This is a genomic window from Musicola keenii, from assembly GCF_014855505.1.
In the GTDB taxonomy this organism is placed as follows: Bacteria; Pseudomonadota; Gammaproteobacteria; order Enterobacterales; family Enterobacteriaceae; genus Musicola; species Musicola paradisiaca.
Map to the genome: position 1 here is coordinate 57,672 of NZ_JAAWVW010000006.1, position 57,671 is coordinate 115,342.

The following is a 57,671-nucleotide window of genomic DNA, read 5'->3' on the forward strand; positions in this document are numbered from 1 at the left end:
CAGCGCAAAAATCAACGATTGCCCATTGGCGTCAGTCAGACTCGGCAGAGCAAACAGCCCCTGATATTTCACATTCGGGTCAAAAATCAAACCGATAACAGAAATGGCGACGATCACAATCAGAATACCGCCCGGCACCTTGCGCTTTTCAAGGCCGATAGTCGCCGCCAGCCCCATCAGCGACATCACCACCGGAAACGCGGTGAAATGGCCGAGCGCAACTGGCAAACCATCCATCGGATTTTTGATAACCAAGCCAATTCCGTTGGCTGCGATAATCAACAGAAACAAACCAATCCCGATACCCGCGCCATGTGCCACGCCCAACGGCAAGTTGCGCAAAATCCAGGAGCGGATGCCTGTCGCAGATATCAGCGTAAACAGTACGCCCATCATAAAAATAGCGCCCAAAGCGACCGGTACGCTGATGTGCTGGCCCAGAACCAGACTGAACGCAGTGAATGCCGTCAACGAAATGGCGCACCCGATAGCCATCGGCAGGTTGGCCCACAACCCCATTAACAAGGAGCCAAAACCGGCGACCAGACAGGTCGCAACAAACACCGCCACCGGCGGAAAACCGGCTTTACCCAGCATGCCCGGCACTACAATCACCGAATAGACCATCGCCAGAAAGGTGGTCAATCCGGCCAGCACTTCCTGACGAACGCTACTGCCACGCTGCGTGATATTGAAAAAAGCATCAAGCGCGCCTTGCGGATGAACCGCATCGCCAGCCTGACGAGTCGTCTTGGACATGGTATATCCCCTGAAAATGTCATCATTATTCATACAGCGCGTAGACAGCGCCGAGCCAGTATTTACAGGCAGTTGCGCACCTTTTCTTTCAGCCCTTGCCAACCGGGGAAAAATGCGCAACCACGCTCAGCACCTGCTACGCAAACGATTAACCACCGTGCCGCGGGGCTGCCGAATCCTGCCAGTTCTCGAAGCGGGGGATTATCGTGCTTTCCGCACGCCGGTTTCAACCGCCATTCCCTGAAGAGAAGGCACTACTTGCGTTTAATTTGCGCAAACAAACAGGAACCATGACGCAACACATCAATTCTTGCGCCAACGCTGCTTACAAACGCGGGCACTGGCAGGAAATAAAATGAAGGTTCACTTCAGACGGACGCCATGTTCATTTTTTTGTGATTAGTCTCACAAAAAAGTTGACCACCAGTGAACTGGAGTGTATCTTTAAAACCGTGAACAACGTCACACAATTTTAATCAAGCTGAGGAAGACGAACATGAAAATGCTGAACAAAATCATCGCTGCTTTCGAAAAATTCGCTGTTAGCTTTGGTACTTTCAATCACTAATTTCTGTTATAGCGTGTGGGGTGACCTATGAAGACTGTCCGCAAAATCACTCAAGTATTAAAAGCGTTGGGCAAAGCCTATCGCGGTGTTAGCCCATACGCCATATTTCGTTAATCATCAATCATTCTCTCCTTCTTTTTATATCTGGCTGTCTTATGGCGGCCATTTTTTTATTCGTTGTCGCCTGGTAAAACACGTGTAAAAACAAAGGCAACAGCAGTGCCGTTGCCCCTGGAATATCGCCAATATCAAGCCTTGGTCGCCAGAATCACACTGGAAGCCTTAATCAGCGCGATAACAGAAGCCCCAACTTTCAGCCCCATCTCATCCACACTTTCATTGGTGATACTGGCCGTCAGTGTTAACCCCTTGACAGTCGTTAGATGAACGGTGGAATGAACCGCGCCGCGCGACAACGCATCTATCGTGCCATTAAACTGGTTACGGGCGGAAAAAAGCAGCCCGCAATCCGCCGAGGCCAAAATGACCCAAGGCGCCTTGACCAACGCCACAACGGACTTACCCGGCACCACCCCCAAATTAGTCACACTGCTGCGGGTAATCACCGTAGTGAGTTGCTCTCCGCTTGCCAGCGTCAATACGACTTCACTGTTAACCGCGCCTTCAGCAACGCTGTCAACCACCCCATCCAGTTGATTACGAGCAGAAACAGACATATCACCTCCTCAATAGAAAAATACCCATTTAACCCTACAAAACTTATCGTTATTAATAGAACCCTTTTTCTATAGACAAAACAAGCGGTCAGACCATTGCATTCCTTTATGGATGGTGGCGGTCACAAAATTGTCATTCATCTGCCATGTCAGTGCATTATTCCCTGCTCAGCATATGCCTGCGATTTTTACTGAATCTGATGGCATATCATGCGAAAACACTGGCTACCCTGGCTGATCCTGGCGCCTTCCCTGCTGTTCTTGGTGTTGTTTACCTACTTTCCGTTATTCCGTTCGGTATACGACAGCCTGTTCGACACTCGTATGGCGGGCGATACCGCCCTGTTTGTCGGCGCAGGTAACTTTATCCGCCTATTTGATGACCAGGTATTCTGGCGCGCGCTGTTCAACAATCTGGCCTACATCCTACTGACGGTCATCCCCGGTATTGTACTGTCGTTGCTGCTCGCCGTGGCGCTATGGGAAAACCACGCAGTAAACCGCTGGCTGCGAACCGCCTTTTTCTTCCCCATGATCATTCCGATGGTCAGCGCAGCCGCGTTGTGGCTATTCATCTTTATGCCGGGCATCGGGCTGCTGGACTATTACCTGGCCAAACTCTTCGGCCCGATGAACAACAATTACCTCGGCCACAGCAACAGCGCACTGTTCGCTCTGGCCATTATCGGCGTGTGGAAATTTGCCGGCTACTACATGCTGTTCTTCCTCGCCGGGTTACAGGGCATCCCCCCATCCACCCGCGAGGCCGCAGTGATGGAAGGCGCGACATCGATACAGATCTTTTTTCGCGTCACGCAGCCCTTGCTGCGTCCCACCCTCAGCTTTGTGCTGACGACCGCGCTGATTTACTCCGTCACCCAGATTGATCATGTCGCGGTGATGACGCATGGTGGCCCGGACAACGCCACCACGGTGCTGCTCTATTACATCCAGAATCTCGCCTGGGATACCCACGATCTGGGCAAAGCCTCAGCCGCGACGTTCCTGACGTTGGCAGGGTTGTTCATCTTTTCCCTGATTAACCTGAAAGTGCTTGAGAAAGGGGCACATTATGAGCGTTGATATCACCCCCACCCTGGCCTCACCCAGCAGTGCGACGCTTCCCGTCTGGTTGCGTCTACGCCATTCCCGCCGCGCGACGCTGAGCCTGTTGATGATCTGCGCGGCGTTGCTGTGGGTAAGCCCATTTATCTGGATGCTGTCTTCCGCCTTCAGCCCAATCTCATTCGGCAACGGCATGGCGTCGCTGTTGCCGCGCTGGCCGCTGACGTTGGACAATTTTCGAGACGCCTGGCAAAGCGCCGACTGGCTCTCGCTGTACGCCAATACGCTGTTTTTTACCTTCGGTACCTTTTGCGTACAGCTGATGACTATCACCACCGCCGGCTATGTCTTCGCCTGCCACGAGTTTCGCGGCAAACAGACACTGTTCCTGCTGTTTTTAGTGCAATTGATGATCATGCCCGTCGTCATGATGGTGCCGAATATGATGACGCTGAAGACCTTCGGCCTGCTCAATACGCTGACCGGCGTGATGATGCCCTACTTCACGTCGGCATTTGGGGTGTTTCTGATGCGTCAGGCGTTCATGAATGTTCCCAAAGAGATTGAAGAGGCGGCGCTGATGGAAGGGTGCCGCTGGTGGCAGGTGATATTTCGCGTTCTGTTGCCCATGTCCTGGCCTTCCATTCTGGCATTCGCCACCGTCAGCATTACCTATCACTGGAACGAGTACCTGTGGCCGCTGATGATGCTCAACGATCCCGACAAACAGGTACTGACCGTCGGGCTGGTGTCGTTCGCCATGGCGGCCGAATCCGGCGGCCAGTGGGGCGTCGTCAGCGCCGGCACGTTGATGGTTTGCCTGCCGCTGATGGCGGCATTCATGATTTTCCAAAAACAGTTCCTGAAAAGCTTTGGTTTCTCAGGAATAAAATAAGGAGTTCCCCATGCTGTTAGCGCATATTTCAGATACACATTTTAGAAGCTCAGGGCAAAAACTTTACGGATTCATCGATATCAACGCCGGTAACGCCGACGTGGTGTCGCAGCTCAATGCGCTGAGCGAACAACCGGACGCAGTGGTCATCAGCGGCGATATCGTCAACTGCGGTCAGCCAGCGGAATATCGGGTTGCCCGTCAGACGCTGGGTAACTTGAAGTACCCGCTGTATATCATCCCCGGTAATCACGATGATAAAACCCACTTTCTCGAATACTTGCAGCCACTGTGTCCGCAACTGGGTCATGATCCGCAGAACATGCGTTATGCCGTTGATGACTTCGCCATGCGCCTGCTGTTTATCGACTCCAGCAAAGTAGGCACGTCTAAAGGCTGGTTGACGGAGGAAACGCTGGCCTGGCTGGAAGCGGAACTGACGGCCGGTGGAGACAAACCCACAGCAGTATTCATGCACCATCCCCCCATGGCGCTGGGTTCAGCGCAGATGGATCGTATCGCCTGCGAAAACGGCCACCGGCTGCTGGAACTGGTGGAACGTTTCCCTTCGCTGGTGCGCATCTTCTGCGGACATAATCACTGCCTGATCGTCACACAGTATCGCCAGGCCATCATCGCCACCGTCCCGGGAACCGTACATCAAGTCCCCTATTATCATGAAGATACACGTCCCTATTACGATATGTCGCCGCCGTCCTGCCTGATGCACCGGCTGGTCGGGCACCATCTGGTCAGCTACCAGCATGCTCTGTCGCATTACGCGGGCCCCTGGCTGTATGACCAAAACATCAGTTGCCCGGTGGATGAACACTGATGTCCATGCTACGACTGCAAAACATCTGTAAGCGCTTTGACGACAAACCGGCGCTGAAATCCTTATCGTTGGATATCGCCGACGGTGAATTTCTGGTGCTGGTCGGCCCGTCTGGCTGTGGCAAAAGCACCCTGCTGCGCCTGTTGGCGGGGCTGGAAAACGTCAGTAGCGGCGAAATCTGGCTGGACAACGACAATATCACCGAACGTTCACCTCGCGAGCGCAACTTCGCGATGATTTTTCAAAATTATGCGTTGTTCCCACACCTGACCGTCAAAGAAAACATCACGTTCGGCATGCAAATCCGGCGAGAGCCCAAATCGACCTGGCAACCGAGGCTGGAGAAAGTGGCGCAACTGCTGCAATTAGACACGCTGCTGGATCGCAAGCCCGGCAAACTCTCCGGCGGGCAACGTCAACGTGTTGCTATGGCTCGCGCCATTGTGCGCAACCCCCGGCTGTTTTTAATGGACGAACCCTTATCTAATCTGGATGCCCGCCTGCGTACCGAAGTACGCGATGGCATCATGGCGCTGCATCAGCAGTTGCGCACCAGCACCGTATACGTTACCCACGATCAGACCGAAGCCATGTCGATGGCAGACCGCATCGTGGTCATGGACAGCGGGGAATTGCAGCAGGTAGGCACGCCGGAGCAACTCTATGCTTATCCGGCTAACTTGTTCGTGGCGGGTTTTATCGGTTCTCCCGCGATGAACATTGTTACTCTGCCTTGCGCCAATGGGGCGGTATTGATTGGCGAGCAGGCATTAACGTTGCCGCTTCACGCCAACCAGGCCAAAGAGGTCTTCTTCGGCATTCGCCCCGAACACATCACTGATATCACCGATGCAAACCAGCAAACCTATTGTCTGACCGCGACGGTACGACAACGAGAACTGATGGGGGCTGAGTATCTACTGCATGTCAGCACCTCGATCGGCAACTTGCGTTATTGCCGCAAAAATCGCGGCGAAGCGCCGGCGGTGGGCGACACCGTCACGATTGGTTTTTCCCCTTTGGATATTCACCTTTTCAATGCCGATACCCGGCAGAATTTATACCAGGAGACCGCACATGAGTAAGTTCAAGGCGCTGACGCTCGGCGTCACGCTCGCCTTCACGGGCACGGCGTTGGCAAAGCAAAACATTGATTTCATGTTCCCGGCGCCGGTAGATGGCAAGCTGACCATGGAAATGACCCGCGTTATCAAAGAATTCAACAACTCGCAACAGGATGTGGAAGTTCGCGGTATCTTCACCGGCAACTACGACACCACCAAAATGAAGGCCGAAGCCGCTCAAAAGGCTGGTCAACCGCCGGCTTTGGTGATCATGTCCGCTAACTTCACCACCGATCTGGCGTTGAAAAACGAAATTCTGCCGATGGATGAGTTGTTTAAGTACGGCAGCGAAAAAGCAGGGCCGTTCCTGATGAACGAGTTCTGGCCCGCCATGCACCAGAATGCACAGGTGATGGGCGTCACCTACGCGATTCCGTTCCACAACTCGACGCCAATCCTGTATTACAACAAGACAATGTTCGATCAGGCGGGGATCAAGCAAGCGCCGCAAACCTGGCAGGAACTACTCGCCGATGCCAAAAAACTGACTGATCAGAGCAAAGGCCAGTGGGGCATCATGTTGCCGTCCACCAACGACGACTACGGCGGTTGGATCCTCTCGGCGCTGGTACGCGCCAATGGCGGGAATTACTTCAACAGCAGCTATCCGGGCGAAGTCTATTACAACGTTCCGACCACCATCGGTGCGCTGCGCTTCTGGCAGAATTTGGTCTACAAAGACAAAGTCATGCCGTCCGGCGTGCTGGATTCCAAACAGATCAGCGCCGCCTTCTTCTCCGGCAAACTGGGCATGGCGATGCTGAGTACCGGCGCACTGGGCTTTATGCGTGAAAACACCAAAGATTTCGAACTCGGCGTGGCCATGCTGCCGGCCAAAGAACAACGCGCAGTACCTATTGGCGGCGCCAGCCTGGTCAGCTTCAAGGGGATTTCCGAAGAGCAGAAGAAAGCGGCCTATCAATTCCTGACTTATCTGGTCAGCCCGCAGGTCAACGGCAGTTGGAGCCGTTTCACCGGCTATTTCTCACCACGCAAAGCCGCTTACGATACGCCGGAAATGAAGTCCTATCTGGAGAAAGATCCGCGAGCGACCATCGCGCTGCAACAGCTCAAGTACGCGCATCCATGGTATTCCACCTATGAAACGGTAGCGGTGCGCAAGGCGATGGAAAATCAGTTAGCCGCCCTCGTAAACGACGAAAAGGTTACGCCGGAAGCCGCTGCCCAAACGGCGCAACAGGAAGCCGATACCATCATGAAGCCGTATACCGACCAAACGGCGTTGGCCCCGGTGAAATAACGCATCAACCAATCACCACCTCCCGAGGAGGTGGTTTAACGCTGGCAATAAAACGTCACGATGCCGGCATGACCGGCATCGTGGTTTATCGACAGTCGTTGATCAACGTACTCGATCGCCAGCGCCTTTACCGACGACCGTTTGAACCAAGTAGCTAAAATAGTGTTTCACCGACAAGGTCTGGATCATGCGTTGATCCCACTCCGCCAGTTTCTGAGGCGTAGACATGTCGATAGCATTCACCTGTGCCAGACCGGTAATCCCCGGCAATACATCAAATACACCGCGCGCCTGACGCTCGGCTATCAGCTCTTGTTGATTAAACAGACACGGACGCGGCCCCACCAGACTCATTTCCCCCCTGAGCACATTAATCAGCTGGGGCAACTCATCAAGTTTGGTTTTACGCAAAAATGCGCCTAACGGCGTCACCGAGCTACGGCTGGCAAGGTGCGTTGCCACCGACTCTGTCGCCACCGCCATCGTGCGAAACTTGATCAGATTAAATGGACGCTGATGCCGCCCGACACGCTGTTGGATAAAAACCGGCGAACCGGTATCAAATAACCCCAACACATAAACGATCAACATCACCGGCCACAGGCATAACACCCCAACCAGCGCCAGTAATACATCCAAGACACGCAGCATAATAATCGGTCAACCTTCTTTGGATAGAGACGTGGAAACACCCGACATTTCCGCCAGAAATGCCTGCGCTGTGATGGAAATGGCCTGATGGTAGGAGAATGCAGGCTGCCAGCCAAGTTGCTGCCGGGTGTCACGCACATCCACTTGCAACGACCCAAGCAAACGCTCCGCTACAGCAGATTTACCAAGCGAAGCTGCCGCACTTTTTAGTATCCATGCTGGCAGCGGCCAGCACCGGTTTTTCACCCCCAACGCCGTGGCCATATCCGCCAATAGCCCGGAGGTGGAAACGTCATGGTCATCCGATGCCAGCCACACATGCCCCGGCGCTTTCGGATGATGCAGAACCAGCAAAATCAAATCAGCCAGATTATCCACAAACACCAGGCTGCGTTGGTTATGAATCGACGCCAACGGTAACGGCACGCCTTTACGTACCCAATTCATCATCGCGCGGAAATTGGCTTTCACGCCTGGCCCATACACCAACGGCGGGCGAATAATGACCACTTCAAGGCCGGTTTCTTGTACCAGATGCATCAACCCTTGTTCAGCTTCATACTTGCTCAAGCCGTAAGGATCAGCTGGCGGTACGGCTACATCCGGCTGAAAAGGTTGACCAGGTTGAGTGGTCTCACCGTTCACTTTGATTGAACTAATAAAGACAAACCGCTTAACGCCATTTTCTGCGGCCTGCTGCGCTAACCGTAATGTTCCTGCGACATTGGTTTCTCGATACAGTGCCAGCGCATCAACGCCATCCTGCATCTGGTGTACTCTGGCAGCGCAATGCACTACCGCGTCCACACCGGTTAATGCCGGCGTCCAGTCTGTCGTGGCAGTCAGATTGGCGCGAATCATCGCACTACCGCTTGGGTCTACGCGCTCGCTGCCATGCAGCACACAAGTTATACCGCGCTCGTTTGCCAGCGCGACCACTCGGCGTCCGATGAAACCGCCACTTCCCGTTACTAAAATTTTCAATACTATTACCTTCCCGAATGGCTCAGTGCATGATACCCGGCATTGAAACATAACTAAAATTAAGATAAGCACATCTGGTCAATACTCTATTAGGTCACTAAAATGATCTGCTACTCTCATTCCATTGTCGCACACGGACATTCAGGTTCTGATGTTTAAACTTATTCCGCTTTTGCTTAATGCAGAACGCGCCACCAAACGCATCGTAACTGTACTCTATGATGTTGTCGCAATTACTATTTCACTCTATCTGGCCGTTGCCGTCCGTTTAGGCACTACCGATTTTCCCATCGGTTATGCTGAGATAGCCAGCTTCGTCGTCACGCTATCCATCACTATCTTCGTTTTCATACGCTGCGGTATGTACCGCGCCGTACTGCGCTACATGATGCTACCCGCTATAGGATATGTGTTTTTGTCTGTCTTCCTATCCGCCATCAGTCTGGCGCTAAGTAGCTTCTTTTTTCAGTCTTTTGTTCCGCGTAGCGTCCCGTTTATTTATGCAGGTTTAGCGACGCTTGCGCTGGGTAGCCCCCGCGTACTTATCCGAACATTTTATTACCACTACTATAAGCGTCAGAAACCAAACGTTTTTATCTATGGTGCAGGTGCTACCGGGCGAGACTTGCTCTACGCCCTGATTCAGGGAGATGAGTATCATCCCGTCATCATCCTGGATGATGACGAGAAAAAGATTGGTCAAATTATTTGCGGCATAAAAGTGCATCACAGCAGTGAATTTGAGAAATTGAAGCCGTTGTATCACCCGGTTAAATTATTATTAGCCATCAACAATATACAAAAAGGTCAACGACTGAGATTGCTGGAGAGACTCTCTCATTGGCCGATCGAAGTACAATCCGTCCCTTCGGTTGAAGACATCGCGGCCGGTAAAGCTATCGCCACAGAAATACGCGATCTGGATGTCGCTGATTTACTTGGGCGAGAAGCAGTTGATCCCGATAGACAGCTAATGGCGAAAAACATTACCAATAAGTCAGTGATGGTGACAGGTGCCGGCGGTTCAATTGGTTCCGAATTGTGTCGGCAGATTTTGACGCAACGGCCACGAATATTGGTGCTGTTTGAGCTGAATGAGTACAACCTATATACCATCGATCAGGAACTGCAAGGGATTAAAAAACGCCTGATGCTTGCAACGAAAATTGTTACGGCACTCGGGTCGGTACAAAAGCAGAACCGGGTTCAAAAGCTAATCCATGCCAACCAAATCGAGACCATCTATCATGCTGCAGCCTATAAACATGTACCGTTGGTTGAAGACAATGTGATCGAAGGAATTCGCAATAACGTTTTTGGTACATTAGCCTGTGCCGAAGCCGCAATAGCGGAAGGGGTAAAAAACTTTACGCTGATTTCTACCGACAAAGCTGTGCGCCCGACCAATATTATGGGTGCCAGTAAACGGATGGCAGAATTAATTTTGCAAGCACTGGCCGAACGGCAAAACCAGACAACATTCACTATGGTGCGTTTCGGCAATGTATTAGGTTCATCAGGTTCCGTCGTCCCGCTGTTTAAAAAACAGATCCGGCAAGGTGGCCCGGTAACAGTCACTCACCCAGATATTATCCGTTATTTCATGTTAATTCCTGAAGCGGCACAACTGGTAATACAAGCTGGCGCCATGGGGATTAATGGACAGGTATTTGTATTGGATATGGGAGAGCCAGTCAAAATACTCGACCTGGCCCGTAGAATGATTAATCTAATGGGCATGAAAGGGTATATAGAAGGACAAGGGTACGTTGAGGAAGGCGATATAGCGATTAAATTTACGGGATTACGCCCCGGGGAAAAACTCTACGAAGAATTACTGATCGGTGAAAATGTAGAAGGAACTAGCCATCCCAAAATCATGACCGCACAAGAAGAGAAATTGAGCTGGCAAGACATGGAGTCATTACTAAAAGATCTTGATATGTATTGCCACGACTTCGACGTTAATAAAATTAAAGATATTCTGTTACAGGCACCAACAGGTTATAACATCGAATGTTATACAGATCCTCATTGAGGATAAATCTCACCACAGATACTTATATTTCAGATGAAAGGGTGCTATGCACCCTATTAACTATATATTCTTATCGTTAGCATTATTTGCAATGACTCTCTTATAGAGACTCATATAGCTGTCCACCATATGGGTGGCAGTAAAATTCTCGCTGAACCGCTGCTTTGCAAGCTTGCCCATATTCCGAGACTTTTCAACATCGAGCCACAAAGTCATTAATGCATTTTTCAATGCGACAGGATCTGCTGGCGGGACAGCGATCCCTGTTACCTGATCCTGGTTAATATAGGTTGTTCCAGTCCCTATCTCACAGGAAATCATTGGTTTACCATACATCGCAGCTTCAAGTAATGTCATACCATACGCTTCTGAACGAAGGTGAGATGGAAATACGACGCCGCAACATAATTCGAGTAACGCACATTTATCTTCATCAGATAATGCGCCAAGAAAATGAGTATTTTTTAAACCTAATGAGATAGCCTGCGACTTCAATTCACTCTCACAAGGCCCCTCTCCTACAATAACCAATGGATAATCAATATCTCTCATGGCTTCAAGTAAAAAAGATAGTCCCTTGTAATAACGTAAGAATCCAACAAAAAGGAAAAAACGCTCACCAAACTGATTTTTCCATTTATCAAGAAGAGGTTGTGTTGACGGCTGGTATGAATCAGGATCCAAACCAAAAGGAATAATTTCCACCGGTTTTACTAGCGATTGTAAGACTGGGCTGGTAGCAACATAATTTGGCGACGATGCTACAACGCTATCAACACTATTCAGAAAACGTTTCATCAGCGGCTGATAAAGTTTAAGCAGATATTTCTGTTTCACAATATCAGAATGATAACTAACTACTGCTGGTTTATTTGCCTTGGCAATAAAATGTACCAAGTCCATATAAGGCCATGGGAAATGATAATGTATTATATCTGCCTGTCTCGCTAACTCTTGGAAATCCCTTATGACAGACATAGAGAAACCTGTTGAAGCCAGATAGAGATCCTGCCGAGATGTATGAACCTGATGGTGTCCTATAACTCCATTTTTAGATGAACCATCAGGGCTCAATGAAAGTACATCAACCATCGCCCCTTGCCTGGATGCACCTTCTGCTAGTTGATAAATAACTTGCTGAACACCGCCATAAGCCACTGGGTAATACGTTTTAAAAAAATGAAGGATTCTCAAAGCATTTTTCTCATTTCTGAAGTGAGGAATATTATCATGAGAACATAGTTCTAAAAAAACATAAAACAATCACACTAAAAAATATCAAAATATTTTACAAAGCCTAGAGATATAATTATAAAATACTATTCTATTTTTTATTAATCACCAGCAACTTAAGAAACTTAAGTCGCTGGTGATTTTTTACATTATAACCCCATCGCACGGAAAGAGGATAAATATAAAATCAAGTCAATTAACTCACTTCACCGACAAATTAATATACAACTCTGCTTGAGATTTTAGTGTATATTTTTCATCAGATACTCTGTTAATTTTATTAGGTATAAAATGCAGCGTTTTGCTCGCCAGCTCTAAATAGTTACCAATATCAAAACGCGCATAATTATTATAGTCAGGGACTAGTCTAAATAATTCATCGAATGCGAAGGATGAAGAGCATAGAACTCGTTTTGATACATCCATACATATGGACGCAATACCTGAACCATCTTGCCCATTTTCTACATACGGCAACCAGACATAATCAACAGAAGCAGCTATATTAATAAAATCTTCATTATCGTATTCTCCCATAAAGAAAACACGACTCTTAATCTGTCCATTCTCTCTGATTTTTTCCTGTAGAGTATGAATATATTGATTAACGATTTCATTATTTTTAATTGTTTGTGGATGCTGTCGACCAAAAATCATCAGTTTATAATTTGATGGTAAATAAGATAACGCCTGAATAGCTAATGAGTGTCCTTTATACTCATTAACAAAGCCAAACATACCTATTATCTTATCATGTTCTTTAATATTATATTCATCCTTAATCTTATCGAAAACATCTGAAGACAATTGATGATGCTCATCAACAATTTTAAGCGGATGTACATGTACATTAGTATAGTTAAAAAACAATTCAATTTGCTCTTTTGCCCTTAGGGTATGGACAATCAGATTGATATTATTTTTAGCAAGATACTTTATGATTCTTACATTTATTTTAGCTGATAAATTCTTTCTCAATTCAGAGAAATACATATTGATGGCTGTTTTTAAGCGTAGCTTCAACGCTTGTTTAATTGCTTCACGCTGTGATGCGCTATCATTTATCAGTCTTGGACTGTGGAGCGTTACGCTGGTATTAGGATTAGCAGAAACTAGCTTACATACCCGCTTAACAATATCTGCAGGCATCGTTCCATAAAGACCAGCTTCAAATTGGATATTGACACCATCAAAATCCTTTAGACTTTTACATATAGCATCAATATGACTATCAGCTTTTTTCCTGACATCAGCATTAATAGACTGCGTAAGCAATAAATTCAAGCTCAAGCATTCAACCTGAACCCCAGAACTTTTCATCGAGTCCATTAAAATCTTAGTAAAATAGGCATTCCCACAACTATCTGAAAAGCTCGAAACTATAGCAATTTTTTTCATTTTCTAACACCAAGAATATTATTTTTGTACCATAAGATAGTATCTGAAATTTGCCTTTCAAGATCAAAATCAGGAGTAAATCCAGAATTGCGTAACCGCTCTATTGATACACTTCTTCTCGGGATACCAATAGGTGCATTCTCATTCCAAGACACTGACAATTTATTATCAAAACAACCCGCAATAGCACTTACAACATCACCCATGGATGTTTCCACACCACTAGCAATATTCACAACACCACTTACATGATTCATTGCATGCAACGCTGCCAATCCAGCCGCTGAGTTATGCAAAAAGTCACGTGTAGTTTCAGGGCGACCCCATACATTTAAAACATTTTCACCATTCTGAATACTATTGTAAGCCTTATCTATAAGTGAAGGAATAACATGCCCATTAACTGGGTCAAATCGATCATTCTCACCAAATAAATTCGTAAATAATGCATAACAATAATCAGTATGATGATACTTATTCAGTATTTTCAAAAAAGCCAATGCATGCCTTTTAGCCATCGCATATCCATATTCACCATCGTGTGGTTCTCCGGAAAAAAGATCATCCTCAACCAATGGCTGTTGTATATATGGATATGGGTAAGATGCGACAGTCCCCGCGAAAAATATTTTTTTTACATCAAACTTATGACAAGAGAGAATAACATTCTGGTTAATAGATGTATTATTAGAAATAGATTTTAGCTGATTATCCAAATTCCCTTTCAAACCAAAAACAAGAGAAGCCAAGTGAAAAACATACTCAGGCCTATTTTTATTTAGATAATCATCCACACTATCTTGATTGAGACAATCCATTTCATGTCTATTGGGGGTTAATAAATTATCATAACCATTAATTAATAATGCTTTTACCAGCCCATACCCCAATACGCCACCAGAGCCGGTAATCAGTATCTTACTTGTCTTTTCCATTCTTTCACCATTATAAATAATTATCCAAATCAGAGACACTCAATTCCTTTATACAGCCACTCTCTAATAAGAAGAATCTATTACAGTATTCTTTAATCACTTCTTTAGAGTGAGAAGCCAGAATAAGAACTGATGTATTGCTTACCATTTCTTCTAATTTCTTCCCCATTTTTTCCTTAAAATGTGCATCTCCAACTGTCAACCATTCATCCATTAAAAGCACATTAGGTTTTAGAGTTGATATAATAGCAAAAGCAAGTCTCAACAGCATACCGCTGGAGTAAGTTCTTACTGGCAGGTGGATATAATCACCTAACTCACTAAAATCAATAATATAATCAATATGCTTTGTAATTTCTTTTCTTTTAAGCCCGAGCAATATGCCCCTTATATAAATATTTTGATATCCTGTGGCTTCGCTATCCATTCCCATTGCCATATCAATTAGAGAAACGACATCTCCGTCAATATCAATATGACCTGACGATGGATGATAGACTCCAGCCAAGACTCGTAGAAGGGTTGTCTTTCCTGCTCCATTGTGTCCGATTAGTGCAACGCGATCCCCTTCATATACACTAAATGACACATCATTCAACGCCTTAACCGTAATACAACTAGCGTTATCATTGAAACCTCCGCCGACAGCTCGCTTGAATATTACCTTTTTCAAGCTACGTTGCGAGGATGAGTATATGGGAAAATCCACACTAACATGTACAGCATTAATTATTTTTTTCATATATTAAAGCCAATATGCAATTTTGGTTCTGGTCTTATTAAGTAGCATCAATGACAACAAGAATAAGATAATTGTTATTGCAAATGAAATTATTATAGATTTCATGGCAGGGACATGCCCTAACATAGGCTCTCTTATAATATTAAAAAAGTGAACCAATGGATTAAAATCAACCCAAAACAACCATTCTTTATTCAATTGCTCCGTCTTCCACATAATCGGTGTAAAATAGAAACTGACCAAAAGGATATTTTGAATAATCATTTGAATATCTCTAAACCTAGTGCAAATAATTCCTAGAATTATAGATCCAGATAATAGTGATAGAGATAATAGAACAAATCCCAGGATTGAAAATAAGGCAACGGGACTCCATCCATTACCAACAAAACTTACAACCACAACAATAATGATAAAATTATGAAAAAAAACAATAATATTCCGACTCAATATCCTCAACATGATCGATGTAAAGGACACTTTACTTTGCCGGATTATATAATCAAATTGAATAAACCCACTACATGACTCTGTAAGTTGCGTAGATATATATGTCCAAAAAACCTGGCCAATACAAAAAAATGGAAGATAATCCTTAACATCTAATTTAAATAATGTAGACCATAATAAGCTCAGCATTCCAACTAAAACAGCCGTACTAATTGTTACCCAAAAGGGCCCCAATGTTGAGCGCTTATAGCGTTGCTTAATATCATACCATGATAAGATCACCCAAGACTCTGGATGATTTAAAGCCAATTTCAAGTCATTTAACATTTAATGATGCTCAATTAATAAAAGAGCTGTATAGACAGCTCTTATGATTTACCATAAAACATTTACTCTACGCTAACATTGACATCGTAGCCATTAGACTTCAGGAGTGCTATTTGCTTAGCTTTCTCCAAATCATGGGCCACCATCTCATCAATCATCTCTCCCAACGTTGTTTCAGGAACCCAGCCCAAATTATTTTTAGCTTTGCTTGGATCACCCAAAAGCGTATCAACTTCAGCAGGTCGGAAATAACGAGGATCAACAGCGACAATAACATCACCTACTTTCAATGCAGGCGCATTCTCACCAACAATTTTTGATACAACAGCTTTTTCATTAACGCCTGTACCGACGAAATCAAGTTCGATACCAAGTTTTTTTGCAGAAAGGATAATAAAATCACGGACGCTATACTGCACACCAGTTGCAATCACGAAATCTTCCGGTTTTTCCTGTTGGAGCATCAGCCACTGCATTTTAACATAATCTCTCGCATGCCCCCAATCACGTAAAGAATCCAGATTGCCCATATACAGACATTTCTCTAGACCCTGGGCGATATTAGATAATCCACGTGTAATTTTACGTGTTACGAATGTTTCGCCACGACGAGGAGATTCATGGTTAAAAAGGATTCCATTACAAGCATACATACCGTAAGACTCACGATAATTCACTGTAATCCAATAAGCGTACATCTTAGCAACCGCATAAGGGCTTCTTGGGTAGAATGGCGTTGTTTCTTTTTGTGGAATTTCTTGCACTAAACCATATAATTCGGATGTTGAAGCTTGATAAAAGCGCGTTTTATTGGTCATGCCTAAGAAGCGAATTGATTCTAACAACCTCAATGTACCGATCGCGTCAACATCAGCGGTATATTCTGGAGACTCAAAACTCACAGCAACATGAGACTGCGCCCCTAAGTTGTATACTTCGTCTGGCTGAACTTCAGCTAAAATGCGTGTTAAGTTAGATGTATCAGTTAAATCACCATAATGCAGATTAAATTTTACATTTTCTTCATGGGGATCTTGATATAAGTGATCTACTCGTTGTGTATTAAAAAGCGATGAGCGCCGTTTAATACCATGAACTTCATAACCTTTTTCTAAAAGAAACTCTGCAAGATAAGAACCGTCCTGACCTGTCACACCAGAAATCAAAGCAACCTTCTTCATCTATTTTCTCCAATATTATATTACTGTTTTAATATTAAGACTTAATAATTTGATCTAATTTATCAACTTCGGCATGTAACAACTCATCATTGCCTTTAGTTTCAACATTAAGCCTCAAAAGTGGTTCGGTGTTAGAGGTTCGAACATTCAATCTAAAATTCGCACACTCAATACTGAGTCCATCCACATAACTAATGACATCCGCATCATTTTGATAAACTTCTTTTATTTTTAAAATAATCCCTTCAGGGTTTTCAACCCGATAATTAATTTCACCACTGCATGGAAACAAACGCATTCTCTCATCTAATACTTTAGATAGGCTTGTATTTTTTGTACTTAACAATTCAGCGACTAATAACCAAGGGATCATACCGCTATCGCAATAAGCAAAATCACGGAAATAATGATGGGCACTCATTTCCCCGCCATAAATGGCATTTTCCGCACGCATGCGCTCCTTGATAAAGGCATGGCCAGTTTTACTCTGAACCGGAATACCCCCCGCTTTATTGACTACTTCAATCGTATTCCAGGTCAAACGTGGATCATGGATAATCTTGGCACCGGGATTCTTAGCAAGGAAAGCTTCAGCCAAAAAGCCAACAATATAGTAACCTTCAATGAACTCCCCGTTTTCATCGAACAAAAAGCAGCGATCGAAATCACCATCCCATGCAATCCCTATATCTGCCTGATGTAATTTGACCGCATCTGATGTTACAGAGCGATTTTCAGGCAACAAGGGATTAGGAATACCATTAGGGAAACGTCCATCAGGTTCATGATGGATCTTAATAAACTCGACAGGGATATGTTGTTTCTGAAATCGTGATTCAATTTCATCAATAACATGCCCAGCAGCACCATTTCCAGCGTTGACCACTAATTTCAGCGGTTTCAGTTTTCCCGCATCAATATAAGACATTAGGTGATCAACATATTCATTCAGCAAGGAACGTTTTATATAGTTTCCTTTGCGCTCAGAAGTATTAAATTGTCCAGATGCAGCCAGATCGCGAATATCATTTAATCCCGAATCACCGCTAATTGGTTTAGCGCCGCGCCCTACCAATTTCATACCGTTATAATCCATTGGGTTATGGCTGGCAGTAACCTCAATAGCACCATCCACATCCAAATGAAAAGCGGCAAAATAGATTTCTTCAGTCCCTGTCATGCCAAGATCGATAACATCGACCCCAGCATCTCTTAAACCATCAGACAATGCAGACTTCAACTCTTCACTGCTTAAACGAATATCACCGCCGACAGCAACTGTTTGGGCATTCAGATATTGGCCAAATGCACGACCGACACGATATGCAATATCTGTATTTAATTCATTCCCCAAGCGGCCCCTGATATCATAAGCCTTAAAGCACGCTAAACTCATTGAACTAAACTCCCATCATCATCAAACCGAATAATATCATCATCACCAAGATATTCTCCGCTCTGTACTTCGATCATAATGAGATCTATGACGCCGGGGTTTTCAACCCGGTGCTGCTCGCCAGCTGGAATATAGGTAGACTGATTGGTCGAAAGAAAAATATTCTTATTACCGTTCACGATCTTGGCAGCGCCAGACATCACTATCCAGTGCTCACTTCTGTGGTGATGTAATTGCATACTCAGTTTGGAGCCAGGTTTGACGACAATTCTATTTATCTTGAAATTGCTGCCTTCTTCCAGAATCGTTGATGTCCCCCATGGGCGGTGAACAGTACGGTGAATTTTATAAGCCTGGTGGCCTTTGGCTTTGAGTTGATTGTATATGGATTTAACATCCTGACCGTTATCTTTGCTCGCCACCAACAAAGCATCCGGAGTATCAACAATAACCAGATTCTCTACGCCAACAGCGCCGATAACCCGTTCATCAGCTTTGATATAACAGTTGCTGGCGTTATGGGTGAGAACGTCGGCGTCCCCCTCCACCGTATTACCACTGCTATCGGTTTTTCCTAATTCGCCCAACGCGGTCCAAGAACCGATATCACACCAGCCAATATCACAGGGGACGACTGAAACCTGTTTAGATTTCTCCATTACTGCATAGTCGATGGAGATATCTTTAACCTGAGAAAACGTCTCCATATCCAATTCAAGCTGCGTTGCGCCATTACCTTCCAGTTGTCGGGAAACACTCATGCTGTGTTCAACATCAGCCAGAACCTGCGGGCAAAGCGTCTGCATTTCTCTCAGGATCGTTCCGCAAGAGAAACAAAACATGCCGGAGTTCCACAGATAGTCACCTGATTCGATATACTCCAGAGCTTTATTAAAGGACGGCTTTTCAACAAATCGCTCAACCTGACTCCCCCGGTATTTGATGTAACCATAACCGGTTTCAGGTTTTTCAGGTTTAATCCCGAAAGTGACCAGTTTCGACTGTGTAGCCAGCGACGCGGCCTGAGACACGGCGCAAACAAAAGCGTCGCTATCCCTGATCAGATGATCCGCAGCCAGAATCATCAAAACCGCATCATCACCATATTTTTTATGAGTCAGTAAGGCTGCGGATGCAATCGCTGCAGCGGTATTGCGCCCGACCGGCTCCAGGATGTACGAAATCGGAGTAACACCTTTATAGACTTCTGAAAATGCATCCACAGCCTTAAAAAGCAAATCCTTGTTCGTAACCGTGATGATCTCTTTGACACCGTCGAACGACAGCGCTCTCAATAACGCTTTCTGAATCAGACTTTCCCCATCCGATAAACGAATGAAAGGCTTCGGGTGTTGTTCCCGTGATACAGGCCAAAGACGCGATCCACTGCCACCACACATGATCACGGGAATAATTATTGTTGACAAACTAACCTCCTGAACCACGGTCCTTGTTTGAACCGTGGTGGATTTAACTATCTAAACGTACCAGCTGACCAAGCAATTTATTAAAACCGTGTTTTAAGAAAAAGCTACCGCCCAGGAGTTTTCACTCCCGTTCATCACTACCACCACATTTTTTCGAGACACAGCGCTAATCAGTAACAACAACAAAATGAAAAATAATAACTTTTATTAATGATTAAAGATCATATCTCACCGTTCCAACTTAATACATAAATGCGAGCCCCTACCCGATACATAGGGCCCAAATGCTGAAAACCGTATCGCACATCATGATACTACAAGCTGACATGTACATTTAGTGCTAACTTGTGACGATATCCCTCAATGGACAAATTCCACACAACCACACATTTAAATATGCATAGCCTAATCCATAAACAGCCTAAAAAAATAAAGATTTATCTGGAAATTATCTTTATTAACCTTCAGTTATCGCAAAAACAAATTCGTTAAGATGCGAATAAAAAATTTTAGACTGCATTCAAATAACATGTTGATTAAAAGTCAATGATGTCGCTCAAATCGATGAACTGGCGGGTTCCGTATTGTCATACCGCTGCTGAGCCCGCGTGATTTCACCAATATTATCCTCCGCCCAATGCGTCAGGTCATGAATGGTTTTCACCAGTGTTTGGCCTAGAGAGGTGATGGAATACTCAACTGTCACGGGGACTGTCGCGAATGCCTGGCGGTGTACCAGCCCGTCTCGTTCCAAATTTTTCAAGGTCTGGGAAAGCACCTTCTGCGATACACCTTCGATATCCCGTCTTAACTGGTTAAATCTCATCGATTCATCAGATAAACGATCGAGAATCAGCAGCGACCACTTGTTGGATAATCGGTCCAGCACCAACCGTGCCGGACATGTTTTATGATAGACATTGAATTCGGACACCCTGGATGCTCCTTCTTCACATATAAATAGGCGGTCACTATAACGCCGCGTAAGACACGTCAGACTGTATCCTCAAGAGAGTTGGTTTCTTTTTAACACCAGGTAAAAGATAAACACAACCGCACAACGCATTATCTGAAAAATCTCAGTACACAACGACAAGCACCTCTATGCGAACACAGTAAATGCGCCCGCAGAATAGCGCCTATGATGAAAAAGCCGCATCCAGACATGATAAAAATTCAATTTATGTGAATTTCTTTCACCACAAAGTCTTGCATATCAATGATATGTTTTGCGGTTACAACAGAATCGTATGAAAGAGATCAATCATGGCAACCCAAGAGACCTACACCCCACCGTTTCGCGCCGACGTCGTCGGCAGTTATCTGAGACCCACCTATCTACACGAAGCGCGAGCGCAATTCGCACAAGGGAAAATCGCTGCTGACGCGCTGAAAGCCGTCGAAGACAAAGCCATTACCGAGCTGGTCGTCAGGCAGAAAGCTGCCGGGCTTCATGTCATCACCGACGGAGAATTTCGACGCAGTTGGTGGCATCTGGATTTTATGTGGGGTCTGAACGGTGTAGAAAAAGCAGCGTTATCGCAGGGATATATGTTTTCAGGTATTGAAACCCGTCCGGAAACCGCACGTCTGACCGGGAAAATCAGTGGTGAAAACCACCCGTTCATCGAACATTTCCGCTTCCTGATGCAATTTGCTGAAAAAGACATCGTCCCGCGTCTGACCATCCCGGCGCCGGCCCAATTTTTCAAAGAACTGTATCGCCCCGAAAATCGGGACAGTACCCAGAGATTCTACCCGACCCAAGAGGCGTTAATTGAGGATATCGCTGCGGCATACCAGACATTCATCCAGGAACTCTACGCGGCGGGGTGCCGCAACTTGCAGTTGGATGACTGCACTTGGGGCATGATGGTCGATGCCCGCTACAATAACGCCGGCGTGGCGGCCCAGACCGCGCCCATCCAGAGCAACTGCAACTGCTCTCACGATGCCCACACCGTCATCAGCAGCAATGTTCAGGAATTGGCGGAACTGTTATTGCAGGCCAACAATACGGCCATCGCAGGCGCACCATCCGACCTGGTTATCGCCACTCATGTATGTCGGGGCAATTATCGCTCCACCTGGGCGGCAAGCGGTGGCTATCAGCCCATTGCGGATGTGCTGTTCGGGCGGGAAAATGTCTCGGCGTACTATCTGGAATTCGACACCGAGCGCGCTGGCGATTTCTCTCCACTGGCGGCGGTATCCGGCGATAAAAAGGTAGTGCTGGGGTTAGTTTCATCCAAAACCGGTGAACTGGAAGACAAGCAAACCGTCATTGAGCGTATTCGGGAAGCGACCCGTTACATTCCACTTGAACGCCTCTGCCTGAGCACGCAATGCGGTTTCGCATCCACCGAGGAAGGCAACGCCCTGACGGAGGAACAGCAGTGGGCGAAAATCGCCCTGGTCACAGAAATCGCCGACGAAGTGTGGCCCGCATAAGCATAAATAACAGCATGACCCACCAATAAACGTCTATGCCGGCGTGTTACGCCGGCATAATGTCACATCAGGCGGCAGTCTGCACAGCGGCACCCCTTCGGACATTCATTCCCTTTCAATACATCGTCATTCGTCAGCAGTTCCACTGTTATCTTATGAATTACTGTATAAAATACCGCGCTGTTCCCACGATGAAAAACTCGCCAGAACATGGATTTCACGCTCGATAATCGGTTTAATGAGCACCCGAGAATGGATGGAAAGCGCCGAACCCCCATCCTGAATCAGCAATATCATTTATAGTTATGCCTTTCCGTTGTCCGGCAGGGCTTGTCATTTAACGTTGGAATCTGACTTATGAAAATATTGGTTACGGGCGGTGCGGGCTTCATCGGTTCCGCTGTAGTGCGCCACATCATTAATAATACGGCAGACGCGGTAGTCAACCTCGACAAGCTAACCTACGCTGGCAACCTTGAATCACTCACCACCATCGATAAAAGCGAACGTTATGCTTTTGAACGAGTGGATATCTGCAACAGAACGGCATTAGACAGCGTGTTTCAGCAACACCAGCCTGATATGGTTATGCATCTGGCGGCGGAATCGCATGTTGATCGTTCCATCGACGGCCCAGCCGCTTTTATTCAGACCAATATTGTCGGTACCTATACCCTGCTGGAGGCAACGCGCGCTTACTGGAGCGCACTGCCAGAGTCACGCAAAAACACATTTCGTTTCCACCATATCTCTACCGATGAGGTCTACGGCGATCTGGAGAAAACCGATGATCTGTTTACCGAATCGACGCCTTATGCCCCCAGCAGCCCATATTCGGCGTCCAAGGCATCCAGCGACCATCTGGTTCGCGCCTGGTATCGCACCTACGGATTGCCCACGCTAGTGACCAACTGTTCCAACAACTATGGCCCCTACCATTTTCCGGAAAAATTAATTCCACTGATAATATTGAATGCCCTGGCGGGAAAACCGTTGCCGGTCTACGGCGATGGCCAACAAATTCGCGACTGGTTGTTTGTGGAGGATCATGCAAGGGCGTTATACAAAGTCGTCACCGAAGGGAAAATCGGCGAGACATATAATATTGGCGGGCATAACGAAAAAACCAATATCGAGGTGGTGGAAACCATTTGTCAGCTGCTTGAAGAACTCGTTCCCCAAAAACCACAGCACGTTGTTTTTTATAAAGATTTAATTACCTATGTCAAAGATCGCCCCGGTCATGATGTGCGTTATGCTATTGATGCCGGTAAGATTTCGCGCGAACTGAACTGGACGCCTCATGAAAGTTTCGACACCGGAATTCGAAAGACAGTCCTGTGGTATTTAAACAATAAGTCATGGTGGAATCGCGTACTTAGCGGTGCTTATCACGTCGTAGAAGGAAATCGTTCATGAAAGGCATTATCCTGGCCGGAGGCTCCGGCACCCGCCTGTATCCCATAACGTTGGCTATCTCAAAACAGCTGATACCGATCTATAACAAACCCATGATTTATTACCCGCTGTCTACGCTGATGCTGGCGGGTATTCGCGAAATACTGATCATTACAACGCCCGAAGACAACCAAAACTTCCGCCGCCTGTTGGGCGACGGTAGCCAATTTGGCATTCATATCGACTATGCCATCCAACCCAGCCCCGATGGTTTGGCGCAGGCCTTTATCATTGGTGAAGAATTCATCGGCAACGACAGTTGCTGCCTGGTGTTGGGAGACAATATTTTTTATGGGCAATCCTTTGGTAATACGTTAAGGAAAACAGCGCAAAAGACGGCTGGTGCCACAATCTTTGGTTATCAGGTTAAAGACCCTGAACGTTTCGGCGTGGTCGAATTCGATGCGAACATGAATGCCGTATCCATTGAAGAAAAACCCGTATCACCCAAATCGAACTATGCAGTAACAGGCCTTTATTTCTATGACAACAGAGTTATCGACTTTGCCAAGCAGGTAAAACCCTCACATCGCGGCGAACTCGAAATCACCACCATTAACCAAATGTACCTGGAAGAGGGTTCGCTCAGCGTCGAATTACTCGGCCGCGGGTTTGCTTGGCTGGACACGGGAACCCATGAAAGCCTGCATCAGGCCTCCTCATTTGTACAAACAATAGAACATGTGCAAGGCATGAAAGTGGCCTGCCTTGAAGAAATTGCCTGGCGCAACGGATGGCTGACCAAGCAGGAACTCACGACACTGGCCCACCCCATGTTAAAAAACGAATACGGCCAATATTTGATGAATTTACTTCAGCAGTAACAGACTTTCTGGATAGAGAACATGCGAATTTTACTCACAGGCAGTCAAGGGCAGTTAGGGCAACACCTGGTGTCATATCTTAATGGAAAGGTCGAGTTGCTCGCGACCGGCCGTGACAGTCTGGATATTACGAACAAAAATCAGGTCATCGATAAAGTTAAAACATTTAACCCTGATTATATTATTAACGCAGCTGCTTACACTGCAGTGGATAATGCGGAAGATGATAGCGAGCGTTGTTACGCCATCAATCGTGATGGGCCAGCCCATCTGGCGGAAGCCGCCAATATTGCCAATGCGGTACTTTTGCATATTTCCACTGATTATGTCTTCGACGGCAGCGCTGAACAGCCTTACACCGAAGATATGCCGACAAATCCGCTAAATGTCTACGGTGCCAGCAAGCTGGCGGGTGAACAAGCGGTGGCGGAAATAGCCCGTAAATTCCTCATCATCAGGACATCATGGGTATTCGGTGAATACGGCAATAATTTTGTCAAAGCGATATTACGTCTGGCGGCGACCCGCAACATGCTGAATATCGTTAATGATCAGTTTGGCGGCCCCACTTATTCAGGCGATATCGCCAATACATTAATAAATTTAATTCACTATATTGAGCACGGAAATACGCCAGCATGGGGAATTTATCATTATTCCGGCACGCCCGCTGTAAGCTGGTTTGAATTTGCCGACGCCATTCTCGAGCGAGCCAAAGCGCATAATTTATTTGAAGCCTATCCAAAACTCTCAGGCATTCCGTCTGTAGATTATCCGACCAAGGCTAAACGCCCTGCCAACTCCGTCCTCAATTGCGATAGAATAGCAAAACAATTTGGATTGGCGCCCAGTCAATGGCTGTCAGCAATAAATGATATTGAAAAATATAAGTGATTTAACTTTATGAATATATTCGATACGAAAATCCCCGATATCAAGATCATTGAACCAACAGTATTTGGCGACGAGCGGGGGTTTTTCATGGAAACGTGGCATCAAAAAAGATTCGAAGAACTTGTCACTCAACAACCATGCCGTTTTGTCCAGGATAACCATTCAAAATCCAGGAAAGGAATTCTACGCGGGTTACACTATCAGACAGAAAACCCACAAGGGAAACTCGTTCGCGTTATTGCCGGTGAAGTGTTTGATGTCGCCGTAGATATCCGCAAAAAATCCCCAACGTTCGGCCAATGGGTCGGCGTTTACCTGTCCGCGCAAAATAAACGTCAATTATGGATTCCAGCCGGGTTCGCTCACGGTTTTTATGTCACCAGCGATGAGGCGGAATTCGTTTATAAATGCACCGACTATTACACTCCCTCAGCGGAACATTGCATTATCTGGAATGATGAATCGCTCAATATCGATTGGCCGATCGGAAATGATACCGCCGTGCTTTCCGCCAAAGACGAGAAGGGTAAAAGGCTCCAGGACATTGCGCCGCACGATCTGATGTAGGCCCCGGTAGGCGTTCTGCTCCGATAGCCGCGTCGGTACTCCCGACGCGGCTATCGTATTCTTCGTACCTTCATAACACATGACAGGCGTGAACATCGGTTTCCTTCAGCTGCGCGTCGACGTCGCGCGGTCGGATGCATGACTCATCGGTCAAAAAGATCGCCAGTCGCTCTCATCGCTGCCGGAAGTCCGCCGAGATGGCGTTGCAGGTTTCAACGCCAGAGATTTTGGCAAGTCAGGAGCAGGATATTTCGATCTTGTCGACGCCTCTTTTTCCAAAAGCGGAAATACGCTGACGGCCCGCTCCAACTGTTCGGCCTGCTGCTGCATTTTCCTTAGAGGCGCTGGCATTCTCCGCAGCGAAAACCGCCACCAGCGAAGGGTCGCTGCTGCGCGCCGTCGCACGCTGTACGCCGGCCGACAATGTAGAGTGCCAATCGGCGACCAACCGCTCCTTGCTCAACGGTATTTGCATCATATCCTGCATGCTGATATTGATTTGCCGAAGCTGATAAGCCCCCACCACCAGCATGATCACAGAAAATATGATCAGCACGCCAAACCCTTCCCCCAACCGAAGCCCAATCTTGTAATTTTTCATGCGCTATCCTTTTGTGTGTAGTGCAACATCCTGTCTTACAAGCTAATTTCCACTCAATCGTAGTACATATTTTTATTGTATGACGGCGCACAGTTACCATGGCTGCGATGCCATTTTCGCTGTGCACTGTTCACTTCGCCGGGACAACCTTTCACGGAGGTCGTACAACTATCCGCCACTCGAAAACCTCGGGCTAATAAAACTCGGCATGGTAACGCAACGCTTTAAAACGGAAGGGAAAACCCGGCGCGGGCTCACAAATTCATGGGGGATTACACCGTATCCCGGAACGGGAAAATCGCCGATACCGGCCAAACCGCGTATCAGGGCGTCGTTGGGATGATGGGACTGGGGGCGATTAAAAACACACGCCCTTCATATCACACCGTGGACATCCTCATCCCGAAAGGGTGGGCAGGCATTCCGACTCACACACAGCCCTTGCCCATAGACACATCCTTGCCATTATTGCCGTCACGACAACACAATTCAGTTCATGGTTGGGCGGTCATTTTTAGCCGTCTCCAGGTGCAAAAAACCAGCGGCTCTGCACCTGTAATTCCACTTGCGTCTAGAGTTCCTGTAACTCTAGGGCATAGTGTTGCGCTTTTTCGACGTACCAATGGGTTCCTTCATGGATGCCCTCGATTTCTTCAGGCGTTAACGCTCGAACCACCTTGGCGGGCGCCCCCATAATCAATACGCCATCTGGGAACACTTTGTTCTCGGTAATCAATGCCCCGGCCGCAACCAGACAGTTACGCCCAATTCGGCAGCCGCTCAACAGAATCGCTTGCATACCAATCAGCGATCCTTCCCCGATATGGCAAGCATGCAACATAGCCTGATGACCAATAGAAACATTAGGCTCGATGATTATTGGGCCACCGACATCGACATGAAGCGTACAATTATCCTGAACCGAGGAACCTCTACCGATATGCACCAGATCGTTGTCGGCACGAATAACGGTACCAAACCAGACACTGGCCCCCGGATCCAGACGAGCCTGACCAATAACATCCGCGCTGGGTGCAACCCAGGCATCTGCGGCGACTTGCGGTTTTAACTTACCAAATTGATAGAGCGGCATGACGTCCCCTTACTTATTTATTGTGTGATTTATTCTCGTGCAGAATACACCCCAAATTTGTGGAATAAATCGCCATGGATCGCCCAAATGCTTGAGAAGCGTTGAAATATCGCAGTACCTAGTACGAAATCATTCAATATAGGCTCGCTTTAACCTATCCCGCACGCACGTCAGTGACCCGTTCATCGCTAGCGGGAACCGGCAAGTTTCGGTCTGAGGTCGGCCGCCGCTCGTTGGCTAATAAATGTGGGCCGGCGTAAAAGCCGTAAATGGTGATATCACAATGTATTGCGGCATTTGGAAAGGGAAATGGCGGCGATCGATTACTGGCGAAGCCACTACGTTGAACTCTTCGGGACAGTGTTACCGCTCATGGATGCCTCAGCATCCTTTTTCAAGCCATCAAAAATGATGCTGAAGCGTCAACGCTATCCCTGGAATCCCGTCGAGCCTGATCGAGTAACACCAAATAGTTACGGTTTAAATATGAATGGGTTAATAAATTTAGTTGCATGAGCTAGAGGAGATTTGGCACAGCGAAGAGAAGAAAATCTGGAGCGGGCGAAGGGAATCGAACCCTCGTATAGAGCTTGGGAAGCTCTCGTTCTACCATTGAACTACGCCCGCGTAGAAAGTGCATCGCATTATAGCGCTATCTGTCTGGCGGGCAAGACAATATCGGCTGACTGCGCGTGTTTTGAACAGCCATCAGCGCAAAGGCAGTAATAACGTCTGATATCCGTTGATGATCACCTGAGCGGCAAACCCGGCGAACAGCACTGCCGACAGCGCGCTACAGTAAAAAGAGAGCCGTCCTTTTAGCGCACCGCGACCGTATTTCACCAACAGCGCCATAAACAATGTCCAGAGTACGCCACCGGTAAAAAAACCGGCCAGAAACAGCGACACCTGCCCGACGGAGCCATCGGTCGACTGGGCGATCAGCGTACCGCCGACCGCCGCAAACCACAGCAGCGCGCTGGGGGATGCCAACGCCATGCCGACGCCGCTGAAGAAATCCCGGTGCGCAGGAACAATCACAGTCGCCGCCCCGCTTCGCTCCCCCACCACATTCAGCCCCCGCTGCTGGCGATAATCCCGCCAGGCGCTACGCGCCATCGACCAGGACAACCACATCAGCACCGCACCGCCGCCAATCCACAGCAGCCAGCGAATCGGCGTATAGCTGAAGATCGCCGCCATACCCAACGCCGACAGCGATGCATAAATCAAATCGCCGAAGCAGGAACCCAGTCCGATAAAAAACGCTGAACCCGCGCCATCCCGCAGGCCGCGGTTAATAATGGCGGTATTGACGATCCCCAGATCCAGACACAACGACAGCGACAACAGCAGCCCGCTCAGCATCACCAGCAGCATCTTCTTCCCTCGATGGTTATTGTGCCGCCGAGCTTACGGCATCTGCATCTCGCTGTATTGTCAAAAATTGATGCGACGGAACTGCCCCGGCGTCATGGCGTTATAACGGCTAAATGCTTTGGTGAAATGGGCCTGATCGGCAAACCCCAGCGTAACGGCGACCTGGCTGATGCGCTCCCCTTGCCGCAACCGCCTACGGGCCTGGCGCATTCGCTCTTGCATCAGCCAGGCCAGCGGTGGGATCCCTACCGCCTGGGTAAAACTACGCACCAGATGTGCTGCCGAAATCCGCTCCAGCGCCGACATCTCTGCCAACGACGGCACTTCGCTAAAATCATCAGTCAGCCAGGATTTTATCCGGCGAATTCTCGCCGGCTCATGACGCGCCGGAGCGCCCGGCGTCGGCGCCTCGCTATCCATCAGCGCCGCCAGCAACAGCACCATCTGTTGCCAACGCTCCTCTCTCGTCAGGTCGGCATTCGCCAGCCACGCCAAACGACGCGCCAGCGTATCGTCGAGACAATACGGACGAGCAAACAGAAAACGGTGGTGAAATGCGGCTTCCAACGCCTGCGGCTGGACATAGAGCGAGACACACTGCCAGCGATCGTGAGAATGTTCGCTGCCTTGCAACTGCCCCGGATTATAGGTGGTCACCATGCGGGTATCGGCGACAAAGGTATCTCCATCCAGCCAAACCTGCTCAAGCCCGTGTAGGTTGGCGCTGATCACGAACTCGTCATGGCTGTGGCGCGGAAAATGCCGGCCATTGGTCAGCAGCGCCAGCTCAAAACCCCTATCGCGATATGTGATCATAGAACCCCCGGGAACCGCTGGAAGGCTGACAGTATCACCAAGCCCCCACAGCGGCAACCGGGCATCAGAGGCCGGAAATTACAGGAACAGCAGGAAATACATCAAGAACACATTGACCGTCAGCAGCGCCAGCCCGGTGGGAAACTGAGCGCGGATGACACCGTAACGATCCGGCAATTCCAGTAGTGCCGCAGGCACCAGGTTGAAGTTGGCCGCCATCGGCGTCATCAGCGTACCGCAGTAGCCGGAAAACATGCCGATAGCCGCCATCACCGCCGGGTTGCCGCCGTGCTGCAGGATCAGAATTGGAATACCGATGCCGGCGGTCACGATCGGAAACGCCGCAAACGCATTCCCCATCACCATAGTCAGCAGTGCCATCGACACCACATAGGTCAGCACCGCGATAAAACGGTGATCCACCGCCAGATAATGCTGGGTCAGGTAAGAAATGGCGGATCCCACCCCGGCGGAGGTGAACAGCAACCCCAACGTGGCGAGAATCTGCGGCAGAATAAACGCCCACCCGATGGAATCCAGCAGACGACGCGCCTCCTGCACCGAACGTACCGGCTTTTCGCCGGTCAGGCGCAGCGCAATCAGCCAGCCGATAATGCAGCCCAGCGCCATCGAAAACAGCGTGATCAACGTGGAATTATTGCCATTGCCGAACAGCGCCTGCTGCAAACCGCCGATATAGGTAAACGCCAGCACGCCCACCGCCGTCACCACCGGGATGGCCAGCGCAGGCAGAAACAGACGGTTGCCGAGACGGGCGGCGCTTTCCTGACGCTCCTCGTCGCTGCGCTGGTGATAACGGCCCAGCCTGACGCCGCCGCAACCGGCGATCAGCGCCATCACCACCACCATCAGCCCGACGGCAATATGCAGCGCACGCGGCGACATCAACGCCGTTGCCCAGTCACCCAGCAAAAACATCACGCCGTAAAGCCCCCAGAACAACCCGGTGGTCCAGCGACGCGGGTTGCCCCGATCGCCGCAGGACATCGCCGCCACCACCAGCAACAGGATACCGGCCAGCGTAAACAGATACTGTTGTTGAAACATGGCTTATTTCTCCTGCGCGCTCAGTTCACGGTAAACCGCCAGTTCGGCGTCCAATTTCCGATCCATCCGGCGCAGCCGCCAGGCGTGGATCAGAAATGCGCAAATGGCGGTGGGTAGCCCCCACAACGCAATGTGCAGCGGTTCGGTCTGGATACCGCCGGCCTGCTGCATAAAGTTGTGCATAAACAGGATGGCGCCGAACGCCACGAAAATATCTTCCCCGAAGAACAGCCCGACGTTATCGGTTGCCGCCGACATCGCACGCAACCGGTGACGCACCGCATCCGGCAACGTGCCGTGGCGGTTCTCAGTCGCACCTTCCGCCATCGGTGCCAACAGCGGACGCACCATCTGCGGATGACCGCCGAGGCTGGTCAACCCGAGCGCCGCTGCAATTTCACGGGCGAACAGGTAGACGATCAACAAACGCCCCGCGGTGGCGCTGCGAATGCTGGCGATCCAGGACTGCGAACGCTCTTTCAGTCCATAACGCTCCAGCAGCCCAATCACCACCAGCGGCAACAGCAGGATCAGCGCCAGATTGCGGGTATTGAGAAAGCCGGTGCCCAGCTTATCGAGGATGTCCGCCAACGGCATATTCGCCGCCAGGCCGGTGATAAGCCCGGAGACGATAACCACCAGCACCGGATTGAAACGCAAGAGAAAACCGATAACGATGGCCGCAATGCCCATCAGCGGCCAAAGATTCACTGCAGTTTGCATAGTCGCTCCCGATTGTGTCGCCCCCTACCGGTTCGGCAGATTGCACCGATACGGTAAGGATTGAGCCTGTTGTGATGACGTGTTGTGTGATGTTGTGTTGTTATCATGTTGTTTGCTGCGGCGCCGTATTCACGCGGGCGAACACGGCGCCGGAATACGACCTTACCCGGCGGTGATGCGGGCCAGCACTGCGCCCGCCTGCACCATCTCGCCTTGCGCCGCCAGCGGCTCCAGCTTGCCGCTACGGTGCGCCGTTACCGACGTTTCCATTTTCATCGCTTCCATCACGGCGATAACCTCCCCTTCCTGAACCTGTTCCCCGGCCTGACGTTGCCAGCACTGTAACACCCCGGAAATAGGCGCCAGGCAAGCGTGCGTATTCGTTGCAACGTCAGTAACGGCGGCAGATATCGCCGCGCCGGAACGCAGATCCACCCCAGAGAGCAGCCCGGCGGGAATGCCCAACTGATGACGCCGTCCGTCCAGCTCGATAAAGGCGCGCACCATCTCCGGTTCGCTGCCCGGCAGCGGACGCGGCGCGATGGCGATATCAGCGGCGAAATCGGTTTCAATCCAGCGGGTATGTACCTTAAACCCCTCGGCTCCCGTAAAATCAGGGTGATCGACCACCGCCTGATGAAACGGCAGCACCGACGCCACCCCATCGATGCTGAACTCCGCCAATGCACGCCGGGCGCGCGCCAGTGCAATCTCCCGCGTCGGGCCGCTGACGATAAGCTTGGCCATCAGCGAATCAAACGCGCCGGGGATGGTCGAACCGGATTTCACGCCGCTATCAAGGCGAATACCCGGGCCGGCGGGCGGATCGAACCGCGTGACCGTACCTGGCGTCGGCAAAAAACCGCGCCCGGCATCTTCCGCGTTGATACGAAACTCAAACGCATGTCCGAGCGGTTCAGGCATCGCACTCAGCGTCAATGCGTGTCCTTCGGCGATGCGGAACTGTTCCAGCACCAAATCGATCCCGGTAGTCTCCTCAGTGACGGTGTGCTCCACCTGTAAGCGGGTATTCACTTCGAGGAAAGACAGACGCCCGTCGCGGCTCAACAGGAACTCCACCGTTCCGGCACCGACGTAGCCCGCCGCCGCGCAGATATTCCGCGCCGCCAGTTCGATCTGCTCGCGCAGGCTGTCATTCAGGAATGGCGCCGGGGCCTCTTCTACCAGCTTCTGGTTGCGGCGCTGCAACGAACAGTCGCGGGTACCCAGCACCACCACGTTGCCGTGACGATCCGCCAGCACCTGCGCCTCGATGTGACGCGGCTGATCCAAAAACTGCTCAACAAAGCATTCACCGCGGCCGAAAGCGGTAATCGCCTCACGTACGGCTGAATCATACAGCTCCGCCACTTCATCCAGACGCCAGGCCACTTTCATACCGCGACCGCCACCGCCGTAGGCCGCTTTGATGGCGATCGGCAAACCGTACTCGCGGGCAAACGCCACCACCTCGTCCGCGCTGCCGACCGGATCAGTCGTGCCCGCGACCAGCGGCGCCCCCACCCGATGCGCCAGCTGGCGCGCTTTTACTTTATCGCCGAGCATATCGATGCTTTCCGGATCCGGGCCGATCCACACCAGCCCCGCGTCCTGTACCGCACGGGCAAATTCAGCCCGCTCCGACAGGAAACCATACCCGGGATGCACCGCGTCTGCGCCGCTACGCTGCGCCACCGCGATGAGCCGTTCGATATTCAGATAAGTTTCATCCGGACGCTGTCCCGGTAATACCCAGGCCTCGTCCGCCAACGACACATGCAAAGCCTGGCTGTCGCTGTCGGCGTATACCGCCACCGATTGCAAACCATAGTCGCGACAAGCGCGGATGATGCGTACGGCGATTTCTCCGCGATTGGCAATCAATACTTTTTTCATCGTTGTTCTCAGTGTCCCGTATCAGGCGGTACCGGCGTCGGCCGGCAACGTTAATGCAGAAAAAGACGCGACCGCCCGGAAGCGGATGCGGGCGTTGACTGGCAATTGTCCCAACAGATCAAGATGATAAGCGGCAACACAGCCAATCACCGGATAGCCGCCGGTCAACGGATGGTCGACCGCGAACAGCACTGGCTGCCCGTTGGGCGGTACCTGAATCGACCCGGCGCAGGTGCCTTCGCTGGGCAGTTCGTGCAGCACTGCCCGCGCCAGCGGCGTATCAGCCTGCAAACGCAGTCCGACCCGATCCGACAGCAGCGTCACTTGCCATTCCTGCTCGATCAGCGCCTGCCAGGCCTCATCGGTGAACCAGTCGGTGCGCGGGCCGGCCACCACGTCCAGCGTGACGGTTTCTCCCGCCACCGGCAACGTCACGTCGCCCTCATCCGATACCTCGACCGCCGTCAACCGCCCAGGCGCCGACACCGGCAACCGGGTTCCGGCCCGCAGCGGCTCAGGCCCCAGCCGCGCCAGCGTGTCGGTCGCTAGGCTACCCATGACCGGCGTCACGGCAAAACCGCCGCGCACCGCCAGATAACTGCGTACACCGCAGGAGGGAATCCCGAGCGTCACGGTATCGCCGTCATCCAACGCGATTGGCGTAAACGGGCGGGCCTGCCATACCGCACCATCAGCGCGAGTGATGGTCACGGGACAAGGTGCCCCCGCCAGCGCCATGACCGTATGGCCCTCCACCTGGAACGCGAGCCCACCCTGTACGATTTCCAACACGGCGGTGCCCGGCGCGTTCCCCACCAAACGGTTGGCGCGGCGCATCGCGCCTTTATCCATAGCGCCGGATGCCGAGATCCCCTGCCCGGCCAGCCCTGGGCGGCCGGCGTCCTGCAACAGCGTCTGCAACCCGGCGGTGTTCACCACCAGGGCGCAACCGGTATCAAGCGGCGAAGGGGGCGCCGTTGCCGGCAACGCATCCGGGCGCATCACGGACACCGGCCGACGGCGGTTATCGCAAAACGTCACCCGCGATCCCGGCTGCAACAGCGCCGGAACGTCGCGCGCCAGATCCCACATTTTCAGCGGCGTAGTACCAATCAGCTGCCAGCCGCCGGGGCTCTCCTGCGGGTAGACCCCGCTGAACAGACCGGCCAGCGCCACCGCACCGGCGGGAATACGCGGCCGCGGGCTGTTGCGGCGCGGTACGTTCAGGTTTTCCCCGCCGGACAGGTAGGCAAAGCCGGGCGCGAAACCGGTAAACGCCACCATATAATCGTTACCGGTATGGCGCGCGATCACCTCACTGACGCTGATGCCCAGCAACTCCGCCACCTGCGGCAAATCTTCGCCTTGATAATCCACCGGGATCATCACCCTTTCCCCCTGACGTGTGTCGCTACGGCCGAGATCACAACCGGCGATCGCCTGCGCCAACCGGGCAAAAGAGGTGATGTGGGGATTGAAGCGCACCAGTAACGTACGTGCCGCCGGGATCATCTCTTCGACCCCATCGGGCGTCGTGTAGCGCAGCGCGTCAAACAGCGACAGGGTTTCATTCAGATCGCGCAGCTCCACCAGCAGCGCATTCAGGTTGACCGGAAGAAAGCGCATCATCATTTCCCCAAACGGCAAGGCGCGATGACAACGCCCGCCTGCGTCAGCGTCTGGCGGATCTGGCGCGCCATCGCCACCGCGCCGGGACTATCGCCGTGTACACACAACGATTGCGCCTCAACGCGCACTATCGAGCCGTCGATCGCTGCCACCGTGCCGGTAGTCACCAGTTGCAACATGCGCTCGGCGACCTGTTGCGGATCATGCAGCACCGAGCCGGCCAACGAGCGGGATACCAACGAGCCATCGGCATGATAGGCACGATCGGCGAAGGCTTCGGCGACTGTGTGCAACCCGTGTTCGCGAGCCAGCGTCAACAGCGGCGACCCCGCCAACCCGACCAACGTCAACGTGGGGTCAATCGCCTTAAGCGCCTCGATCACCGCCAGCCCCTGACGGCGATCGGCGGCGATGGTGTTGTACAGGGCGCCGTGCGGTTTTACATAGCTCACCCGTCCGCCCACCGACGCCGCCAGCCCTTGCAGCGCGCCGATCTGATAGATAACGTCTGCCGTCAATGCATCACTGGCCACCTCCATGTTACGGCGCCCAAACCCGCTCAAATCCGGGTAAGCGACATGCGCGCCGATAGCGACGTCACGCGCCACCGCGGCCCGTAACGTTGCGCGGATACCGGCCGGATCGCCGGCGTGAAAACCGCAGGCGATATTGGCGCTGGAGACGATATCCAGCATGGCGGCGTCATCACCCATCTTCCAGGCGCCGAAGCTTTCACCCAAATCACTGTTCAGATCGATCTGTTTCATTGCGCTGTCCTGTTCTCATTCATACGTATGCTAAGCAAAATCGATGCCATTGCTCTGCAAAATTTATTTTTTGTTGATTTATTAATTACAAATTGTTGAACAATATGCAACACCCCTTCTTGCGTGCCATGTCATGCACTGAACACATGGTTGGGAACGACGGCAAATGCACCACAACAAGGCATGATACGCACTAAAATCAGGCAACCTGGATATCCCCTCCGCCCTCAGCTTGCTGGTGCAGGTTGTTCTGTGTGAAGATGACCGCCAGCAGCGCTTATGCATATCCAAGGGACCCAGCCTGACCCCATGACGACAAAAAAAGAGACCGCCGAGTCACCCCGTACCCTGAACGACAGCGTCGCCGAAACCCTCCGTAACCGTATAACCCTTGGCGAATTTCACCCTGGGCAGCGCTTGTCAGAAGCGGCGCTCAGCGAAAGCCTGGCCATCTCCCGCAACACGCTGCGGGAAGTGTTCCGCCTGCTGACGCAGGAAGGGCTGCTCCGCTATGAACCCAATCGGGGCGTCTTTGTCGCAACGCCGGATATGTCCTCCATCATCGATATCTATCGCGTGCGACGTATTATCGAATGCCAGGCGCTGGCTAAGGCTTATCCGATGCACCCGGCGGTCAAAACCATGCGGGCAGCCATCGAGCGGGCGCGTCAGTGTTGCGAACAGCGCGACTGGATGGGCGTCGGCACCGCCAACATGGCGTTCCACACCGCCATCGTCGAACTGGCGGATAGCAAACGCCTCAGCACTTTTTATCGCCATGTCTCCGCCGAACTGCGGCTGGCATTCGGCCTGCTGGACGATCCCGAGCACCTGTATGTGCCTTATATCGACATGAACGCTCATATTTTGTCGTTACTGGAAGCAGGCAATACGCAGGAAGCCGCCGACACGCTGGAAAGCTATCTCGATCAGTCGCAACGGGTAATTCTGGCGTACTGGTCGCGCCGCACGGAATAACCGCCACGCGCAAAAAGTACGGTTCGGGAACACAGCAGGACAGGAAAAGCTTCACCCGCCGGGCGGCGGGTGAAGTGGGAAAGGCTTATTTCTGCGGACGCATGGCCGGGAACAGAATCACGTCGCGAATGGTGTGACTGTTGGTGAACAACATCACCAGACGGTCAATGCCAATACCCAGACCGGCCGTCGGCGGCAGGCCGTGCTCCAGTGCAGTGACGTAGTCTTCGTCGTAGAACATCGCTTCGTCATCGCCGGCGTCTTTCGCCGCCACCTGATCCTGGAAGCGTTGCGCCTGATCTTCCGCATCGTTCAGCTCGGAGAAACCGTTGCCGATTTCACGCCCGCCGATGAAGAATTCAAAGCGGTCGGTGATTTCCGGGTTCTGGTCATTGCGACGCGCCAGCGGAGAGACTTCCGCCGGGTATTCGGTGATGAAGGTCGGCTGAATCAGGTGCGCTTCCGCCACTTCTTCGAAGATCTCAGTGACGATACGGCCCAGACCCCAACTCTTCTCCACCTTGACGCCGATGGATTCGGCGATGGCTTTCGCCGCGTCGAAGCTGTCCAGATCCGCCATGTTGGTTTCCGGGCGGTATTTCTTGATCGCCTCACGCATGGTCAACTTCTCGAACGGCTTGCCGAAGTCAAACGTCTGGTCGCCATACGGCACTTCGGTAGTCCCCAGCACGTCCTGCGCCAGCGTGCGGAACAGCGACTCGGTCAGTTCGATCAGGTCTTTATAGTCCGCATACGCCATGTAGAGTTCCATCATGGTGAACTCAGGGTTATGACGCGGCGACACACCTTCGTTACGGAAGTTACGGTTGATCTCGAACACACGCTCAAAACCACCGACCACCAGACGCTTCAGGTACAGTTCCGGCGCAATACGCAGATACATGTCAATATCCAGCGCGTTGTGATGGGTGATGAACGGACGCGCGGACGCACCACCGGGGATCACCTGCATCATCGGGGTTTCCACTTCCATGAAGTCGCGACCCACCATGAACTGGCGAATACCGGCCAAAATCTGCGAACGCACGCGGAATGTCTGGCGAGAATCGTCGTTGGCGATCAAATCCAGATAACGCTGACGATAGCGGGTTTCCTGATCCGCCAGGCCATGGAATTTATCCGGCAGTGGGCGCAGCGCTTTGGTCAGCAGACGCAGCTCGGTACAGTGGATGGAAAGCTCACCGGTCTTGGTTTTAAACAGCTTGCCGCGCGCGCCGAGGATATCCCCCAGATCCCACTTTTTGAACTGCTCGTTGTAGACGCCTTCCGGCAGATCATCGCGGGAAACGTAAAGCTGAATGCGACCGCCCACGTCCTGCAGGGTAACGAAAGACGCTTTGCCCATGATACGGCGGGTCATCATACGGCCAGCCACGGTCACGTCCAGGCCCAGCGCTTCCAGCTCGTCGTTGTCTTTAGCGTCGTAGCCGGCGTGCAGCCGATCGGACGTACTGTCGCGGCGGAAATCGTTCGGGAACGCCACACCGTGTTCACGCAACGCCGCCAGTTTTTCCCGCCGCGTTCTGAGTTCGTTATTAAGATCCTGCGCCTGTTCGGCACCCTGATTTTGTGGTTCAGACATGTGGATTCCTTATAAACCCGCTTTCAAGCTTGCTTCAATGAATTTGTCCAGATCGCCATCCAGCACCGACTGGGTATTGCGTGTTTCCACCCCGGTACGCAGATCCTTGATGCGGGAGTCATCCAGCACGTAGGAACGGATCTGGCTTCCCCAGCCGATATCGGACTTGTTGTCTTCCATCGCCTGTTTCTCGGCATTTTTCTTTTGCAGTTCAAACTCGTACAGTTTGGCTTTCAACTGTCTCATCGCCTGATCTTTGTTCTTATGCTGAGAGCGGTCATTCTGACACTGGGTCACGATATTGGTCGGAATATGGGTAATACGCACTGCGGATTCGGTACGGTTAACGTGCTGGCCACCGGCGCCCGATGCGCGGTACACGTCGATGCGCAGATCGGCGGGGTTAATCTCGATATCGATATCATCATCCACTTCCGGGTAAACAAACGCGGAACTGAACGAGGTATGACGACGACCGCCGGAATCGAACGGGCTTTTACGCACCAACCGATGTACGCCGGTTTCGGTACGCAGCCAGCCGTAGGCATATTCGCCGACCACTTTGATAGTAGCGGATTTGATACCGGCCACTTCGCCTTCCGACTCTTCGATAACTTCGGTCTTGAAGCCTTTGCTTTCAGCCCAACGCAGATACATGCGCAGCAGCATGCTGGCCCAGTCTTGCGCCTCGGTGCCGCCGGAGCCGGCCTGCAAGTCGATGTAACAATCGGCGCTGTCGTACTCGCCGGAAAACATACGGCGGAATTCCAGCTGGCCGAGTTTATTCTCCAACTGATCCAGCTCAATGATGGTTTCGTTGAAAGTCTCTTCGTCGTCTTCCTCTACCGCCAGATCCAGCAGACCGGTGACATCTTCCAGCCCCTGATTCATCTGATCGATAGTATCGACGATCATTTCAAGCGAGGAACGCTCTTTGCCCAGCGCCTGCGCGCGATCGGGTTCGTTCCAGACGTCGGGCTGTTCCAGCTCGGCGTTGACCTCTTCCAGACGCTCTTTCTTAGCGTCGTAGTCAAAGATACCCCCTCAGAACAGCTGTCCGGTCAGACAGGTCCTGAATGCGGTTTTTTACCGGATTAATTTCAAACATGATTTTCGTTCTTTATGGTTGGTCATAGATGGCAAAACAGATTCAAACCGCGCATTGTAGCGGATTAACACCGTGGTTTATAGCCGTTTGCCGCTAATTCGGCCAAAGGCGCCCCGATTCAGGTTGGCCGCCGTTACAGCGGCCAAAGATGCTCGATCAACAGTTGCACCGAACGCTTGCCGCGATACTCATTGATCTCCAGCCGGTACACCATTTCCACTGCATTAATACTCGGATCAGGCCAGATGGCGGTATCGACATTAAACGCGATGCCATCTAACAACGGTACCTGTCCGGTTCCGCCGATGGGTTCAAACATCGCTTTCAAATGGCGCTCTTTTAACAAACGGGGCTTCAGAATACGAAAGCGGCCATCAAAAGACGGTTCCGGAAACGACTGCCCCCACGGCCCGGCTTCCCGCAGCATTTCCGCCGTTCCCAGCGTCAATTCCGGCGCGGCCAACTCGCCATCGGACCAGATAACCCCTTCAAGATGCGAGGCATCCAGCCACTCGCTTACCAGTTCGCCAAACCGCTCGCGAAACCGGTCAAACTGGCGCTCTTCCAGCGACAACCCGGCAGCCATGGCATGCCCGCCGAATTTCAGCATCATCCCCGGATGAAGGGTGTCCAGGCGCTCCAGCGCATCCCGCAAATGCAAACCGGGAATCGAGCGACCGGATCCTTTCAGTACGCCGTCACCCGCCGGCGCGAACGCAATCACCGGGCGATGGAACCGCTCCTTGATGCGCGAGGCCAGAATGCCCACCACGCCCTGATGCCATTCCGGGTGATACATCGCCAACCCATACGGTAATGTTGCCTGGCTGCGCTCCAACTGTTCACACAGTTGCAATGCTTCCACCTGCATGCCTTGCTCGATTTCCCGGCGCGTCTGGTTTAACGCATCCAGCTCGCTGGCCAGCATGCGCGCCTGTACGATGTCATCACACAGCAGCAGCGCCACACCGACCGACATATCATCCAGTCGCCCGGCGGCATTAAGACGCGGCCCCAGCGCAAAACCGAGATCGCTCGCCACCAATTTACCGGCATCACGGTTGGAGACTTCCAGCAACGCGCGAATCCCCGCGCGACACTTACCGGCCCGGATACGGCTTAACCCCTGCGCCACCAGAATACGGTTGTTGGCATCCAGCGGCACCACATCCGCCACGGTGCCCAACGCCACCAGATCCAGCAGTTCCGGTAGCTGAGGAACCGCAAGATTGCGTTGCGCAAACCAGCCGCTGTCGCGCAGACGTACAAACAGCGCCATCATCAAATAGAACGCGACGCCGACGCCCGCCAGCGACTTGGAAGGAAAGGCGCAATCCGCCAGATTCGGGTTAATTATCGCGTCCGCCGACGGCAGGGTTTCCCCCGGCAGATGGTGGTCAGTCACCAACACCCGGATGCCGCGCTGATGCGCGTCGTCGACCCCGGCATGGGAAGAGATACCGTTATCGACAGTCACGATCAGATCTGCGCCTTTAGCCGCCGCCTGCGCCACCACCTCCGGGCTCAGACCGTAGCCGTCCTCGAAGCGGTTCGGCACCAGATACTGCACCTGATCGCACCCCATCGCCCGCAGCGCCAGCACCGTCAGCGCGGTACTGGTGGCGCCGTCGGCGTCAAAATCGCCCACCACGACAACGCGCAACTGCTCGGCTAACGCCTGGCACAATAAATCTACCGCCGTCCCGATACCGGTCAATTGGCGATAATCCAGCAACCCGCGCAGGCTGCGATCCAGTTCCTGCGGGCCTTTCACCCCGCGTAACGCATAAAGACGCCGCAACAGCGGCGGCAGCGTGTCCGGCAAATCGCCGTGTTCCACCGTCGGACGGCGGCGAAGTTGAGGCATTACATTCACTGAGACTTAACCACCCGATTTCTGCGACGCCCGATGCGCTTCCAGCATCGCCATCATCTCTTTCGGATCCTGATACCCCGGCACTACCGTGCCGTCATCCAGCACAATCGCCGGTGTGCCCTGGACACCGAACAGAATACCCAACTGATAATGGGGCGCGATGACGGTTTTACAGGTGGCCGGCGAAATCTCATCGCCTTTCATCGCCGCGTCGAACGCCTTGTTACGATCCGCCACGCACCAGATGGACTGCATGTCTTTCTCAGCCTGCGAGTTCAGCCCCTGACGCGGAAACGCCAGATAACGCACGGTAATGCCCAGCGCGTTATAGTCCTTCATCTGCTCATGCAGCTTGTGACAGTAGCCGCAGGTGATATCGGTAAATACCGTGATCACATGTTTCTCCTTCGCGGCTTTGTACACAATCATCTGATCTTTGAGTGCTTCCATCTTGCTCATCAGGATACCGTTGGTGACGTTAACCGGCGTTTTGCCGCCGACATCGTACAACGGCCCCTGCAACAGATGCTTGCCGTCCTCGGTGATGTACAGCACGCCACTTTCCGTCAACAGCGTTTTCATCCCCGCGACCGGCGCCGGCTGAATCTCGGCGTTCTGCAAGCCGAGACGGCTCAACGTTTGTTTGATGGCTGCGTCATCCGCCTGAGCAACGCCGCCGCTCATCATCGCCGTCAGTACCGCCAGCACTAATACCTGTTTCTTCATCGATAAAATCCTGTTTTGAGGGCGACTGCCCGTGGCCATCCATCACGAACGGCCCTGTCGCCATAATCCTGCACGCCACCAGCCTCACGCTCGTGGATGATGCTGCTGATGCAGCTGTTTCAGACGCTCGGTGGCGACATGGGTATAAATCTGCGTAGTAGAAAGATCGCTATGCCCCAACAGCATCTGCACGACCCGCAAATCCGCACCGTGATTTAGCAGGTGAGTGGCAAAAGCATGACGCAAAACATGCGGAGAAAGTCTGGCGCTGTCAATACCGGCGAGCATCGCGTAGTGCTTTATCCGGTGCCAGAAAGTCTGGCGCGTCATTTGTCGGCCGCGGGTGCTGGGGAACATCACGTCGAGCGTTTGCCCGTCCAGCAACCAGGGACGGCCATACTCCAGATACTGTTCCACCCAATACACCGCGTCTTCCCCCAGCGGCACCAGCCGCTCCTTGTTGCCTTTGCCGATCACGCGCACCACGCCCTGGCGCAGGCTGACATCGCTCATCGTCAACCCCACCAGCTCAGAGACGCGCAACCCAGTGGCGTACAACACCTCCAGCATCGCTTTGTCGCGCAGTTCCAGCGGCTGCTCGGTGGCCGGTGCGGCCAGCAGCGATTCGACCTGCGCTTCCGTCAGATCCTTGGGTAAACGCTGGGGCAATTTGGGAGAAGAGAGCACGGCGCTCGGGTCATCCGGGCGAACTTTTTCCCGGTAGAGATACTGAAATAGGCGCCGCATGGCGCTCAGCAGACGGGCTGAGCTGGTCGCCTTGTAGCCGCCGTCCACCCGTTCGGCCAAAAAAGACTGCAGATCATCGGGACGGGCGTCAGACAGGCTGACATGGTGATGGGCCAGCCACGCCGCTAGCGTGCGCAGATCGCGGCGGTAGGACTGCAGCGTATTCTCCGCCAGATTGCGCTCCAACCAGACGGCATCCAGGAACTGTTCAATTCGCATCTGGTCTTGTTCGTTCATCCGCTTTTCCTCCTGTATGCCGTTGCCGGGCTCGTATTATGCCTCACCCACGCCGTCGTGGCCTAAAACGCGATGGGAATAGGCGCTAAATCCCCCCGTCGACGCGGTCGCCCCCGGCATTAACGCCCTATCATCGAAAATACCGCTGATGAGTACAACCTGTTGTACTTGAAACAAAAAAATCCGTGAATAAATTCACATTTTCGCCTCAATATTTCGCATTTTCCCATGACGTGCCAGGTAGCATGACCTTCATCACAAAATGACCAACCATGCCCAATCAATACTGATTCCAACAAGAAAGACAGGAGTCCAGTATGTTGGAATCAAGCAAAGTGCCGGCGCTAACCCGAGCGATAGAAATCATGAATCTGATCGCCCGCCGGGGCCCATTGCCCGCCGCTGCCATCATCGCCGAACTGGCGATCCCGAAAAGCACCGCCTATTTGTTGCTGACCGAGTTGAAACGGCATCGTTTCATTTCCGTGGATGTCAACGACAACTACTGCCTGTGGACCAAATTGGTAGAGCTGGCGGAGCACGCGCTCAGCAAAATCGATCTGCGCGATATCTCCCGCTCGCGTCTGACACAGTTGATGGAGCAAACCAACCTGCTGTGCCATCTGGGTATCATCGATAACGAAAATGCTTACTACATTCTGAAAATTGAGTCGCCATCCACCATCAGCGTGCGCTCTCACGAGGGAAAAAGCCTGTCGCTATCCCGCTCCGGCATCGGAAAATGTCTGCTCGCCTGGCAACCGGAGGCACAACGCGACCGGATTATCGACAGCCTCGATTTCACGGCCAAAACCCCACACACCCTCACCTCGCCGGAACAACTGCGTAACGAACTGAACAACATCCGCCGCCAGGGCTGGAGCTATGACCACGGCGAAGATTACGTGGATGTTCGCTGCGTCGCCGCACCGGTATTCAACGGCCGAAACGAACTCACTGCCGCCATTTCGGTGGTAGGGACACGGTTGCAAATCAATGATGACAACCGGGATCTGCTGGCGAGCCAAACTATCGCCTGCGCCAGGGACATATCTCGCTTACTGGGCTGGAGAAGTCCGTTCGAACTCCAGACAGCCTAAGCACACCATAACGATAACAGTGGAGAATGAAAGATGACCTTACCAACCATCAAACACGTCCGGGCCTGGTTTCTGGGCGGCGCCACCGCGGAAAAAGGCAGCGGCGGCGCGGATTACCACGACCAGGGCAACAATCACTGGATTGACGACCACATCGCCACACCGATGAGCAAATACAAACAGTACGAACAATCACGCCAGTCCTTCGGGATCAACGTACTGGGCACGCTGGTAGTGGAAGTGGAAGCCAGCAACGGCCAGACCGGTTTCGCCGTCTCCACCGCCGGAGAAATGGGGTGTTTTATCGTCGAAAAACACCTCAACCGCTTCATCGAAGGGAAATGCGTCAGCGATATCAAATTGATCCATGACCAGATGCTGGGTGCCACCCTGTACTATTCAGGTTCCGGCGGCCTGGTGATGAACACCATTTCCTGCGTTGATCTGGCACTGTGGGACCTGTTCGGCAAAGTGGTGGGATTACCGGTGTATAAACTGCTCGGCGGCGCAGTGCGCGATGAAATCCGCTTCTACGCCACCGGCGCACGCCCGGATCTGGCCAAGGAGATGGGATTTATCGGCGGCAAAATGCCGACCCACTGGGGCCCGCACGACGGCGATGCAGGCATCCGCAACGATGCAGCGATGGTGGCGGAGTTCCGTGAAAAATGCGGCCCGGATTTCTGGCTGATGTTGGATTGCTGGATGAGTCAGGACGTCAACTATGCCACCAAACTCGCCCACGCCTGCGCGCCTTATAACCTGAAATGGATCGAAGAGTGCCTACCGCCGCAGCAGTACGAAGGCTACCGCGAACTCAAACACAACGCGCCCGCCGGCATGATGGTCACGAGTGGCGAACACCACGGCACCCTGCAATCTTTCCGCACGCTGGCGGAAACCGGCATCGACATCATGCAACCAGACGTTGGCTGGTGCGGCGGCCTGACCACGCTTGTCGAAATCGCGGCCATCGCCAAATCCCGCGGACAACTGGTGGTGCCGCACGGTTCCTCCGTTTACTCCCATCATGCGGTGATCACCTTCACCAACACGCCGTTCAGCGAATTCCTGATGACCAGCCCGGACTGTTCGACGTTACGTCCACAGTTCGACCCTATCCTGATCGACGAACCGGTGCCGGTGAATGGCCGCATGCACAAGTCCGTGCTGGATAAACCGGGCTTCGGCGTCGAACTGAACCGGGAGCTCAAGCTACAGCGTCCCTACACTCACTGATCGCGCCGTCGCGGCCTGCGCGTCTGACGGCAGACCGCGATCCCCCATTACCTCTGACGAGGACGACACGATGAATACCGTTCTGGAAGGCGCGGTGAAGAAGAACCGCGCGCGTTTAATACCCTTTATGCTGGCGTTGTACATCCTGGCTTTTCTCGATCGCTCGAATATCGGGTTCGCCAAAGAGACCTACCAGTTAGATACCGGCCTGAGCAACGAGGCCTACGCCCTCGGCGCCGGCATTTTCTTTGTGGTGTACGCCTTCCTCGGCGTACCCGCAAACCTGTTGATGCGCAAATGGGGCGCTCGCCGCTGGATCGGCAGCACCACGGTGGTATGGGGCCTGCTCTCCACCGCGATGGGTTTTGCCGACAATGAAGCCAAATTCCTGCTCGTCCGCACACTGCTGGGCGCCGCAGAGGCCGGCTTCTTCCCTGGCATGATCTATCTGACCTCGCAATGGTTCCCGCAGAACCACCGCGGCCGCATTATGGGGCTGTTCTATATGGGGGCGCCGCTGGCGCTGACGCTGGGCTCGCCGCTGTCCGGCGCATTGCTGGAAATGCACGGTTTTATGGGGCACCCCGGCTGGTTCTGGATGTTTATCATTGAAGGCGGACTGGCGGTAGCGGCCGGCGTATACACCTTCTTCTACCTGGACGATACGCCGCAGCAGGCACGCTTTTTATCCGCAGAGGAAAAACGCACGCTGATCGCCGAACTGGCGGGTGAAGAAGAAAAGAAATCCGCCTCCCGCTTTACCGATGCCATCAGCAACGGCCGCGTCTGGCAACTGGCGCTAATTTACATGACCATCCAGATCGCGGTGTACGGCCTGATATTCTTCCTGCCGACACAGGTCGCGGCGCTGATGGGCACTAAAGTCGGTTTTGTCGCTTCGCTAGTCACCGCTATTCCCTGGGTCGCGGCACTGTTCGGCACGTTGCTGATCCCGCTGTATTCCGACAAAACCGGCAATCGCCGCAACGTTGCCGCCGTCACCCTGCTGTGCGCCGCGTTGGGCATCGGTATCTCCGGGCTGGTTAGCCCGCTGCTGGCGATTATCGCCCTGTGTGTTGCGGCTATCGGTTGCATCGCGGTACAACCGGTGTTCTGGACCATGCCGACCCAATTGCTATCCGGCACGGCACTGGCGGCAGGGATCGGCTTCATCAATCTGTTTGGCGCCATCGGCGGCTTTCTGGCGCCCCTCATCCGCGTCAAAGCCGAAGCCATGTTCCATAACAATGCGGCCGGTCTGTTGACGCTGGCCGGGGTCGCCATCATCGGCACGTTGATTATGCTCACTCTGAGCGTGGCAAAACAGGCGGCGCTGACCACTCAGGTCAATCGTTAACCCCCCTGGAAGTAAGGACGACTATCATGAACAGTGAGTTAGAGAAAAATACCTTGAGCGAGCGGGTATTGGTCAACCCATTCAAACGAGGACTGCAAACCGGAGAAGTACAGATCGGCCTTTGGCTGAGCAGCACGTCTTCCTACCTGGCGGAAATTGCGGCGACATCCTGCTATGACTGGTTGCTGATCGACGGCGAGCACGCACCCAATACTATGCAGGATCTCCACCACCAGTTGCAGGCTATCGCGTCATATGCCAGCCAGCCAGTCATCCGGCCGGTGGAAGGGCAACGCAGCATTATCAAGCAAGTGCTGGATATCGGCGCCCGCACACTGCTGATTCCGATGGTGGATACCGCCGAACAGGCCAGAGAGGTCGTGTCGGCCACCCGTTATCCGCCCCACGGCACCCGCGGTGTCGGCGCCAGCGTCGCCCGTGCCGCTCGTTGGGGACGGGTGGAACACTATATGGCGAAGGCCAATGATGAGCTATGCGTACTGATTCAAGCGGAAAGCAAAACCGCGCTGGATAACCTGGACGAGCTGTTGCAGGTGGACGGTATCGACGGCGTATTCATCGGCCCCGCCGACCTCTCCGCGTCGCTGGGCTACCCCGACAACCCCGGGCATCCGGAGGTGCAACGGATCATCGAACAGAGCATCCGCCGCATTCGCGCGGCTGGTAAGGCCGCTGGTTTCCTCGCCGTGGATCCGGACATGGCGAAAAAATGCATTGCCTGGGGCGCTAACTTTGTCGCCGTCGGCGTCGATACCATGCTCTACACCCAAGCGCTGGATGCGCGTCTGGCGATCTTTAAAACCGGCCTGACGGACGCGGCACCCGCCAAAACCAGCTACTAAACGCCGGGCACCGCCAGGGACGGCTGTGCCACCACGACGAACGGCAAAATAGCCACATGTTGCTCTGCTTAACCGTTTGTTGTCGGTAATTTCCCTGCGTGATCGTTCCCTTTGCATGTTTGGGGTTCTATCCGGAAATCATTCTCAACTTCATAACATCCTGTGGCAAAAACACAGGCCAAAGGCATTATATTTTCTGATTGTGAAGTATGGCGGAATGCCCTTGCAGCAATAGCTGTCGCCCAAAGCGGCATAGGTTTGAAAAGAACTTTTTTATATGCGTAGAATGGTGATCCACGTGTTAAAAAATGAAAAAACTTATGCAAGCATCCATCTCAACCATTGACAATGAAGCGCCAGAGGCGCCCGTAAACTCACGCAACAAAGTAGTGGTCGCCTCACTGGTCGGCACCGCTATCGAGTTCTTTGATTTTTATATTTATGCCACTGCGGCGGTGTTAATTTTCCCGCACATTTTCTTCCCGAAAGGCGATGAAACCGCAGCCACCCTGCAATCGCTGGCAACCTTCGCCATCGCGTTCGTCGCCCGTCCAATCGGTTCTGCGCTGTTTGGCCACTTTGGTGATCGCGTCGGACGCAAAGTCACTCTGGTCGCCTCGTTGTTGACCATGGGGATCTCCACCGTATTGATCGGCTTGCTGCCAAGCTACGAAACCATCGGCATTCTGGCGCCGCTGCTGTTGGCGTTGGCCCGTTTCGGCCAGGGGTTGGGGCTCGGCGGCGAATGGGGCGGCGCGGCGTTGCTGGCCACCGAAAACGCGCCGGCGCACAAACGCGCGCTGTACGGCTCTTTCCCGCAGTTGGGCGCACCTATCGGCTTTTTCTTCGCCAACGGTACGTTCCTGCTGCTCTCTTGGGCGTTGAGCAACGAACAGTTCATGAACTGGGGATGGCGCGTTCCTTTCATCGCTTCCGCCATACTGGTCATTATCGGCCTTTACGTGCGCGTATCCCTGCATGAATCACCGGTGTTTTCAAAAGCGATCAAATCTGGCAAGCAAGTCCGCGTTCCTTTGGGTACGCTGCTGACCCGTCATATGAAAGCCACCATCCTTGGCACATTCATCATGCTCGCCACTTATACGCTGTTCTACATCATGACGGTCTACTCCATGACTTACGGCACCACACCCGCGCCGGCCGGTCTGGGGATCCCGCGTAATAACTTCCTGTGGATGTTGATGATGGCCGTAATCGGTTTCGGATTGACCATTCCGATTGCAGGCTATCTCGCCGACACCATCGGTCGCCGCAAAACCATGATACTGGTGACTGTGAGTATGCTGGTATTTGCGATGCTGTTCCCATCGCTGCTGGGCTCCGGTAATCAAGCGTTGATCATGGCATTTCTGGTTATCGGTCTGAGTATGATGGGGCTGACCTTTGGCCCGATGGGCGCGCTGCTGCCCGAACTGTTCCCGACGGAAGTCCGTTATACCGGAGCCTCTTTCTCCTATAACGTCTCTTCCATTCTGGGTGCCTCCGTAGCGCCTTACATTGCCGCTTGGCTCACCAGCCACTATGGCCTGTTCTATGTCGGTTTGTATCTGGCGGCAATGGCTTCGCTGACGCTGCTGGCGCTGATTTTGACGAAAGAAACACGTCATCAGTCGCTGAGTTGATACCCAAAGGGATGGAGGGCCGCCCTTCATCCCTTATTCTTCCCCCGCTTCCCTGTACGGCTCCGCGATATTTCGTTAGGCTAACAGCCACCGTTTGGCGAGCTGCTGCACGTATCGCGCATATCGCCCCCACTGATGCAATCACATTTATACGCTTATGAAGATCGGACTTTTTTACGGTTCCAGCACTTGTTATACCGAAATGGCGGCAGAGAAAATCCGCGATGTTCTGGGAACCGAACTGGTAGAGATGAATAACGTCAGGGATGTCGATCCCCATCGAATGGAGCAGTACGACGTGCTGATCCTTGGCATTCCCACCTGGGATTTCGGCGAAATTCAGGAAGACTGGGAAAACATTTGGGCTCAACTGCCACGCCTAAATCTGACAGGAAAAATCGTGGCGCTGTTCGGCATGGGCGACCAAGTGGAATACAGCGAATGGTTTTTGGATGCGCTCGGTATGCTGCATCAACAGCTCAAACCACTGGGTGTCCGCTTTATTGGTTATTGGCCGGTGGCCGGCTACGATTTTACCAGCGCCAAACCGTTGACCGAGGATGGCAAACATTTTGTCGGGCTGGCGCTGGACGAGGTCAATCAATACGATCTGAGCGACGAACGTATCGGGCAGTGGTGTGAGCAAATTTTGTTGGAAATGGCGGCAATGTTGTAAGGCTGATGATTCGCTGACACCAGGGCGTCAGCGACGGGGGGATTCCGTAGAGTGAGAATGATATTGCCCGAGCAACTGGCACAGGTTCCGCCATTCATCGTTCCCCATACTGTCCGACGCCAGCCACAGCCGCTGCCGCCCTTTACCATCCACCGCCCGTAGCGACAGCAGCATGCCGCTCTTCAACATACAGGGACGCCGGATGATATCCCAGTCCCGATGCTGCCAACGCAAATGGCGATCGTCGCGCAACGAAATTTCGCCATGGCGAGACTTGATATTGCGCTGGCTGCGCACAAAACCGAACACCACCAGCGTTACCAATCCCAGCCAAACCAGCGCATACCCTTCCGGCCAAGGGGCCAGCAACACCAGCAGCAGCAATAGCCCATGCATCAGCAGTGAAAACAACTGCATCCGCCAGGATACACGCAAATCACATCGCCACAGGGCCACGATGTTTATTTCGCGTTTGAATGAGGGAAACCATGCGTTTCAGGTCAGGATCCGCCGGCTCGCCATGATTCATCAACCAGTTGAACAGATCGGGATCGTCACACTGCAGTAAACGAACGAAATGGTGCTTATCGTCATCGTTCAGGTTGTCATATTCATGCTCGAAAAACGGCATGATGGAGATATCCAGTTCGCGCATTCCGCGCCGGCAAGCCCAATGAATACGTGCCTTATTATCAATATCCATGTTCTCTAACCCACAGTTGACGGTTCATACCGCAGTACCCGGTTATTCTACCCGATTGACATCGTCTAATAGTAACACTTTGACATATTTTAGCCCGTTTTATTCATTACAACCGGCATTCCGCGAGCCAATTCGCATAAGCCAGGTTCGCCTTCTCCACCAATAAGCGCTTGCAAAGCATCCCCGCTCTTTTACCATTAAGCCATTCGCTAAAAGCACTTGCAGGCAGGATCCTACTATGGCTATTCGTTTTCCGTTTACCCCAAAACCGCTGTTTGCCGCATCGCAGCTCGATGCCACGCTCATTTCGCTGGAAGATTGGGCGCTGGTCACGCTGACAGGGCCGGACACCGTCAAATATCTGCAAGGGCAGCTCACCGCCGACATCACTGCGTTACAGCCTCACCAGCACACCCTAAGCGCGCATTGCGACGCCAAAGGGAAAATGTGGAGCGACCTGAGACTGTTCCACTACGGCGACGGACTGGCCTATATCGAACGTCGCAGCGTGCGGGAAAACCAACTCAGCGAACTGAAGAAATACGCGGTTTTCTCCAAAATCACGTTGAGCACGGATGACGACGCTGTCCTGCTTGGGGCGGCTGGTCATGAAATCCGCATGCAATTAGCCACTCAGTTTTCCTCTCTTCCCGATGCAGACACCCCGGTAGTACAGCAGGACGGCGCCACGCTGTTGTATCTGCCGCAACCTACCGAACGTTTCCTGTTGGTACTCACGCCGGAAACAGCGCACTCGCTGGTTGCCGCATTTGAGCACCGCATCGCCTTCAATGACAGCCGCCAGTGGCTGGCGCTGGACATAGCCGCCGGCCAACCCATTATTGACAGCGCTAACAGCGCGCAGTTCATTCCTCAAGCCACCAATTTGCAGGCATTACAGGCGATTAGCTTTACCAAGGGGTGCTATACCGGCCAGGAAATGGTAGCGCGCGCCAAATATCGTGGCGCCAACAAGCGCGCGCTCTACTGGTTGTCGGGCACAGCGGCGTCATTGCCGTCCGCCGGCGATGAACTGGAATGGCAATTAGGGGATAACTGGCGACGCACCGGGACAGTGCTGGCGGCCAGCCGATTACAAGATGACACGGTCTGGGTGCAAGCGGTTCTGAACAACGATCTGGCGCCCGATAGCACACTGCGCGTGCGGGAAGACGAGAGCAGCAACCTGGCGATTCAACCGTTGCCTTACTCTCTGGCGGAATAATACTTCCATCCAGCCACAAATAAGCCCGCATGCGGGCTTATTTATTCGAGCAGGGACTGAGATTACACGTACAGATAAATCGCCAGAAAATGGCAGACACTCCCCCCCAGCACAAACCCGTGCCAGATGGCATGATTGAACGGAATCCGCCTGGAGACGTAAAACACCACCCCTAACGTATAAATCGCGCCGCCAATGGCCAGCAGGGTGATGCCCGCTGCTGAAAGCGTCATGGCCAACTGATAGATCACGATCAGCGACAACCAGCCCATCGTCAAATAGGTGATAAGCGACAGCACTTCAAAACGGTGGGCAAACGCCAGTTTGAAGATCACACCCAACAGCGCCAGGCTCCAGATAGTAATCATCAAACCGTCCGCCAGCGGAGAATTCAGCCCCACCAACAGGAAAGGCGTGTAAGTGCCGGCAATCAGCAGATATATCGCACAGTGATCAAATTTTTTCAGCCAACGCTTAGCGCGCTGATGAGGAATAGCGTGATACAGCGTGGAGGCAAGGAACAGCAGAATCAGACTGCCGCCATAAAGGCTGTAACTGGTAATCGCCATGGTACCTGCGCCATTATTGACTGCCTGCACCAACAACAGCACCAACCCGACAATACCGAAAATAAAACCGATCCCATGACTAACGCTATTCGCAATTTCCTCTGCCAGCGTATAACCCGAGTCCCGCACATTCTTTGTCATTGCCAACCTCTTACTTTTTTGCTCAGCCCGCGACCAAGAGGCATCCCTACCCTGTTGAACAAGCTTTGCGCAGCTTAACTGAGAACAATTCCAGTGTACACCTGTACGCTAAAATAAAAACGCAGCAACGCTACCTATCTAAGAGTGTCATTCCTTGTGTTTTTCTCCTTAACATCCCCTACAATTGCCACAATTTCATGACAAGAGATAAGTCGAATGTCGCAAGCAACCCCCGTGCTGGACTTTGGTTCAATGACCAACGTAGTCCGGTTTCTGATAGAGATCGATAAACTTAAAACGGTGCAGCGCCGCACTAAAATCATCGGCACGTCGCGTCAGGAAGACTCTGCCGAGCACAGTTGGCATTTTGCGGTATCGGTGATGAGCCTGGCGCCGTTCACCGGGCCGGACGTAGATATTCAACGTGTTATTCAGATGGCGTTACTGCACGACATCGTCGAGATCGACGTCGGCGACGTACTGGTATACGACCTGCAGGCACGTGCCGCAGTCGAGGAGCAGGAGCAGGCGGCGGCCCGACGTATTTTCGGCTTGCTGCCGGAGCCACAAAACAGCCACTTTTTGCAACTGTGGCAAGAATATGAAATGGGCGAAACGCCCAGCGCGCGTTTTGCCCAACTGGTGGATCGCGTCATCCCGATCCTGATCAACCTGCACAACCAGGGGCAAAGCTGGGTGGAAAACGGTATCCGTCTGGAACAGGTGATTAATCGCAACGCCTTTATCGAATCCATCAACCCGGAGCTATGGCGTTATCTGCAACAGCACCTGAAAGAGGCACAGCGAAACGGGTGGTTGAAATAGCACGTTGATACGGCACAACGTGCCGCTTATCAATGCACTCATCGCTTAATTTTTACCGCTCCCCCCGCGTCCTTATTCGGGAGACGAGTCTCCCGAATGTGCTTTTCCGATAGCTGCGCTTACTGATATTCGCTCATCGGTACGCAGGAGCAGAACAGGTTACGGTCGCCGTACACATCATCCAGACGCTTCACCGCTGGCCAATATTTGTGCGACTGCCCGGCAGGGAACGCAGCCAGTTCACGGCTGTAGGCATGCGGCCATTCACCGGCCAGCTCGGTCTGCGTATGCGGCGCATTCACCAGCGGGTTATCGTCCTGCGGCCATTCGCCCGCGACGACTCGCTCGATCTCGGCATGAATCGCCAACATGGCGTCGATAAAGCGATCCAACTCCACTTTGCTTTCCGATTCGGTCGGTTCAATCATTAACGTTCCCGCTACCGGAAACGACATGGTCGGCGCATGGAAACCGTAATCGATCAGACGTTTGGCGACATCCATCTCACTAATGCCAGTACGCTCTTTCAGCGGCCGAATATCCAGAATGCACTCGTGCGCCACCAAGCCATTCCGGCCGGTATACAACACCGGGTAGGCGTCTTTCAAACGGGTCGCAATATAGTTGGCGTTTAGGATCGCCACCTGGCTGGCCTGCTTCAACCCTTCCGCACCCATCATACGGATATACATCCAGCTAATGGGCAGAATGGAAGCGCTACCGAATGGCGCGGCGGATACCGCCCCTTGTCGGGTCAGCAATTCGTCGATCTGCACCACCTGATGCCCGGGAACAAACGGCGCCAGATGCGCTTTCACGCCAATCGGCCCCATACCAGGGCCGCCGCCGCCGTGCGGGATGCAGAAGGTTTTATGCAGATTGAGGTGCGATACATCAGCACCGATATACCCCGGCGAGGTGATGCCCACCTGCGCGTTCATGTTGGCGCCGTCCAGATACACCTGCCCACCGTACTGATGGACGATCTGACACACTTCGCGAATGGTTTCCTCGTACACACCATGCGTCGACGGGTAAGTGACCATGATGCAGGAAAGCTGGTTGCCCGCCTGCTGCGCCTTGTCGCGCAGATCGTGCAAGTCGATATTACCCTGCTTATCGCAGGCCACCACCACCACCTGCATACCCGCCATCTGCGCGGATGCCGGGTTGGTGCCGTGGGCGGAACTCGGGATCAAACAGATGCTGCGCTTACCCTCGTTGCGGCTTTCATGATAGCGGCGGATCGCCAGCAGGCCGGCATATTCGCCCTGCGCGCCGGAGTTAGGTTGCATGCATACCGCGTCGTAACCGGTCAGTTGCACCAGCCAGGAAGAGAGTTGCTCGATCAACACGCGGTAGCCCTGCGCCTGTTCCGGCGGACAGAACGGATGCAGTTCGGCGAATTCCGGCCAGGTGATCGGCAGCATTTCGGCCACGGCGTTAAGTTTCATGGTGCAGGAACCCAGCGGGATCATCGCCTGATTCAGCGCCAGATCCTTACTTTCCAACCGATGCAGATAACGCATCATGTCGGTTTCACTGTGATAGCGGTTGAACACTGGGTGCGCCAGAATAACATCGTCGCGCAGCAACGTTGCCGGAACAGACGCTGTGCCGGCGCTTACCGCCGCATCCAGCGTATCGATATCCAGGCCGTGATCGTCGCCCAACAGCACGGCGAACAACGCCAGCACATCGAAACGGGTAGTGGTTTCGTCCAATGCGATACCCACCGCACCATCCAGATCGGCACGCAAGTTGATGCCGAGATTCCGAGCCCGGCTCAGTATCGCTGTGTTGTCCGCCACGTTGACCGTCAGCGTGTCGAACCAGGTGTCGTGACGCAGTGTCAGCCCAGCCTGTCGCAGCCCCGCCGCCAGAATATCGGCCAACCGGTGGATTCGCTGCGCAATGCGCTTCAAGCCCTGCGGGCCGTGATAAACGGCGTACATTCCGGCGATATTGGCCAGCAGTACCTGCGAGGTACAAATATTGGAGTTGGCTTTTTCACGGCGGATATGCTGTTCGCGCGTCTGCATCGCCATACGCAGTGCGATGTTGCCTGCGGCGTCGCGCGATACCCCGATGATACGTCCAGGCATGGCGCGCTTATATTCATCGCGACAGGCAAAAAACGCGGCGTGCGGGCCGCCATAACCCATCGGCACGCCGAAACGCTGCGCTGACCCCAGCACGATATCCGCGCCCTGCGCGCCCGGCGAAGTCAGCAGCACCAGCGCCATGATATCCGCCACCACGCTGCAAATGACCTTGCGCGCCTTGAGCGCTGCCATCAACGCGCCGTAGTCGTGCAGTTCGCCGGTGGTGCCGGCCTGTTGCAACAATACGCCGAAGATATCGTCATGGTTCAACGCTTCATCGGCCTTGCCGACAATCACATCAAAACCGAAGGTTTGCGCACGGGTGCGCACGACATCCAGCGTTTGCGGATGCACATCATCCGCGACAAAGAAACGGTTTGCCTGCTTGAGTTTGCTGACGCGCCGGGCCATCGCCATCGCTTCCGCCGCGGCGGTCGCTTCATCCAGCAACGAGGCGGAAGCCAGATCAAGCCCCGTCAGATCCTGCGTCAACTGTTGAAAATTCAATAGCGCTTCCAGTCGCCCCTGAGACACTTCCGGCTGATACGGCGTGTAAGCGGTATACCAACCCGGATTCTCCAGCACGTTGCGTAGGATCACCGGCGGTGTCAGTACCGCATGGTACCCCATGCCGATATAGCTTTTGAAACGCTGGTTACGGCTGGCGATCGCCTTCAGTTCGGCCAGCGCCTGATGTTCCGTCGTCGCCTCGCCCACTGCCGGCGGCGCGGCCAGTTGGATATCGGCGGGAACAATCTGGCGGATCAGCGCATCCAGAGAATCCGCGCCAATTGTGGTCAGCATCTGCTGCTGTTGTTCAACGGACGGACCAAGATGACGCTCCACAAAAGCGCTGTTCTGTTCAAGTTGACTGAGAGTCTGGGTCATTAGGGGAGTTTCCTGCATCACACAAAATCAAGCGGACAACAAAATGCCCCGCCACGGCAAGGGTGAACGGGGCATCTCAATTACTCGTCTTCGTCGCCGTCTTCTTCTTCCAACAGCGCCTGGTAGCCTGCGGCATCCAGCAGTTCGTTCAGTTCGGATTCGTCAGACGCTTTGATACGGAACAACCAACCCTCCGCGTAAGGCGCGCTGTTGACCAGCTCCGGAGCGCCTTCCAGCTCTTCATTGATAGCCACGATTTCACCGCTGATCGGAGCGTACACATCCGACGCCGCCTTCACGGACTCCGCCACGGCGCAGTCATCACCCGCGTTCACCACGCTGCCGATTTCCGGCAGATCGATGAAGACCATATCACCCAATAGCTCCTGGGCATGTTCAGTAATACCGATGCTATAAACACCGTTACCCTCCGCCATCACCCATTCATGAGACGAGGTATATTTTAGTTCTGCCGGAACATTGCTGCTCATTGCTACCTTCTCCTTCCATTCAAGCCAAAATTAAAACTGAACAACCGCTTTACCTGCGCGAACAAAATTCGGTTTGGTCACGCGCACCGGCATCTCGCGGTTGCGAATCAGAACGATTGCCTGCTCGCCAATCCCCTGCGGAACACGGGCCAACGCGATGCTGACACCCAGAGTGGGCGAGAATGACCCGCTGGTGATCACCCCTTCGCGCACCACGCCCTGATCATCAGTAAACTGCACCGTCTGGCCATGACGCAATACCCCTTTCTCCGTCATCACCAAGCCCACCAATTGTTCGGTGCCCGCATCACGCTGACGTTCCAGCGCATCACGCCCGATAAACCGGCGATCGTCCGGCTGCCAGACGATAGTCCACCCCATATTGGCGGCCAGCGGCGAAACCGTTTCGTCCATATCCTGGCCATAGAGATTCATGCCCGCTTCCAGGCGCAAGGTAT

At 52.5% G+C, this 57,671-nt stretch carries 53 protein-coding genes and 1 tRNA gene (2 of these 54 cut by a window edge); 20 read left to right on the forward strand and 34 right to left on the reverse strand.

From position 1 onward, the window contains the following. Positions 1–759, reverse strand: partial view of an NCS2 family permease gene (locus HEP82_RS07985; RefSeq protein ID WP_192457600.1) — the 5' portion only. 609 nt of this gene lie to the left of the window's left edge; the window shows 759 of its 1,368 coding nt (coding positions 1–759); its start codon is at positions 757–759; the stop codon falls past the left edge of the window. A gap of 816 nt (positions 760–1,575) precedes the next feature. Beyond that, positions 1,576–2,004 carry a TOBE domain-containing protein gene (locus tag HEP82_RS07990; protein ID WP_192457601.1) on the reverse strand — a complete coding sequence of 143 codons (429 nt, stop codon included), beginning with the start codon at positions 2,002–2,004 and terminating at the stop codon, positions 1,576–1,578. Between the two features lie 210 nt (positions 2,005–2,214). On the opposite strand from HEP82_RS07990, the gene HEP82_RS07995 reads away from it, so the two are divergent. From HEP82_RS07995 to HEP82_RS08015, 5 genes are read left to right on the forward strand one after another with little or no spacing between them, the layout of a single operon-like run. Then, complete coding sequence (locus tag HEP82_RS07995; RefSeq protein WP_192457602.1) at positions 2,215–3,087, forward strand: carbohydrate ABC transporter permease; 873 nt, start codon at positions 2,215–2,217, stop codon at positions 3,085–3,087. Further along, a complete protein-coding gene (locus HEP82_RS08000) occupies positions 3,077–3,964 on the forward strand; it encodes a carbohydrate ABC transporter permease (protein ID WP_192457603.1) in 888 nt (295 codons plus the stop codon). Before HEP82_RS07995 ends, HEP82_RS08000 begins: the two co-directional genes overlap by 11 nt. A 10-nt stretch (positions 3,965–3,974) precedes the next feature. Then, positions 3,975–4,799 (forward strand): phosphodiesterase, encoded by an 825-nt coding sequence (locus HEP82_RS08005; protein WP_192457604.1) that lies wholly within the window; start codon positions 3,975–3,977, stop codon positions 4,797–4,799. Positions 4,800–4,804: 5 nt separating this feature from the next. After that, positions 4,805–5,884, forward strand: a complete 1,080-nt coding sequence (locus HEP82_RS08010; RefSeq protein WP_192457790.1) for an ABC transporter ATP-binding protein — start codon at positions 4,805–4,807, stop codon at positions 5,882–5,884. Further along, on the forward strand, positions 5,877–7,184 hold the full coding sequence (locus tag HEP82_RS08015; RefSeq protein WP_192457605.1) for an ABC transporter substrate-binding protein: 1,308 nt from the start codon (positions 5,877–5,879) through the stop codon (positions 7,182–7,184). The genes HEP82_RS08010 and HEP82_RS08015 overlap by 8 nt, the downstream gene beginning before the upstream one ends. Positions 7,185–7,286: 102 nt before the next feature. Here HEP82_RS08015 and HEP82_RS08020 read toward each other — a convergent pair whose 3' ends face one another. Together HEP82_RS08020 and HEP82_RS08025 are read right to left on the reverse strand one after the other, a co-directional pair. Then, the gene (locus tag HEP82_RS08020; RefSeq protein WP_015854933.1) at positions 7,287–7,835 is read right to left on the reverse strand and encodes a sugar transferase; all 549 of its coding nucleotides are present in this window, start codon (positions 7,833–7,835) and stop codon (positions 7,287–7,289) included. Positions 7,836–7,844: 9 nt separating this feature from the next. Continuing rightward, a complete protein-coding gene (locus HEP82_RS08025) occupies positions 7,845–8,819 on the reverse strand; it encodes a UDP-glucose 4-epimerase family protein (protein ID WP_192457606.1) in 975 nt (324 codons plus the stop codon). Between the two features lie 151 nt (positions 8,820–8,970). Between HEP82_RS08025 and HEP82_RS08030 the strand changes: the two genes are divergently transcribed. Continuing rightward, positions 8,971–10,857, forward strand: coding sequence for a polysaccharide biosynthesis protein (locus HEP82_RS08030; protein ID WP_192457607.1), 1,887 nt, complete (start codon positions 8,971–8,973; stop codon positions 10,855–10,857). Positions 10,858–10,917: 60 nt separating this feature from the next. Here the strand turns inward: HEP82_RS08030 and HEP82_RS08035 are convergent, their stop codons facing one another. The 9 genes from HEP82_RS08035 to HEP82_RS08075 form a co-directional block, all read right to left on the reverse strand. Next, positions 10,918–12,051: a glycosyltransferase family 4 protein gene (locus HEP82_RS08035; RefSeq protein ID WP_192457608.1), complete on the reverse strand. Its 1,134-nt coding sequence runs from the start codon at positions 12,049–12,051 to the stop codon at positions 10,918–10,920. A gap of 240 nt (positions 12,052–12,291) precedes the next feature. Beyond that, positions 12,292–13,488, reverse strand: a complete 1,197-nt coding sequence (locus tag HEP82_RS08040) for a glycosyltransferase family protein (protein ID WP_192457609.1) — start codon at positions 13,486–13,488, stop codon at positions 12,292–12,294. Then, positions 13,485–14,462, reverse strand: coding sequence for a GDP-L-fucose synthase family protein (locus tag HEP82_RS08045; RefSeq protein ID WP_243061608.1), 978 nt, complete (start codon positions 14,460–14,462; stop codon positions 13,485–13,487). Before HEP82_RS08045 ends, HEP82_RS08040 begins: the two co-directional genes overlap by 4 nt. Further along, positions 14,434–15,165: an ABC transporter ATP-binding protein gene (locus HEP82_RS08050; RefSeq protein ID WP_192457610.1), complete on the reverse strand. Its 732-nt coding sequence runs from the start codon at positions 15,163–15,165 to the stop codon at positions 14,434–14,436. The genes HEP82_RS08045 and HEP82_RS08050 overlap by 29 nt, the downstream gene beginning before the upstream one ends. 3 nt (positions 15,166–15,168) lie before the next feature. Next, positions 15,169–15,942, reverse strand: coding sequence for an ABC transporter permease (locus HEP82_RS08055; RefSeq protein WP_192457611.1), 774 nt, complete (start codon positions 15,940–15,942; stop codon positions 15,169–15,171). A 62-nt stretch (positions 15,943–16,004) separates the two neighbouring features. Further along, complete coding sequence (gene gmd, locus HEP82_RS08060; protein WP_192457612.1) at positions 16,005–17,123, reverse strand: GDP-mannose 4,6-dehydratase; 1,119 nt, start codon at positions 17,121–17,123, stop codon at positions 16,005–16,007. Between the two features lie 34 nt (positions 17,124–17,157). Then, positions 17,158–18,519, reverse strand: coding sequence for a phosphohexomutase domain-containing protein (locus HEP82_RS08065; protein WP_192457613.1), 1,362 nt, complete (start codon positions 18,517–18,519; stop codon positions 17,158–17,160). After that, positions 18,516–19,946, reverse strand: a complete 1,431-nt coding sequence (locus tag HEP82_RS08070) for a mannose-1-phosphate guanylyltransferase/mannose-6-phosphate isomerase (protein ID WP_192457614.1) — start codon at positions 19,944–19,946, stop codon at positions 18,516–18,518. Before HEP82_RS08070 ends, HEP82_RS08065 begins: the two co-directional genes overlap by 4 nt. A gap of 556 nt (positions 19,947–20,502) precedes the next feature. After that, the gene (locus HEP82_RS08075; RefSeq protein WP_192457615.1) at positions 20,503–20,880 is read right to left on the reverse strand and encodes a winged helix-turn-helix transcriptional regulator; all 378 of its coding nucleotides are present in this window, start codon (positions 20,878–20,880) and stop codon (positions 20,503–20,505) included. Positions 20,881–21,212: 332 nt separating this feature from the next. Between HEP82_RS08075 and HEP82_RS08080 the strand changes: the two genes are divergently transcribed. From HEP82_RS08080 to rfbC, 5 genes are all read left to right on the forward strand, one after another. Further along, positions 21,213–22,397 (forward strand): 5-methyltetrahydropteroyltriglutamate--homocysteine S-methyltransferase, encoded by a 1,185-nt coding sequence (locus HEP82_RS08080; protein WP_192457616.1) that lies wholly within the window; start codon positions 21,213–21,215, stop codon positions 22,395–22,397. Between the two features lie 357 nt (positions 22,398–22,754). Then, entirely contained in the window at positions 22,755–23,816 is a 1,062-nt protein-coding gene (rfbB, locus tag HEP82_RS08085) for a dTDP-glucose 4,6-dehydratase (protein WP_192457617.1), read from the forward strand. Then, positions 23,813–24,679, forward strand: coding sequence for a glucose-1-phosphate thymidylyltransferase RfbA (gene rfbA / locus HEP82_RS08090; RefSeq protein ID WP_192457618.1), 867 nt, complete (start codon positions 23,813–23,815; stop codon positions 24,677–24,679). The genes rfbB and rfbA overlap by 4 nt, the downstream gene beginning before the upstream one ends. Positions 24,680–24,700: 21 nt before the next feature. Further along, on the forward strand, positions 24,701–25,573 hold the full coding sequence (gene rfbD, locus HEP82_RS08095; protein ID WP_192457619.1) for a dTDP-4-dehydrorhamnose reductase: 873 nt from the start codon (positions 24,701–24,703) through the stop codon (positions 25,571–25,573). 9 nt (positions 25,574–25,582) lie between these two features. Continuing rightward, on the forward strand, positions 25,583–26,140 hold the full coding sequence (rfbC, locus tag HEP82_RS08100) for a dTDP-4-dehydrorhamnose 3,5-epimerase (RefSeq protein WP_192457620.1): 558 nt from the start codon (positions 25,583–25,585) through the stop codon (positions 26,138–26,140). A gap of 235 nt (positions 26,141–26,375) precedes the next feature. Here rfbC and HEP82_RS08105 read toward each other — a convergent pair whose 3' ends face one another. From HEP82_RS08105 to HEP82_RS08150, 10 genes are all read right to left on the reverse strand, one after another. Next, positions 26,376–26,741, reverse strand: coding sequence for an MCP four helix bundle domain-containing protein (locus tag HEP82_RS08105; protein ID WP_192457621.1), 366 nt, complete (start codon positions 26,739–26,741; stop codon positions 26,376–26,378). Positions 26,742–27,312: 571 nt separating this feature from the next. Next, entirely contained in the window at positions 27,313–27,834 is a 522-nt protein-coding gene (locus HEP82_RS08110) for a gamma carbonic anhydrase family protein (protein ID WP_192457622.1), read from the reverse strand. A 553-nt stretch (positions 27,835–28,387) separates the two neighbouring features. Beyond that, a tRNA-Gly gene (locus tag HEP82_RS08115) sits at positions 28,388–28,461 on the reverse strand. 81 nt (positions 28,462–28,542) lie between these two features. Further along, the gene (locus HEP82_RS08120; protein WP_192457623.1) at positions 28,543–29,214 is read right to left on the reverse strand and encodes a LysE family translocator; all 672 of its coding nucleotides are present in this window, start codon (positions 29,212–29,214) and stop codon (positions 28,543–28,545) included. A gap of 60 nt (positions 29,215–29,274) precedes the next feature. Continuing rightward, the gene (locus HEP82_RS08125) at positions 29,275–30,030 is read right to left on the reverse strand and encodes a helix-turn-helix transcriptional regulator (RefSeq protein ID WP_192457624.1); all 756 of its coding nucleotides are present in this window, start codon (positions 30,028–30,030) and stop codon (positions 29,275–29,277) included. A gap of 78 nt (positions 30,031–30,108) precedes the next feature. Then, the gene (locus HEP82_RS08130; protein ID WP_192457625.1) at positions 30,109–31,098 is read right to left on the reverse strand and encodes a DUF979 domain-containing protein; all 990 of its coding nucleotides are present in this window, start codon (positions 31,096–31,098) and stop codon (positions 30,109–30,111) included. Positions 31,099–31,101: 3 nt separating this feature from the next. Then, on the reverse strand, positions 31,102–31,821 hold the full coding sequence (locus tag HEP82_RS08135) for a DUF969 domain-containing protein (RefSeq protein ID WP_015854953.1): 720 nt from the start codon (positions 31,819–31,821) through the stop codon (positions 31,102–31,104). 162 nt (positions 31,822–31,983) lie between these two features. Further along, positions 31,984–33,717, reverse strand: a complete 1,734-nt coding sequence (locus tag HEP82_RS08140) for an acetyl/propionyl/methylcrotonyl-CoA carboxylase subunit alpha (protein WP_192457626.1) — start codon at positions 33,715–33,717, stop codon at positions 31,984–31,986. Positions 33,718–33,738: 21 nt separating this feature from the next. Next, a complete protein-coding gene (locus HEP82_RS08145) occupies positions 33,739–35,343 on the reverse strand; it encodes a 5-oxoprolinase subunit B/C family protein (RefSeq protein WP_225622388.1) in 1,605 nt (534 codons plus the stop codon). Positions 35,344–35,345: 2 nt separating this feature from the next. Beyond that, the gene (locus HEP82_RS08150; protein WP_192457628.1) at positions 35,346–36,113 is read right to left on the reverse strand and encodes a LamB/YcsF family protein; all 768 of its coding nucleotides are present in this window, start codon (positions 36,111–36,113) and stop codon (positions 35,346–35,348) included. A 309-nt stretch (positions 36,114–36,422) separates the two neighbouring features. Between HEP82_RS08150 and HEP82_RS08155 the strand changes: the two genes are divergently transcribed. Beyond that, on the forward strand, positions 36,423–37,091 hold the full coding sequence (locus tag HEP82_RS08155; RefSeq protein WP_192457629.1) for a GntR family transcriptional regulator: 669 nt from the start codon (positions 36,423–36,425) through the stop codon (positions 37,089–37,091). 85 nt (positions 37,092–37,176) lie between these two features. On the opposite strand, the gene lysS is transcribed toward HEP82_RS08155, so the two are convergent. From lysS to xerD, 5 genes are all read right to left on the reverse strand, one after another. Then, positions 37,177–38,694, reverse strand: a complete 1,518-nt coding sequence (gene lysS, locus HEP82_RS08160; protein WP_192457630.1) for a lysine--tRNA ligase — start codon at positions 38,692–38,694, stop codon at positions 37,177–37,179. Positions 38,695–38,703: 9 nt separating this feature from the next. Further along, a protein-coding gene (prfB, locus tag HEP82_RS08165; RefSeq protein ID WP_192457631.1) for a peptide chain release factor 2 occupies positions 38,704–39,802 on the reverse strand; the annotation gives its coding sequence in 2 pieces (ribosomal slippage) (positions 38,704–39,726 and positions 39,728–39,802; 1,098 coding nt in all). Between the two features lie 133 nt (positions 39,803–39,935). Then, positions 39,936–41,669, reverse strand: coding sequence for a single-stranded-DNA-specific exonuclease RecJ (gene recJ, locus HEP82_RS08170; protein ID WP_225622381.1), 1,734 nt, complete (start codon positions 41,667–41,669; stop codon positions 39,936–39,938). Positions 41,670–41,684: 15 nt separating this feature from the next. Then, complete coding sequence (gene dsbC / locus HEP82_RS08175; RefSeq protein WP_192457633.1) at positions 41,685–42,404, reverse strand: bifunctional protein-disulfide isomerase/oxidoreductase DsbC; 720 nt, start codon at positions 42,402–42,404, stop codon at positions 41,685–41,687. Positions 42,405–42,488: 84 nt separating this feature from the next. After that, entirely contained in the window at positions 42,489–43,388 is a 900-nt protein-coding gene (gene xerD / locus HEP82_RS08180; protein WP_192457634.1) for a site-specific tyrosine recombinase XerD, read from the reverse strand. Between the two features lie 317 nt (positions 43,389–43,705). Here xerD and HEP82_RS08185 point away from each other — a divergent pair, with 317 nt between their 5' ends. The 6 genes from HEP82_RS08185 (at position 43,706) to fldB (ending at position 50,266) form a co-directional block, all read left to right on the forward strand. Continuing rightward, positions 43,706–44,488, forward strand: a complete 783-nt coding sequence (locus HEP82_RS08185) for an IclR family transcriptional regulator (protein WP_192457635.1) — start codon at positions 43,706–43,708, stop codon at positions 44,486–44,488. A gap of 33 nt (positions 44,489–44,521) precedes the next feature. Continuing rightward, positions 44,522–45,727, forward strand: coding sequence for an L-rhamnonate dehydratase (gene rhmD, locus HEP82_RS08190; protein ID WP_192457636.1), 1,206 nt, complete (start codon positions 44,522–44,524; stop codon positions 45,725–45,727). A 70-nt stretch (positions 45,728–45,797) separates the two neighbouring features. Then, complete coding sequence (locus HEP82_RS08195; protein ID WP_192457637.1) at positions 45,798–47,084, forward strand: MFS transporter; 1,287 nt, start codon at positions 45,798–45,800, stop codon at positions 47,082–47,084. Positions 47,085–47,110: 26 nt separating this feature from the next. After that, a complete protein-coding gene (gene yfaU / locus HEP82_RS08200) occupies positions 47,111–47,947 on the forward strand; it encodes a 2-keto-3-deoxy-L-rhamnonate aldolase (protein ID WP_015854963.1) in 837 nt (278 codons plus the stop codon). Positions 47,948–48,267: 320 nt separating this feature from the next. After that, positions 48,268–49,590: an MFS transporter gene (locus HEP82_RS08205; protein WP_192457638.1), complete on the forward strand. Its 1,323-nt coding sequence runs from the start codon at positions 48,268–48,270 to the stop codon at positions 49,588–49,590. Between the two features lie 157 nt (positions 49,591–49,747). Continuing rightward, positions 49,748–50,266, forward strand: coding sequence for a flavodoxin FldB (gene fldB, locus HEP82_RS08210; protein ID WP_192457639.1), 519 nt, complete (start codon positions 49,748–49,750; stop codon positions 50,264–50,266). 27 nt (positions 50,267–50,293) lie between these two features. Here fldB and HEP82_RS08215 read toward each other — a convergent pair whose 3' ends face one another. Next, positions 50,294–50,722: a protein YgfX gene (locus HEP82_RS08215; protein ID WP_192457640.1), complete on the reverse strand. Its 429-nt coding sequence runs from the start codon at positions 50,720–50,722 to the stop codon at positions 50,294–50,296. After that, positions 50,703–50,969 carry an FAD assembly factor SdhE gene (gene sdhE, locus HEP82_RS08220; RefSeq protein WP_192457641.1) on the reverse strand — a complete coding sequence of 89 codons (267 nt, stop codon included), beginning with the start codon at positions 50,967–50,969 and terminating at the stop codon, positions 50,703–50,705. Before sdhE ends, HEP82_RS08215 begins: the two co-directional genes overlap by 20 nt. 238 nt (positions 50,970–51,207) lie before the next feature. Here sdhE and ygfZ point away from each other — a divergent pair, with 238 nt between their 5' ends. Then, a complete protein-coding gene (ygfZ, locus tag HEP82_RS08225) occupies positions 51,208–52,194 on the forward strand; it encodes a tRNA-modifying protein YgfZ (RefSeq protein WP_192457642.1) in 987 nt (328 codons plus the stop codon). 62 nt (positions 52,195–52,256) lie between these two features. Here the strand turns inward: ygfZ and trhA are convergent, their stop codons facing one another. Then, positions 52,257–52,904: a PAQR family membrane homeostasis protein TrhA gene (gene trhA / locus HEP82_RS08230; RefSeq protein WP_192457643.1), complete on the reverse strand. Its 648-nt coding sequence runs from the start codon at positions 52,902–52,904 to the stop codon at positions 52,257–52,259. A 216-nt stretch (positions 52,905–53,120) separates the two neighbouring features. Here trhA and HEP82_RS08235 point away from each other — a divergent pair, with 216 nt between their 5' ends. Then, complete coding sequence (locus HEP82_RS08235) at positions 53,121–53,729, forward strand: HD domain-containing protein (RefSeq protein WP_192457644.1); 609 nt, start codon at positions 53,121–53,123, stop codon at positions 53,727–53,729. Between the two features lie 119 nt (positions 53,730–53,848). Here HEP82_RS08235 and gcvP read toward each other — a convergent pair whose 3' ends face one another. The 3 genes from gcvP to gcvT all read right to left on the reverse strand — a co-directional run. Then, the gene (gcvP, locus tag HEP82_RS08240; protein ID WP_192457645.1) at positions 53,849–56,722 is read right to left on the reverse strand and encodes an aminomethyl-transferring glycine dehydrogenase; all 2,874 of its coding nucleotides are present in this window, start codon (positions 56,720–56,722) and stop codon (positions 53,849–53,851) included. Between the two features lie 80 nt (positions 56,723–56,802). After that, positions 56,803–57,213 (reverse strand): glycine cleavage system protein GcvH, encoded by a 411-nt coding sequence (gene gcvH / locus HEP82_RS08245; RefSeq protein ID WP_192457646.1) that lies wholly within the window; start codon positions 57,211–57,213, stop codon positions 56,803–56,805. Positions 57,214–57,243: 30 nt separating this feature from the next. Next, positions 57,244–57,671, reverse strand: the end of a protein-coding gene (gene gcvT, locus HEP82_RS08250; protein ID WP_192457647.1) for a glycine cleavage system aminomethyltransferase GcvT. The gene runs 673 nt beyond the window's last position; 428 of the gene's 1,101 nt are visible here — the last part of the coding sequence; its start codon lies off the right edge, out of view; it ends in the stop codon at positions 57,244–57,246.

Excerpts from the sequence above, each read along its gene's own strand:
- HEP82_RS08050 (WP_192457610.1), bottom strand. The coding sequence starts at position 15,165 with ATGAAAAAAATAATTAATGCTGTACATGTTAGTGTGGATTTTCCCATA.
- gmd (WP_192457612.1), bottom strand. The coding sequence starts at position 17,123 with ATGAAGAAGGTTGCTTTGATTTCTGGTGTGACAGGTCAGGACGGTTCT.
- HEP82_RS08040 (WP_192457609.1), bottom strand. The coding sequence starts at position 13,488 with ATGAAAAAAATTGCTATAGTTTCGAGCTTTTCAGATAGTTGTGGGAAT.
- HEP82_RS07990 (WP_192457601.1), bottom strand. The coding sequence starts at position 2,004 with ATGTCTGTTTCTGCTCGTAATCAACTGGATGGGGTGGTTGACAGCGTT.
- gcvP (WP_192457645.1), bottom strand. The coding sequence starts at position 56,722 with ATGACCCAGACTCTCAGTCAACTTGAACAGAACAGCGCTTTTGTGGAG.
- HEP82_RS08195 (WP_192457637.1), top strand. The coding sequence starts at position 45,798 with ATGAATACCGTTCTGGAAGGCGCGGTGAAGAAGAACCGCGCGCGTTTA.
- xerD (WP_192457634.1), bottom strand. The coding sequence starts at position 43,388 with ATGAACGAACAAGACCAGATGCGAATTGAACAGTTCCTGGATGCCGTC.
- sdhE (WP_192457641.1), bottom strand. The coding sequence starts at position 50,969 with ATGGATATTGATAATAAGGCACGTATTCATTGGGCTTGCCGGCGCGGA.
- HEP82_RS08055 (WP_192457611.1), bottom strand. The coding sequence starts at position 15,942 with ATGTTAAATGACTTGAAATTGGCTTTAAATCATCCAGAGTCTTGGGTG.
- recJ (WP_225622381.1), bottom strand. The coding sequence starts at position 41,669 with ATGCCTCAACTTCGCCGCCGTCCGACGGTGGAACACGGCGATTTGCCG.
- yfaU (WP_015854963.1), top strand. The coding sequence starts at position 47,111 with ATGAACAGTGAGTTAGAGAAAAATACCTTGAGCGAGCGGGTATTGGTC.
- lysS (WP_192457630.1), bottom strand. The coding sequence starts at position 38,694 with ATGTCTGAACCACAAAATCAGGGTGCCGAACAGGCGCAGGATCTTAAT.
- HEP82_RS08140 (WP_192457626.1), bottom strand. The coding sequence starts at position 33,717 with ATGAAAAAAGTATTGATTGCCAATCGCGGAGAAATCGCCGTACGCATC.
- rfbC (WP_192457620.1), top strand. The coding sequence starts at position 25,583 with ATGAATATATTCGATACGAAAATCCCCGATATCAAGATCATTGAACCA.
- HEP82_RS08005 (WP_192457604.1), top strand. The coding sequence starts at position 3,975 with ATGCTGTTAGCGCATATTTCAGATACACATTTTAGAAGCTCAGGGCAA.
- HEP82_RS08105 (WP_192457621.1), bottom strand. The coding sequence starts at position 26,741 with ATGAAAAATTACAAGATTGGGCTTCGGTTGGGGGAAGGGTTTGGCGTG.
- HEP82_RS08120 (WP_192457623.1), bottom strand. The coding sequence starts at position 29,214 with ATGCTGCTGGTGATGCTGAGCGGGCTGCTGTTGTCGCTGTCGTTGTGT.
- rfbD (WP_192457619.1), top strand. The coding sequence starts at position 24,701 with ATGCGAATTTTACTCACAGGCAGTCAAGGGCAGTTAGGGCAACACCTG.
- HEP82_RS08205 (WP_192457638.1), top strand. The coding sequence starts at position 48,268 with ATGCAAGCATCCATCTCAACCATTGACAATGAAGCGCCAGAGGCGCCC.
- HEP82_RS08080 (WP_192457616.1), top strand. The coding sequence starts at position 21,213 with ATGGCAACCCAAGAGACCTACACCCCACCGTTTCGCGCCGACGTCGTC.
- gcvH (WP_192457646.1), bottom strand. The coding sequence starts at position 57,213 with ATGAGCAGCAATGTTCCGGCAGAACTAAAATATACCTCGTCTCATGAA.
- HEP82_RS08150 (WP_192457628.1), bottom strand. The coding sequence starts at position 36,113 with ATGAAACAGATCGATCTGAACAGTGATTTGGGTGAAAGCTTCGGCGCC.
- dsbC (WP_192457633.1), bottom strand. The coding sequence starts at position 42,404 with ATGAAGAAACAGGTATTAGTGCTGGCGGTACTGACGGCGATGATGAGC.
- HEP82_RS07995 (WP_192457602.1), top strand. The coding sequence starts at position 2,215 with ATGCGAAAACACTGGCTACCCTGGCTGATCCTGGCGCCTTCCCTGCTG.
- rfbA (WP_192457618.1), top strand. The coding sequence starts at position 23,813 with ATGAAAGGCATTATCCTGGCCGGAGGCTCCGGCACCCGCCTGTATCCC.
- HEP82_RS08000 (WP_192457603.1), top strand. The coding sequence starts at position 3,077 with ATGAGCGTTGATATCACCCCCACCCTGGCCTCACCCAGCAGTGCGACG.
- HEP82_RS08135 (WP_015854953.1), bottom strand. The coding sequence starts at position 31,821 with ATGCAAACTGCAGTGAATCTTTGGCCGCTGATGGGCATTGCGGCCATC.
- trhA (WP_192457643.1), bottom strand. The coding sequence starts at position 52,904 with ATGACAAAGAATGTGCGGGACTCGGGTTATACGCTGGCAGAGGAAATT.
- HEP82_RS08130 (WP_192457625.1), bottom strand. The coding sequence starts at position 31,098 with ATGTTTCAACAACAGTATCTGTTTACGCTGGCCGGTATCCTGTTGCTG.
- HEP82_RS08155 (WP_192457629.1), top strand. The coding sequence starts at position 36,423 with ATGACGACAAAAAAAGAGACCGCCGAGTCACCCCGTACCCTGAACGAC.
- HEP82_RS08145 (WP_225622388.1), bottom strand. The coding sequence starts at position 35,343 with ATGCGCTTTCTTCCGGTCAACCTGAATGCGCTGCTGGTGGAGCTGCGC.
- ygfZ (WP_192457642.1), top strand. The coding sequence starts at position 51,208 with ATGGCTATTCGTTTTCCGTTTACCCCAAAACCGCTGTTTGCCGCATCG.
- HEP82_RS08235 (WP_192457644.1), top strand. The coding sequence starts at position 53,121 with ATGTCGCAAGCAACCCCCGTGCTGGACTTTGGTTCAATGACCAACGTA.
- HEP82_RS08125 (WP_192457624.1), bottom strand. The coding sequence starts at position 30,030 with ATGATCACATATCGCGATAGGGGTTTTGAGCTGGCGCTGCTGACCAAT.
- HEP82_RS08065 (WP_192457613.1), bottom strand. The coding sequence starts at position 18,519 with ATGAGTTTAGCGTGCTTTAAGGCTTATGATATCAGGGGCCGCTTGGGG.
- HEP82_RS08110 (WP_192457622.1), bottom strand. The coding sequence starts at position 27,834 with ATGCCGCTCTATCAATTTGGTAAGTTAAAACCGCAAGTCGCCGCAGAT.
- fldB (WP_192457639.1), top strand. The coding sequence starts at position 49,748 with ATGAAGATCGGACTTTTTTACGGTTCCAGCACTTGTTATACCGAAATG.
- HEP82_RS08015 (WP_192457605.1), top strand. The coding sequence starts at position 5,877 with ATGAGTAAGTTCAAGGCGCTGACGCTCGGCGTCACGCTCGCCTTCACG.
- rhmD (WP_192457636.1), top strand. The coding sequence starts at position 44,522 with ATGACCTTACCAACCATCAAACACGTCCGGGCCTGGTTTCTGGGCGGC.
- rfbB (WP_192457617.1), top strand. The coding sequence starts at position 22,755 with ATGAAAATATTGGTTACGGGCGGTGCGGGCTTCATCGGTTCCGCTGTA.
- HEP82_RS08030 (WP_192457607.1), top strand. The coding sequence starts at position 8,971 with ATGTTTAAACTTATTCCGCTTTTGCTTAATGCAGAACGCGCCACCAAA.
- HEP82_RS08010 (WP_192457790.1), top strand. The coding sequence starts at position 4,805 with ATGCTACGACTGCAAAACATCTGTAAGCGCTTTGACGACAAACCGGCG.
- HEP82_RS08020 (WP_015854933.1), bottom strand. The coding sequence starts at position 7,835 with ATGCTGCGTGTCTTGGATGTATTACTGGCGCTGGTTGGGGTGTTATGC.
- HEP82_RS08185 (WP_192457635.1), top strand. The coding sequence starts at position 43,706 with ATGTTGGAATCAAGCAAAGTGCCGGCGCTAACCCGAGCGATAGAAATC.